This window comes from Deinococcus roseus (assembly GCF_014646895.1).
GTDB lineage: Bacteria > Deinococcota > Deinococci > Deinococcales > Deinococcaceae > Deinococcus_C > Deinococcus_C roseus.
The window spans coordinates 1-40,546 of record NZ_BMOD01000035.1 but is presented as its reverse complement, the minus strand read 5'-3'; the positions used below and the strand labels follow the sequence as shown (position 1 = coordinate 40,546).

The window sequence follows — 40,546 nt, the reverse complement described above, 5'->3', positions numbered from 1 at the left end:
CGGCTCACTGGGATGTGCAAGGGCTGAAGGGGGGTCTGGACTCTGGCTTGACGTAGATCCAACTTACCCGATCCACACTACATAAGGGCCGAAAGCATGATTGGCCCAAACAAAATCACTCCAGCAACCCCAAAAGTCTCGAGCCAAAGCTTTCAAATTTGCCCTCGTCCCTGGGCCCTGGGCCCTCGGCCCTCTCCATTGATCTATTCAAAAATCCACCCCCCCTATGCAAACCGCCAATAATGTCTTTCATGTACCGTGTGCTGATCTGTGACGAAATGAACCCCGGCAATTTGAACCATGAGGGGTTTGACATTGAATACATCCCGAACATGGCCCGCGAAGATGTGCTGCGCCGCCTGCCCGAGTTTGACGCCCTGATCACCCGTTCACGCACCCGTGTGGACCAGGAACTGCTGGATGCAGGCACCAGACTGCGTGTGGTGGGCCGTGGTGGGGTGGGTGTGGACAACATCGACCTGGAATACGCCTCTCGCAAAGGCATTCTGGTGCTGAACGCCCCCGAGTCCAACAACGTGTCTGCTGCAGAGCTGGCCATCACCCTGCTGCTGGCCTCTGCCCGTGGTCTGGTGCGCAGCCACACCAAAACCGTCAGTGGCGTGTGGGACCGCAAGTTCCTGGGCATCGAGCTGAAAGACCGCACCCTGGGCATTGTGGGTCTGGGCCGCATTGGTTCGCTGGTGGCCACCCGTGCCCAGGGCCTGAAGATGAAAGTGGTTGCTTACGACCCTTACGTCACCGACGAGAAATTCAAGATGCTGGACGTGAAACGCGCCCAGAGCCTGGACGAGTTGCTGGGTCAGGTGGATGCCCTTACCGTGCACACCCCCCTCACCGAGGAAACCGAAGCCATGGTGGGTGCCCGTGAACTGGCCCTCCTCAAACCCGGAGCCATTGTGGTGAACGCTGCCCGTGGCAACATCATCGAAGAGCAGGCCCTGGTGGATGCCCTGCACAGCGGTCACCTGTTCGCTGCTGGCATTGATGTGTTCAAGGATGAGCCCCCCACCAAAGACCACCCCTTCCTGACCGCTCCCAATCTGGCCATCACTGCCCACCTGGGAGCCAACACCGCAGAAGCCCAGGAGCGTGTGGGTGCAGAGATTGTGGACCGCGTGCTGGCTGCCCTCAAAGGTGATGTGTCCAGAGGTGCTGTGAACGCTCCTGCCATGGATGCCCACACCCAGGAGGTCATGGGACCTTACCTGGAAATTGCCCGCAAGCTCGGCAAAATTCAGGGCCAACTGCTGCCCGGAGCCAACGCTGTGGAGGTGGAATTCTACGGTGAGTTTCCCGCAGACACCACAGCTGTGGTGACCAGTGTGCTGGTGGGCTACCTGAGCGGCACCACCGAAGAAGCCCCCAACATGATCAATGCCCGTGCCCTCGCCAAAGAGCGTGGCCTGCGCGTTGGGACCCGTGCCCTGGAAGAATCCGAGTACTACCAGAACGAGATCCGCGTGATCGTCCGTCAGGGGGACCGCAAGCGCACCGTGGGGGGCACGGCCTTCGGAAATGCCCCCCGTCTGACCCGCCTGCGCAACTTCCGGGTGGAACTTGAGCCCCAGGGCTACATCCTGATCTGTTCCAACCTGGACAAACCCGGCGCAGTGGCCGCCCTCTCCACCTACCTCGCCAGCCAGGGGGTCAACATTGCAGGCATGGCCCTGGGCCGTGCAGAAAAAGGCGGCGAGGCCCTGTTCACCCTCACCCTGGACGACAAACTCACCTCCCAGCAACTGGAAGCCATCCGTGCGCTGGACGTGATTGAGAGCGCTTACCTCGTAGAGGTGTAAGACCTGCATGCAAAACATCCTCTTCTCACCTGGGAAGAGGATGTTTTGCTGTTTGATGGGATGGCCTGGTTATCCTTGACGAATAATGCATAATGGAATATATTTATCTTATCAATCGGCGAAAAGGCCGAATTTTTTATTTTGTATCCTCCAGAATCAGCCCAGAGAAAAACGCATATTCATGCCCTTCAGTCTGCCCCTGATATTTCTGCACCAGGGCCTGCAATTCCTGCTTAAAAACCCTGGCCTGATCGTGTGGCAAGGTCAGGGTGTCCCAGTTCAGCATGCTGACAGGGCGGTCTGGGATGTCTGGTGTGGCAGGCAAAGCACGGGGAAGGATGTGCAGGTCCAGCCCACCTTCCGGGTCTGTCTGGATCAGGATGCCTCCTTCTTCCAGAGGCACCTCCTGCGCTTCTGCACGTTTCAAGACAGTGCCAAGGGCTGTCCTGTACATGGGTCCAAGCACCTTCCACCACAGGTCTTCCACGGTTTCATGGTGGGTGGCACTGAAAGGGACATAAAAAGCCTCAGAGGTGGCCCGGTAGTGTTTGATGGCCCGACCTGAACGCTTTTCTTCCCTGACCACCTGGACCAGACCCTGTTCTGAAAGCTGCTGCACCCGGTAGAGGGCGCTTCCCAGAGCCAGTCCTGTCTTTTTTGCCAGTTGACCCACGGGCAATTCAGCCTGCATCAGGGCTTCCAGACAGGCAAAGGTTCTGTCTTCAAAAAGCAGTTCAATGGCTCTGGGGTGGGTGACGGTCTGGGCCATGGTTTTCAGTGTATCTGCTCAAGAACACCCCTGATGCCTGCAGTAGCTTTGCCTGCATGCTTGAAGGCATGAACTGGAAAAGAACCTTATGGATCGGTGTTCTGATGGGTGGATGGAGCATGGCTGAGTCTTTTGGGTCCGTGCAGGACCTGCAGGCTTTTGTTTCAAAGCAGGCCAGCAACCCCGCAATTGTGGGCCTCTCCATTGCTGTGGTGGCAAAAGGCAAGGTGCAGTGGAGCGCCGGATACGGTCAGGCCAACAAAGAGAAAAACCTTCCTGTGACCCCCGACACCCCTTTCATGCTGGGCTCCATCAGCAAAGTGGTGACTGGAACAGCGATCATGCAGGCTGTGGAGCAGGGAAAGCTGTCTCTGGATGCAGACATTCGCTCCCTCTTGCCTTTCGATGTGGCTGTCAAGCATCTCATCACCCTCCGGCAACTGGCCACCCACACTTCGGGCATTCATGATGATTACGATGTGCTGGATGCTTCTTATGGCCCTGGAGATTCCAAAACCACCCTGCAAACTTTCCTGAAAAGGTATCTGGCTGTCCCGAAGCACTTTCTGGCAACAGGTTCAACTTACGGGTACAGCAATGTGGGTCTGGGACTGGCAGGTTACGTGCTGGAACGAAAAACCGGAATGCCTCTGAATGTGTGGAGTGAAAAACAGATTTTTGGTCCTCTGGGAATGAAAAACACCCACTGGTTCCTCAAAGGTTTCCCCCAGACCCAGAAAATTGCAGTTCCCTACGATGCACAAGGAAACCCATTGCCCCATTACGGCTACCCCACCTGGCCCGATGGTCAGTTGCGTTCCAGTGCAAACGATCTGGGACGTTTTCTGGCCGCCATGATGAATGGGGGAGTGCTGAATGGCAAGCGCATCCTGCAAAGCAAAACCGTGCAGCAAATGCTCAAAGAACAGTTCCCAGAAGTCCGGAAACCCAGAGGTCAGGCCCTGTTCTGGGAACTCAACAAAGGCCTGATCGGGCACAACGGGGGAGATGAGGGGGTTTTCACCATGATGTACTTCGATCCCAGAACCCACATCGGGGTGGTCCTGCTGATGAACCGCCAGACCGAAGTAACCTTGCAGGTGGGGAAAACCATTTTTGTCCGGTTGCTCAGGGAGGGGGGATTGGAAGGTTTGTTCAGGTGAAGAGGCCGAAAACTTGCCGAGCGCCGAGGGCCAAAAACCTGACATTTGGCATTTGCCGGAGAATGTTGCAGAGCAAAACCATGATTGCAGGCTGCTGTTTTCTACAAGTTGCAACAGTCTGCAAAACCCACTTCTGTGCCGCTTTTGCTTTTTACCTTCTGCGCTCAGCGCTCAGCCCTCGGCCCTTGGCAGCTCTTGCGTCTTCTCTAGCCTTTTTGTCCTTCTTACACCAACTCCGGTGCTAGACTCAGACCATGAGCGCATTCAACCGTCCACGTCTGCTTGCCCCCGGTCCTGTGGAAGTCTCGCCGGACACCCTGCGCAGCCTGTCCCAGACCCAGATTCACCACCGCACCCCCGAGGCCAGAAAGGCCGTTCTGGAAGCCCGCGAGAACCTCTCCAGACTGCTGGGTGCGGATTTTGAAGTGCTGATCACCACCACCTCTGGAACCGGTGCTTTTGAGGCGGCCATGCTGAGCCTGCTGGAAGACGGTGCAGCAGTGGTGTGCGCCGAGGCGGGCAAATTTGGCAAACGCTGGGGCCAGATGGCCGAAAAACTCGGGTACAGCGTGACTTATGTCAGCACCGACTGGGGCAAGGCCCTGAAACCTGCAGAGGTTGCTGGTGCCGTGCAAGGCAAAAAAGCCCTGTTCATCACCCACAGCGAGACCAGTACGGGCGTGCTGCACGATCTGGAAGCCATTGCAAAAGCTGTGCGTGCTGTGAACCCCGAAATCCTGATCTACGTGGACGCTGTGACCAGTTACGCTGTTGCAGAATTGCGCCCTGAAGCCTGGGATCTGGATGTGATTGTCTCCGGTTCCCAGAAAGGGGTGGCTGCCCCTCCCGGACTGGGTTTCGCCATGCTGTCTCCCAGAGCACTGGAAGTGCTGAATTCTGGCAAAGCCAATCCCAGACGGTATTACCTGGACCTCGCCAAGGAACTGAAAAGCCAGAAAAACGGCGAGACCGCCCAGACCCCGGCCATCAACCTGATCCAGGCCCTGACCGTCAGCACCTCCCGTCTGGTCAGCATCCCCCTGGAAGATTTGTGGATTGAAAAAGAGAAGATGAACAACGCCCTGGTGGCTGCAGGTCTGGCCCTGGGGTGCAGCAACTTTGCAGAGCGGGTGTCTCCTGCCACGGCTGCACTGGTTCCCCCTGCCCCCCTGAGTGGCAAACAGGTGGCAGATGCCATGAAGGCCAGAGGCGCACGTGCCGCTGCAGGTCAGGATGCCTTCAAGGACAGCATGTTCCGCATCTCCCTGATGGGCTTCTATGACCGGTATGATGCCCTGGCCGTGGCAGGCATTCTGGAAGATGTTTTTGCAGGTCTGGGTGTGCAATTCGAACGCGGTGTGGCTGTAAAAGCGGCCTGGGATGCGCTGAAAGATGCTGCTCCTGAGCTGGTCACGCAGTAAGGCCGAGCGCCGGGCGCCAAGGGCTGAAATTCAAGGGACCACTCAAAAACCAACCAAAACCAGAGCGGAAGGACAGGATGTTGCCTTCTGCTCTTTGCTTGACGCTGCTGCATGCTTTCGAAGAGATGCTTCACCTGGCATGACTGCGTTACAGTGGGTCACTGCCTTTTGTTTTTTGCCCTCAGCCCCCGGCCCTCGGCAGTGTCATGGCACCGCCATCTGGCCTACATTGACGGACCTCAGCCCCATTTTCTATGCTGAGACATGCGTTTCCCTCCCTGGTGATCTTGCAGCCCTCACAAATGGGGTGAACCCGCCATCTGCCTGTGCAGATGGGTGGAGTCATGCACCGGACTTTCTCCTCCTTGAGGAAGCTTGAAGGCCTTCAGATTCAAGCCAACTTCAAGCCATGTCCAGAGGAGAAACATGAAATACGCCAACTTCACAAAACAAAAACCCAGACCCGCTTTTGCCCTGCTGCTGCTCGTGGCTGCACTGGGCATCGAATTCATGGATGAACTGGTGGATGGGGTCAGCGGTGCAGCCTGGCCCCTGATCCAGAAAGACCTGTCCCTGTCTTATTTGCAGGTGGGCATTCTGCTCAGTGTTCCTGCTTTCCTGGCCAACCTGATCGAACCCGTCCTCAGCCTGCTGGCAGACCTGGGCTGGCGAAAACGCCTGCTGCTGCTGGGCGGTCTGGCCTACACCGCAGGCATGGCCCTGATTGCTGTGAGTGGGGGGTTCTGGGGCCTCCTGATCGCCATGACCCTGTATTACCCCTCGGCAGGCATGTTTGTGAACCTGATGCAGGCCGCCTGGATGGATGCCGAACCCGAACGCCGCGAACAGAACATGGCAAGGTGGGCACTGGCTGGATCGCTGGGAAACGTGCTGGGACCTTTGCTGGTGGGGTTGCTGGCCCTTTTGGGTCTGGGCTGGCGGCCTGCTTTTGCCGTTCTGGCTGTGCTGATGGGGGTGGCCCTGCTTTTTGCGTTTCGCATCCGGCATCTGCTGGCCAACCCACCTGCTGACCCGGAGCAGCAAGAGCAGGAAACCTTGCTTGAGGCCATAAAAGGGGCAGGTCAGGCCCTGCTGAACCGGGAGGTGCGCCTGTACCTGATCCTGCTGGAATTCGCCAACCTGATGCTGGACATCTTCCGGGGTTTCGTGGCCCTGTATTTTGTGGATGTGGCAGGCACCACCGAAGCCCAGGCCGCCCTCGCCGTGATGGTGCTCACAGGAGTGGGCCTGCTGGGAGACGCCCTGGTGGTTCCCCTGCTGGAACGGGTGTCTGGAATGGTCTACATGCGTTTCAGCGTGTTTGCCCTGCTTCTGGTCTTTCCCCTTTTCATGCTGATTCAACCCCTTTTGATCAAACTGGTGCTGCTGGGTGTGCTGGGCCTGCTGACCTCCGGCTGGTATGCCATCCTGCAGGCCCGACTGTACGCCAGCCTCCCCGAAAAGAGCGGCACAGTGCTGGCCCTGGGCAGCGTGGCCGGTCTGGTGGGCGGCATTTTCCCTTTCCTGCTGGGCGCCTGGGCACAGCATTACGGCCTGAATTCTGCCATGTGGCTTTTGCTGGCCGGGCCAGTGGTGCTGCTTATGGGGTTACTGGGGAGAAGGGGGTGATTTGAGCAGAAATGCTGTAGGGGCGCAGCACGCTGCGCCCAACTGGAAGTTGCTCCTACTGCACCACCCGACTTGTCAACCCTTCCAGAAACGCCACCAGATCATCAATGTCTCCGGGGGCCAGGTCGTTTTCCCGGATCTGGGCTTCCTGCAGAACCGCGATTTTCAGGCTGGAGGTGCTGCCGTCATGGAAGTAGGGGAAGGTGACGGCCACATTTCTGAGGCTGGGGGTGCGAAATTTTGCGGTGTCGGTGGGGTTGCGGGTGACCATGAAGCGTCCCATTTCTGCAAGTTCAGAGTGGGTCAGGATGGCGTCTCCCAGAGGCATGTTCTGGGCCAGTTGCAGTTTGTTTTTCAGGACAGGAATGTCTGCAAAGGCCAGACTGGTGCTGAGGAAGTTGCCGCTGAGATGGAATTTTTCATCGGTGAAAAGGGCGTCTTTTTCCCCGATGGTGTGGCAGGCGTTGCACCTGCCCTGGTTCTGGAACACTTTGAGGCCGCGTTTCTGGGCTGCGGAGAGGGCATTTTGATCTTTGCCGTATTGGTGGCGATCAAAAGCGGAATCTGCGAAATTCAGGGTGCCCAGAAAGGCGGTCAGGGCCTGGGCCAGATGGCTGGCCTGAATGGGCTCCGGCTCGTCTGGGAAGGCGGTTTTGAAGGCCTGTTGGTAAACGGGATCGGCCTTCAGGCGGTCCAGCACAGCGTCTATGTTTTTCATGCCCATTTCTCTGGCGTTGGTGAAAGGGGCCAGCACGCTTTCTTCCAGGGTGTTGAACCTGCCATCCCACATGAAGGTGTGCAGGAAGCTGACATTGAGCAGGCTGGGTCCATTGCGGGTGCCGAGCTGAAAGTCCACCCCACGCCCGGTGCTCTGGTTGCTGGCAAAGGCGGTGGCTGGATTGTGGCAGCTGTAGCAGGCCACATGGCTGTCCCGGCTGAGGGTGTTGTCAAAAAACACTTTTGACCCCAGCCGCACCACCGTTTCAGCCTGAGGTGCGGGGAGAGGAGGCAACCCCAGAGCGTAAGGGGTTGCGGAACCTGCGGGTTCTGCAGACAGCAAACCGAGCAGGGGAACAAGCAGCAAACTTTTCATGGGGAATACCATGCTGACCTCCTTGGAGAATGGGGGACCTGCAGACCCCTCAAGGGGTCTGTGCTGGAAAGCTGTTTTGAAACACCTGCCACATGCAGGTGCCCTGAAACCAAAAATCAGTTGGCGGTGAAGATGCCTGATCTGGGCAGCACCGTGAAGGTGCCGTCCAGGGTGCTGGACAGTGAAACCAGCATGGCTGGCACGGGACGGCTGGCACTGGCTCCGTAAGGGGCATGCAGGGAAGCCGTCTGAAAGGCATTCCAGGAGCCGTAAAGTTGCAGATGGGTGAACAGGTAGCCCAGCTCAAAATTCAGCAGGCCATCTGCAGAGGAGGGCAGCACATCCATGGCGAATTCCAGTCCGTCTTCGCTCTGATGGGCGGCCACCAGGGCATACACTTCACCAGAACGTTGTGGAGCGGAAAGAAAGAAGCCGCTGCGGTTCTCCTGGGAGGAGGGGGTGGCAAACACCATACGCTGCCCGGAATACTGGGACCCGATGATGCGTTGCAGTTCGCTCAGGTAGATGGGGTAGGCTGTGATGGGCTTTTCGGGGCTTCCCAGCGACACGCGGGTGTTTTCCACGGAGAGCACCGGGTTGTTCCAGCCTTGCACATGGATGGGTCCGGCCTGCTTGAGGGCCAGCAGCAGGTAGGAGATGTTCACAAAAGGCTGGTCGTTCCAGCGCAGGCTGGGCGTGCGCACCATGTCCTTGCCTTTGTAATTGAAGGACACGTTGATGGGTGGGTCGGGAAGTTCAACAGGAGAGGTCAGTCCCAGGCTGCTCAGCAACTCCTCGGCCTGGTGCCTCTGGATGAAGGCCTCATTGGTGAGGGCCAGGGCAGGCAGGCTGGAACGGAACAGTCCAGGGCTGAGGGCCACCACCAGAGCGCACAGCATCACCGAGCGCAGCAGGGTGTGGTTCCAGTGCACGGTTCTGAATCCTGCGCCAATCTGTGCAGGTGCCCCCAGTTCTTCCAGGGTCCGGTTGAGGGCCTCGGGATGGGGAAGGCCCTGTTCCATCCATTCCCGGGTGCGTTCCTGAATGTGGCCGCGCAATTCCAGTGCCACCAGTTGCCTGCTCTTGGGGGGCAGGCCGTGGGTGCAGGTCTGAATGTAGCGTTCAGCGCGGCTCAGCATGGTTCACCGCCAGAGCGATTCCACGGTGCGGGTGAAGGTGGTGAAGTCCTGGCGTCTGCGTTCCAGATCGGCTTTGCCTTCATTGGTCAGCCAGTAGTATTTCACCAGACTGCCACCTCTGGGGGCGGTGCGGAACTCTCCGGCCAGCAATCCAGCCTGTTCCAGGCGGTGCAGGGCGGGGTAGAGGCTGCCCACTTTCAGGTCAAAATACCCTTCGGTGCGCTCCTGGGCTTCTTTGCTGATTTCCAGTCCATATTTGGCCTCCCCCTCCAGAATGCTGAGCAGGATCAGGTCCAGATGGCCTTTGATGAGGTTTGCGTCCATGGTCACTCCACTGGTTTTAGATTATCTATATCGTGATCCGATATGCAGCAAAAGTCAAGGGAGGGGATAGGCCTGAATGTCAATCCAGAAAGGTAAGTCATATCACCCATTCTGAAGCGCAGGTTTTTCTGGCATTCTGAAACAGGAGGTCAAAATTGTGACTGTGAAAGCCCATTCTCCATATCGTGTTTTGTTTCATCCAGCGCTTTATTTTTCTGTTCTCACCCGCACCTATCCCGACAATGGCAAGATGCTGGGCTGGTTTGCCCTGTGTGCCTTTTTTCCGGTGCTGTGTGCCCTGACCTGTTACATCCGGTTTTATCAGGCGCTGGGTTCAGAGCAACCCATCATTCTGTATGTGGGGATTTTGCTCAGTGGTCTGATTTCAGAGATGTTCTGGACCCTGGGGGTGCTGGTGCTGGGGTATCTGTGGCTGGGACCACAGGCCAGGGCAGCAGAAATTGGGGTGGCCTCGCTGACCCCGTTTCTGTTGTGGGGTGTGGTGTTGCTGGTGTGCGGGTTGCTTTTGCCTTTCCCGGCAGACCTGGAAGCCACCAAAGCCATCCTGGAAAAAGAAATGACCTACTTCAATTCCAGCGACATTGCCCGTTACCTGTTTGCGCAGATCCAGCACAGCCTCCCTTTCAAAGTGATGTTCTACTCAGGGATGCTGGCTTTTGCATACCAGGCCTGTCTGCTTTTGCTGGGATTCCGTCAGGCCGGACTGACCTGGGTGCGCACCTTGCTGGCTGTGCTGGTCATCACCTTTGTGCATGTGGTCTGTCAGGTCAACCTCAATGCCACCTGGCGCTTCCTGGACCATGGCATCGTCACCGAAAAAATGACCGAGGCCCCAACAGAGTTTTGACAGGGCATCCCGCAAAAAGCCCAAAACAACCACACAGGCAAATTGCAACGGAGGGTGTAGACTCACCCTCCAAATTGCTGGATCATGGAGGTGTCGGCAAAACCATGGAACTCCCCCATCTAAAATCACGTACATCAGTCAGGACGGATTAAAGGAGACCCTAATGCTCAACACGCAACTGAAATTGCATCGCGAGTTTCTGCTGGCCCATGTGGAAGGTCAGAAACTGTTTGCGATGCTGACCCTCACTCCCTCCCAGGAGGCCACAGAGGCGCGACCACAACTGGATGTGGCCTTCGTGGTGGACACCTCGGGAAGCATGTACGAGGTGGTCACCAAACCCTCCAGACGCACCGGACAGACCATGCAGGTGGATGGCAAAACCTACGAGGTGGTCGAGGGGGCCAGAAGCAAGATTGAACTGGTGGTGGAATCCCTCAAGAACATTTTCAATTCGGGCCTGCTCATGGAAGACGACCGCATCGCCCTGATCAAATTTGATGACCGGGCCAAGGTGCTGCTTCCCTTCACCCCTGCAAAAGACAAGAAGGCTTTGCTGGACGCTGCAGGTCTCTTGACCAAGTTCTCGGGCGGCACCCACATGGGGGCAGGCATGAAAGAAGCCGCCACCCTGCTGGAAAAAGAAAGCGGCAGCCGCCGCATGATTTTGCTCTCTGATGGCCAGACGTTTGACGAGCCCGTCTGTCAGGTGGCCGCAGAGTTTTACGTCAAGAACCGCATTCCGGTCACCACCGTGGGTGTCGGAGACGACGTGAACACTGACCTCCTGCTGGACCTCACCAACCGCACCCAGGGACAGGCTTTCGATGTGGTCCCGGACAACCAGAACCCCCAGCCTCCATCTGTCCGGGCCAGTGAGTTGCCCAAAGCCCTGCTGGGAGACATCAAACAGGCCGCTGCCCAGGTGATCACCAACGTGGAACTGAGCGTGCGAACCGTCAAAGACGTGGAGCTCACCCGCGTCACCCGCGTGTCTCCCACCCAGACCGAAGTGGATTTGCGCAGCAGCCCATTTCCTCTGGGCAACGTGGAAGCCGGACAGGGCAGCATTTTCATTCTGGAATTCACCCTGCCTGCCCGCATTCCTGCACGGGTGCGTCTGGCCCAGATTGGCCTGACCTACATTGTTCCTGGCAAGCAGTTTCGTGGAGAACTCCCTCCCATGGACGTGGTGGCAGAATTCACCAGCGATGAAACCCGCGCTGGCGTGATCGCACCAGACGTGATGCAGTGGGTGCAACAGCGCAACATTGAAATGCTGGTGGCCCAGGCCACCAAAGAAGCCTCTTCCAACCCCCAGCAGGCCCAGAAAACCCTGGAACTGGCCCGCAGCATGACCCAGCGCCTTGGGAACAACAACATGACCCAGGCCCTGGACCGTGCCCTGGAAGAACTCACCACCTCCAAGACCATCAGCCTGGGCACCGCCAAGACCCTGAGGATCGGGGCCAAGACCCAGACCATCCAATCCGGTCAGAACCTGCCTTCTGACGAGGAAATCCGCCGCATCACTGGAGCCTGATTTGATCTGTCCGTCCTGCGCAGCAGCCCTGCAGGGCACCCCCCAGCGGTGCCCCAGGTGCGGTTCACCCCTCTCCTACAGTGCAGAACTGCCTGTGGGCAGCCTGCTGCATGGGCAGAGGTACCGCATTCAGCAGGTGATTGGGCAGGGCGGGTTTGGCATCACCTACCGGGCAGAAGATTTGAATCTGCGCCGTGAGGTGGCCATCAAGGAACTCTTTCCCCAGGGTTGCACCCGCCAGGGCACCCTGGTTTTGCCTGTCACAGGCAGCCTGGAACTGCTGGAACACACCCGGAAAGACTTTCTCAAAGAAGGTCAGGCCCTGGCAAAATTCCAGCATCCCGGCATCGTGCGGGTGATGGACACCTTCGAGGAAAACCACACCGCTTACCTGGTGATGGAATTCCTGCAGGGAGAGACCCTGGGAGAGAGGCTGGCCTCAGGGCCACTTTCCCCCGAAGAAACTTTAAAAATCGCCATTCGCAGCGCAGAAGCCTTGCAGGACATGCATCAGGCGGGCATTCTGCACCGCGACATCAAACCCGAAAACCTCTTCCTGGAAGGCTCTGGACGTGTGGTGCTGATTGATTTCGGCTCCAGCAGGCCCTACCAGAGTGAGAAAACCATGCAGTACACCCGCATGGTCACCCCCGGTTACGCTGCCCCAGAGCAGTACGCCACCCAGGCCAAATTTGCGCCTTACACCGACATTTACGCCCTAGGGGCCACGCTGTACCACGCACTGACCGGGCAGCCTCCAGTGAATGCCACTGACCGCCTGCTGGGCATGAAGCTTCCAGAAGTGTCAGGCAAGGTGCCTGCTTTCCTGAAAGATGCTGTGCAAAGCAGCCTGAGTCTGAATGTGCAGGACCGTCCCCAGAGTGCCCAGAACCTGCTGAACCTGCTGCAAGGTGCTCCCCTGCAGCCCAGACAGAAACCTGCAGAACGCCCCGTTGCTGTGCAAACCCTGAAAGCAGAAAACGCCAGCTGGTTTTTTCTGGCCCTGGGTGCGCTGTTGGGTTTCCGTTACGGCCTGTGGGAAGGTGCCCTGGTGGTCGGAGCAGTCGGATTCTTTCTGGGCCGTTTTCTGTGGTGGAGTTTGCCCTTCTTGCTGCCGCTGTGTGCTTTCTGGGCTGGAACGCGCCTCAGTCAGGAGTTTTCCCTTTCCTCATTGGGACAGCTTACGCTGGGTGCATTGGGAGCTTATGCTGGTGTCAAAGCCGTGAAATGGATGGGACGCTGATGCTTTCGGTCAAAGCGGGCTTTGCGCGTTTTGACCTGAGCAAAGCGAATGGAAAGATCAGGACAGCCGCCAGAGGACAGAATGCCTTCTGACCAAAAGTGACGACGGACAGGGAAGGATTGATCCTGTCTCAACTTGAAAGGAGTCAACATGATTGTTTGCCAGGTGTGTGGAACCCAGAATCCTGATGGAGCCCGTTTTTGCGATGGTTGCGGTGTGGAACTCGCCGCCACCCCCACCTCTTCCAGCCCCGAAGTCAGGGAATCCCCCCTGCCTGAAAGCAGCACGTTTGACAGCAATGTGGTGCCCCCCACCCCACCCCTCCCACAACCCGAGGTGCAGGAACCCATCTCCCAGAGCACCCCTCTGGAAGTGCCCACCCCTGAAGCCTCCACTCCTGAAACCCCTGCCACACCGGAAATCCCGGCAGCAGATGTGCTGGAAGAACCCCTGGAAGATGTGCAGCCTTCCACGCCTGAAGCTGTGCCAGCACAGGAAAGCACCAGTGTTCCTGCAGCACCAGAAGCCACTTCTGAACCCACTCCAGAAGCTGCACCTGAACCCGCTCCTGTGCCCACCCCGGCACCTGTGAGCAGCGGCCCTGTTCCTGCCAAACTGGCCATCAAGAAATATGGGGTGCTCTCTGGAGACAGCATTCCGCTGGTGGCAGGTGCCCTCACGGTGGGCCGTTTTGATGCCTCCACAGGCCCTGTGGACATCGATGTGACCGGACTTCCCGGCTCTGAGCATGTGTCCCGCCGTCACGCCCAGGTGTTCTTCGAGGATGGACGCTGGAAAGTCAAAGACCTGGGCTCCACCAACGGGGTGTTCCTGCGCAAGTCCGGAGATGTGAATTTTGGTCCCCGTCTTGCAGAACCCACTGCCCTGAGCAATGGGGATGAGATTGCCTTCGGGAACCTCTTGATGATCTTCCAGGAGGATTGACCATGACGGACCCACGTCCACAGGAAGAGGCCGAAAACCGGGAAGAGGTGACTCCTCCCGGTCCATCTGGCTCTCCTGATTCAGAAGCTGCTGATTCAGAAGTTGTAGTGCAGGAAGTGCTGGCCCCCGAGCCTCACGAAATGACCGCCCAGGATGCGCCTGAAGACCAGGCCCCAGAGGCAGGTGCAGAACCTGAGGATGCAAACGCTGAAGCTGCAGAACCTGTCATTGCAGAAACAGGCAGTGAAGAGGTCATTAAAGAAGCAGCCGTCAATGCAGAAGGCCTGAACCCCCAGGATGTCATTGAGGAACAGACCTTTAACTTTGAAAGCCCTCATGGGGAAACCAGTCTGGAACAGGTGATTGCAGAACAGGTGCAGAAAGTGCATGGTGCTGAACTTGCGAGTGCCGATCCTGCAACTGGACCTGAAACCCCTGCAGAAGACCCGCCCAGCTTGCCAGAAGTGCCCGTGCAGGACCCTGGCCAGCCGATCCCTGAAGACCTGCCTCCTCCGGCAGATGAACCTGCGGATGTGCCTCCCCATGAGACCCCACCTGCCATTGAGGATCCCAGACCTGAAGGGGAAATCCAGGCTGCAGAGCCTGCTTCCCATCCTGATGTTCTGGAACCTGCTCCAGCCATTCAGATGAGTTTTCCGGTTCCCCAGGTCATGGAACCCCTGCCAGAACAAACCACCGAGACTGCTGCTCAGGATGACTTTCTGGAAGAAGAAATCCTGCCTCCCACCTTCACAGAACCCACCTTGCAGCGCGAAGAGCAGCAGCAGTGGGGAAACGTGCGTTTCCGGGTGAGGGACGCCCTTCCCAGAGGCTGGTTCAGCGCTGCTTCTGAAGAGGGGCAGAACCTGCTGGTGCACCTGCAACCCCAGGCTTTGTGGGGAAGCCTGCTGGCCCACCGTATTGCTCCCAAAGCCCTGTATTCGGGCAACGAAGGGGTGGTTTTTCCCGACACCCAGGGAGAGGTGCTGACCTTTCCCCAGAGCTTTCCAGAAGCCCTGAAGCTTCTGGATGCCCTGAGCCAGTACGTGTTCAGCCTTTACAAGCAGGGTTATGCCCTGATTGACCTGGACCCGGATGGTCTGGTGATGACCCCGGAAGGTTTGCGCCTGCGCTTCCCTCCGCGTCTGGCCCGCATTGGAGAGCCCGTCACCACCGTGTACCGGGAAGGGTTCACTGCGCCTGAAGTGATGTCCGGTCTGCCTGCCACAGGCAAAGAAGGGGTGTTCTTTCTGGGGGCTTTGCTGTACCGCCTGCTGAGTGGAGAACTCCTGCCTGCTGAAGGGGCCTCACGTGCTTTGCTGGGCAGCGTCCAGGTGGCAGGCGTCCCACAACTGCTGTACCAGTCCCTGCAACCTGCCAGCAAACGGGCCAACCCCGAACAGTGGCGCAGTGCCCTCGGTGGCCTGAAAGCCGCGCCCACCGTGGAGTGGAAAGTGGTGGCCCGCTCCACCGTGGGCCTCAACCCGGACCGTCCGGTCAATGAGGACTCTTACGCCTACCGCCTGGAGCAGGTTTACACCCACAACACCAGACAGACCCTGCTGCTGGCCTGCGTTTCAGACGGCATGGGGGGCATGGCTGCTGGAGAAGTTGCTTCTCAGGCTGCAGTGCAGACCTTCCTGCAGGTGGCGGCCACTGAAAACATCGAGGACACCATCTGGAAATGCAATCAGGCCGTGCTGGACAACATGAACGGCCAGGATGGCGGCTGCACCTTCTCTGGCGTGGTGGCCCGGGACAGCCAGGTGGTGCTGGGCCATGTCGGAGACACCCGCGCTTACACCTTCTCGGGCAGCACCCTCAAGCAGATCAGCAAAGACCATTCGCTGGTGGCTGCCCTGGTCGCCAGTGGCATGATGACCCCCGAAGAAGCCGAGAACAGCCCGGACCGCAACAAGGTTCTGCGCTCTCTGGGTTCCCTCAAACAGCACCAGCCCGACTACGTGATGCAACTGGGCTTCACGGTCGCTGTAGGGGATCGCTTGCTTTTGCTCAGCGACGGGGTGTGGGGAGAGGTGGGCTTTGCAGATTTGCAGGGCTTCATGGAACTTTCACTGGAGCAGGCTGCAGACCAGATGATTCAGGCCAGCCTGGCTTCCGGTGCCCCCGACAACGCCACCGTGCTGATTGCCGAACGCATCCAGTAAACCTTCCATCCTTTCAGCAAGAAGCCCGGCATCAACCGGGCTTCTTTTCGTGGGGCAGCACCAGCATTCCGCAGTGCTCGGTCAGGGCCACCCTGAGGACCTCCTCGAAATGCTTGTAGCTGGAGTGTTCCCACAGGTGGGGCTTGTGTTCATACAGGCCCAGCAATTGTTCTTGCAGGCCTTTCACCTGGGAGAGCAGCAGGCGCACTTTTAAGCCTTCCTGCAAGTTCAGAGAGGTGCCCTCTACGGCTTCCCAGAGGCCTTTCAAGTCCTGGTGTTCCCGCTCCGACATGAACCCCAGAAAACGCAGATCAATCAGGGTGTCGGGTTCAGGATGCTGGTCTGCAATGGCGTAAAAATGCAACATGTTGGATTAGAGTTTAACATCACACCTCGTCCCACTGCAGGATGTTGAGGGGACCGAACACCTGGTTCCACAAATCGCTTTTCTCTTTGGCCCCCCACAAATTCACGATGTGGCCGGGGGTGACGTACAGCACCCATCCTGTGCCTTCTTTGATCAGGCTGTGGATGATGCTGTTCTGGGTGTGGGCACGGTCCAGACCGTCTGCAACCCGCAGGATCGCAGAGAGTTGCCGGACCAGGAGTTGCTGCTCTTTGCTGAGCGTCTGGTATTCGGTGTGGGTGGGTCTGGGTGGGGTTTTGCGGTGGTAGCGGGCCACCAGCGCGATCACCTCGATTTGCCAGGGTTCGTAGCCCCTGAGGCCCGAGTGGCGGATCAGGTACTGGCTGTGTTTGTGGTGGCTGCTTTGCCCGACCAGCAATCCAATTTCGTGCAGCATTCCTGCGGCCCTGAGCATGCTTCTGGCTTCGGGCAGGAAGCGCACGTGTTCCAGCAGGTGCGTGAACAGTTCCTTGGCAGTCTGTGTGACGTGTCTGGCGTGGGCGGCATCGAAACGGAAACGCTCTGCCACTTCCAGCACACTGCGCTGTCTGGGGGAGAGTTGAGCCTCGTAATCGGCTTCCCGGGCGAGGTATTCGATCATCATGCCTTCCCGCAGTGCCCCGGTGGAGACCGTCACCTGGGTGGCCCCCAGCAGTTTCAGGGTGGTCAGCAAGACCAGCAAACTCACCACGATGATGTCTGCCCGTTTGGGATCCAGCCCCGGGGTTTTCAGGCGTTCGGGAAGGGTTTTGTGCCGCAGTTCCTCGTACAGGGCCTGCAGGTCGCTGACCCTGAAGTTGAAGCCATTGATGCCCAGGCTGGCCAGTCCAGACCGGGTGGCCAGGATGGCAGCGACAGATTCCATGCTGCCACTCGATCCGATCACCTTGGTGCCAGGTTGCAAAGCAAAATCTGCAAGCTGTGGGGCAAGGGTGTCCAGAATGTGCTTCTCGATGCGTGAGAGCACCGCTGGAGTGGCCGGATCCTTCTTGAGGAACATCTCCCGCAGGCGCACCCCCCCAAGGGGCACACTGACCACCTTGCGGGCGGTGTGTTTGTTTCCCAGCACCACTTCCAGGCTGCCGCCTCCCAGGTCGAGCAGCAGGTTCCTTTCGGCAAATTCCACGCTGGAGGCGGCCCCCATGTAGGTCAGTTCGCCTTCTTTTTGACCGCTGATCACCTGCATGTTGACCCCGATTTCCTCGTGCAGGCGTTGCACCACCTCAGGGCCGTTTTCGGCATCCCGGGTGGCGGAGGTGGCGTACACCACGAAGTCGGAGACTTCATTGACTTCGGCAATCACTTTGAAGCGGGACAGTGCGGTTTTCAGGCGCTCATAGCCTTCTTCGGTGAGGCGACCTTCTTGCAGGTGTTCCCCCAGACGGGTGCGGTCTTTGAGCGATTCGATGATGTGGTAGCTGCTGACCTGTCCGGTTTTGAATTCACCGATCAGGAGGTGGCAGGAGTTGGTCCCTACGTCGGCAATGGCAACCCGCATGAGCACAGTTTAGCGGAATGTTTCAGGGAGGGCATCAGGGGGGTTTGTTCGCTGGCGGGTCGGTGGGTTTTGAGAAGCCGTCAGCCGTCAGCCATCAGACAAAAACACTCTGCTGTTGGCTTGTCGCAGATTGCAAGCCAGGAAACGTGCGGAACAGGAGCCCTGGCAACATCCTGCAGCATGCAAAAGCTCTAGAGGATCTTGTGCTGACTGCTGATGGCTGACGGCTGACCGCTCTTTTCCCTCCCAGCTCACCGTTCTCTGAACATCAGGGGGGTAAACTGTGAGCTGTGTTTGAAGCGATGATCTTTGATTTTGACGGCCTGATTCTGGACACCGAGACCCCTGAATTTGAAGCCTATGAGGCGTTTTACCAGCGGCAGGGCAGGATTTTGCAGCTTTCTGAGTGGCAACGTGGCATTGGCACCTGGGGGGCTTTTGACCCCTGGGCAGCGTTCAACTTCTCCGAAGCGGAGCGGGATGGTTTTCATGCGCAGGTGCGCGAGGATGTGCTGAAGCGCATCGGGGAAGCCACCTTGCGAGAAGGTGTAAAAGAACTCTTTGAGGAAGCAAAAGCCGAAGGCATCCGCATTGCCATGGCCACCAGCAGCGACTGGGAATGGATTGACGAATGGACCGGCAAGCACGGCATCCAGCAGTACTTCGAGGTGTTTGCCACCCGCTATGAGGTGCCCCAGGTCAAGCCTGCCCCAGACCTTTATCTGCTGGCCCTCAGCAAACTGGGTTTGCATGCAGATCAGGCCATTGCCATTGAGGATTCTTTCAATGGCTCCACTGCAGCGCTGGGTGCAGGTTTGCGTTGTGTGGTGGTGCCCAACAGGGTGACCTCCACCCAGAAGTTTTCTGCAGACTGCAAACGCCTGGAGTCCCTGAAAGGTGGTTTGAAGGATTTAAGAGCGCTTTTTGCCAAATAAGCGCTGAAAAAAGCCTTTTTTGTCTTCCTCGGGTTCACTGTGCTGGGCAGGGGTGTTCCTCAGGTTGCCGCTGTAGCGCTCTTTTTGCACAGGAGCTGTTTCTTTGGGGACCGCCGAGGGATTTTCCAGCCGTTTGATGTTCTCATCGAGGGCCGCAATGAAATGGTTGAGGTCGATGCGGTCCCTGGGGCTTTTGGCCAGGGCTTTCTCAATGGCGAGGGCCGCCTTGCGGGTCAGGTCCGGGTTGTTCTGCAACAGGGATTTGGGGTACTGGGTCAGGTGGGCCATCAGCAGTTCATCGTAGGTTTTGCCATGGTAAGGCCGATTTCCAGTCAGGGTTTCATAGGTCAGGATGCCCAGGCTGTAAACATCACTCTCGATGCTGCCGGGTTCTCCACGGTAAATCTCGGGGGCCATGTAGAAAGGGCTTCCTGCGGCATATTTGGGGTTCTGGATGCTCACGGTCACGCCAAAGTCCCCCAGCACGGCCTTGTCGCCCTGCAGGAAGATGTTGCTGCTCTTGATGTCCTGGTGCACGAAGCCCTGTTCATGCAGGTAGTGCAGGGCCGTGCCCACGTCCCGCATGAATTTGAGGCCCTTGATGAGCTCTGGTTTGCCTTTTTCCTGCAGGTAACGGTCCAGGCTGCCATCCGGGTAGTAGTGCATCACAATGTAAGGATTGTTGATGTGGGCAGAGCCCTCCACCACCCGCACGATGTTGTTGTGATTCAGTTGCAGGTGGGTGCCGATCTCGTTGGCAAAACGTTTGAGCTGGTCGGGGTCATCCAGGGTGCTCTGCAGCGGGGTTTTCAGAGCCACTTCCTCACCGTTTGGATCTTCGGCAACCCGAACCAGTGCCATTCCGGTTTTTGCAAGTATGCGTGTGACAGTGTAATCCCGCATGAAACCCTCTTTCAGATTGCTGACCTGTTTGGTGTTTGTTGATCCCTAGAAGTCTAGTTTACCTGTTCACACAGAATTCTTACATCTTTCATCTTGCAAGTGCTTAAGGGTTTACAAATAAAGGACGAAGCTGAAAGCGATTTTGTGTGTCTGCAGCGGGATTTATGACTTTCCAGATTCTGGATTTCCAGATCTGCTGCTGTCCTGCGTGCAGTTTAGGTCAAATGAACAACAAGAACCGTAAGGTGCCAGCATTTTGCTGTTCATGGAGCGGCTCATTGCTGAGAAGCCAGTTGCCTGCGGGTGAAAAACTCCCGAAACTGCGCTTCAGGCATGGGGCGGGCATAGTGGTAGCCCTGGGCGAAATCGCAGTGTTGTCTGCGCAAAACCTCTTCCTGGTCCAGGGTTTCCACCCCTTCAGCGACCACTTGCAAGCCCAGTTTGTGGGCCATGGCAATGATGGCATCTGTCACAGCCTCATCTTTGCTGTTTTGCACAATGCCCTGCACAAAACTGCGGTCGATTTTCAGGTAATCCAGCTCAAAGGAACTCAGGTAACTGAGGCTGGAGTATCCTGTTCCAAAATCGTCCAGGGCAATGCGGATTCCAGCATCCCGCAGGATTTTCAGTTGCCCGACCACTTCGCTCTGTTGCTGCAACAGCAGGCTTTCGGTGATTTCCATGATCAGCTGGTCGCTGCTGGCCCCAAAGTCCTGCAGGGCTTTCAGCCATTTGCGGGCCACCTCGTCATGGGTGAATTGCTTGGCAGAGGTGTTGATGGCGATCACCGGGCAGGGAAGCCCCTCTGCCTGCCAGTTCTGCTGGTCCTGCAAGACCCGTTTCAGACACCAGTCTCCCAGGGCGTGAATCAGGCCCACTTCTTCGGCCAGAGGAATGAACACCCCTGGACTGATCATGCCTTTCTGGGGGTGCTTCCAGCGCAGAAGCGCCTCTGCCTTGAGGGTTTCCGGATGGTCGTAGGAGAGGATGGGCTGGTAGTACACCTCGAACTCCTGGCGTTTCAGGGCCAGGGTGAAGTCGGCAATCACGGTGCGGCGTTCACGGGTGGCCTGCAACATGGAAGAAGTGAACACCCGCCAGCAGTTCTTGCCTTCCCCTTTGGCCACCGACATGGCCTGGTCTGCGGCCCCGATCAGTTCCTCGGGATCCTGGGCATCTGCCGGGTACAGGCTGATCCCGATGCTGGCAGAGGCCAGAAAAGGCTTCTGTTTGATCTGGTAAGGATGGGAGAGGATCCCGAGAATGCGCTCTGAGATGTTGCCCACCTGGGTGCTGTCTTCCAGACCGGTCAGCAGCACGGTGAATTCATCGCCGCCCACCCGGGCCACCAGATCGCTTTCCCGCACACACAGTTTTAAACGGGCTGCCACCTCTTTGAGCAGCATGTCTCCGGCCTCGTGGCCCAGGCTGTCGTTGACATCCTTGAAGCGGTCCAGATTGATGAACAGCACCGCACAGATGCGGTTGTTGCTCTGGTGCTCTTTCATGCTGGCTTCCAGCAACTCCACAAACAGTTTGCGGTTGGGGAGCCCGGTGAGGGTGTCATGGTGGGTCTGGTACTGGATCAATTCCTCGGCCTGCTTGTGGGCGGTGATGTCCCAGTCCACGCCCAGAAAACGCAGCGGCTGACCATTGCTGCCCCGCACCACAGAGGCACTGGAACGGATCACCCGTTCGATGCCATCTGGACGCACAATGCGGTACTCGGTTTCAAAAGGCTTGACCCCGGCCAGCGCCCAGTCCACTTCCTGCAAAACCCGTGCTGCGTCTTCCGGGTGCAGGCGCTGGTCCCAGGCGGTGAGGGTGTTCTGCTCAAACTGGTCCAGCGTGACCCCGTAAATGTCCAGCATGTGCTGGTCCCACACCATGCGGTTCTGCTCGATGTTCCACTCCCACACCCCAATGCCCACCGTGCGGGTGGCCAGCTGAATGCGTTCAGACATGCGCTGCAGTTCCAGCTCGGTGTTCTTCAGGTGGGTGATGTCGGTGAGGGTGCCCACCAGCCTCATGGCCACCCCGCTGGTGTCGCGGGACACCACCTTGCCCCGGGCCAGCATCCACAAAGCTGCACCATCTGCATGACGCACCCGCAGCTCCACTTGACAGGCAGAAGGGTCCTGCTGCACGCATTGCTGCAGGGCTTTCATGGCGGTGCCCTGGTCTTCCGGGTGCAGGCTTTGCAGCCAGCATTGCAGGCTCTGGGGGGTTCTGGGCATTTCGGAACCAATCATCTGGAACCATGTGCTGGACAGGTAAAAATGATCCCTGGACACATCCCAGTCCCACACCCCATCCCCGATGCTTTCCAGGGCGTAACGCCAGCGTTCTTCCTGCTGCTGCAGCTCCTGGACCTCGGGCCTGCCAGACACCAGTTGCAGTTGCAGGATGTACCTCAGCAGTGTTCCATGGGCATCTTGAATGGCTTTCAGCGTGAAAAGGCCTTCCTGCAGTTGCCCGGCTGCATCCTGAAAGGTGTGGATCTGTTCTCGCTGGGCATCGGAAACCTGGGGAAACAGGTCATGGATCAGGGTTTGCAGGGCTTCCTGCTGGTCGGTGCCTGCAAACCCGGTGAGATCTGCAAAAGCCTGATTGGCGTACTGTATGGTCATTTCTGCAGACAGGTACACCAGACCCACTGCTGCATCAAAAGGTTTCTCGGGGGGTTTCGCAGCATTGAGCGCTGTGCTTTCCCTGCGCCGCTCCTGCACTTCGGTTTTGATTCTCAGCACCATCCATCCCGTTTCAAACAGCGGAATCAGGGTGAGGTGGGGTCCATGAACACTGGCAGACTGGATGTGTTGCAGTTCATCCAGCAAACGGTGGTATTCGCTGGCCAGTTCAGCATGCAGCACCTGATCCACGGGTTGCTGGTGCCAGTCTGGACGCTGAAGGCACTGCCGGGCATTGCCATGCACCTCCATGCACCGCTGATCGGGATTCAGCAGGATGCCATGGGTCAGCACTGCCTGGATCAGACCTTCATGGGTGAACTGAATGTCTTCGTGCTGGGTCATGTTTCTCCCGGAGGACAGGGCGGAAAGCCTGAGGCAACTGTAATCTCTATGTACAGTGATACCATTCCTGATCTCACAAAAACCTCAAATGCCAGCCTGATGACTTTGATGGTGTTTCAGACAATAAAAACTGGGACGGTGAAAAGTCCAGTCAACAGAAAAGCCAGCTTCCTGGAAGGAAAACTGGCCCTGCTGGATTCTGGTGATGGACCGGGCTTATGCGCCCACCGCTTCTTTGAGGGCACGGGGAAACTCCTTGGACACCTTGTCCAGGGTCTGTTTTGCAGTGGCCTCCACCATTTTCAGGAAGGCATTTCCGCCCCATTTCTGGGCCTCGGGAATCTCGAAGTGCACGGTGACCTCCAGGTCGTAATGCAAATCGGAGCCTTCCAGACGGGCTTTGCCGCTGACTTCTGCCCAGGCAGGTTTGTCCAGCTGGGTGGATTCCAGGGTGGCTCCATCTTCGGTGGGATGGATGATGCTCTGGAAGGGAATCAGTTGCTCGCCCAGCATGGGCACATTGACGGCAAATTTGGCCCGCACCTTGCCATCCACAATGTGCAAATCACGGATGAATTTGACCTTGGCAAGGCTCTGGTGAGGGTCCTGAATGAAGTTCAGGGCATCTTGAGGGCTTCCGGGGTGGGAGATGCTGCAACTGAGGGAAGTCTGTACTTGCATGGGTGAAACTCCTTGGTGCGTCCTGCTCCAGTGTACCCGAAAATGGACCGGGTATAAAATCCTGAGCGGTCAGGTTTGAACTTTCACTCAATCCATTCCACCCGGTACTCCCCGGTTTTCAGGGCCTGGGCCACATCGGCATCGGTGGCGGCCCGCAGTTTGCTCTTGCGGGCAAAACGGGGTGCAGAGGAAGCAAACCCCACCCGCACAATCATCTCATCGGTTTCTTCATCCCGGCCAATTTTCCAGACCAGTTGACCTGCCAGCTGGTCCAGCGAACGGTGCAGCTCTGGGGTGATTTCTTCGTGGCCCGTCATGTTCTCCATTCTAAAGCAGAAGGGGAGGGGGAGGAAGGCAGAAGGCAGAATGCCAGGAGCTCAGGGCCGAGAGCCGAGGGCGAAAAACAGAAGGCTGAAGGCTGATGTAGGGGCGTAGCGTGCTACGCCCTTTCGGAAGAAACCTCAAATGCACGCTCCGCTTCCTGGCAGAACGCTCAGCCCATCAATCCATCGCTTGCAGCAAAGCAAATTTCAGGTAACGGGTCTCAGGGACACCCAGCATTTCGGGGTGGTCAGAGGCCTGGGTTTTGCGTTCCAGAATGCGGAACCTGCGGCCAGCATCGCGGGCAGCGTCTCCCAGCATCTCGTAAAAGTCGCTGTCTGAAACGTGGAAAGAACAGCTGGAACTGGCCAGAATGCCTCCGGGGGCCAGCAGTTTCATGCAGCGCAGGTTCAGTTCTTTGTAAGCCCCATAAGCAGCGTCCAGGTCCTTGCGGCGTTTGGCAAAAGCGGGGGGGTCCAGGCTGATGGTGTCGAATTTTTCTCCAGCTTTTTCCAGTTCACGCAGGCGGTCAAAGGCGTTGGCAGCAGTGAAAACCACATGCTCAAAACCGTTGAGCTGCATGTTCTCCTCAGCCCGTCTGAGGGCATCTTCGGAGACATCGATGCATTCCAGGTGGTCGCACCCGCCAGCCAGATGCAGCCCGAAAGAACCGTGGTAACTGAATACATCCAGCCCCCGTCCTGCAGCGTACTGACCCAGCAGGGTGCGGTTCTCACGCTGGTCCAGGAAAGCTCCAGTTTTCTGGCCGGTGTAGGGATTCACCAGGTAACGCACTTCACCTTCACGGCATTCGATGGTGTCCGGAACCTCGCCATACAGCACGGTGTTTTCGGTGCTCAGGCCTTCCAGTTCGCGGTTTTTGTTCTCAAAGCGGCCCAGGATGCCTGTGGGTTGCAGGCGCTCGATCAGCACCTCCAGAATCTCTGGCAAATAGACCTCCATGGCAGCAGAGCCGTTTTGCACCACCAGGAAATCCTGGTATCTGTCCACCACCAGGGCAGGCAGTTCGTCCGCTTCGGCGTGGATCAGGCGGTAACTGTCTGCGTCGATGTTCAGGCTTTCCCGGAAATCCAGAGCGGCATGCACACGGGCGATCAGGATGTCCACACTGGCTTCTTTCCAGTAGGTCAGCACCCGCACGCTGATTTCACTGCGGGCATTCACCAGGGCGTATCCCAGCACCCGCCCGGTTTCTTCCTCAACGGGAAAAATGCCCACTTCCTGGGGCAAACTCAGGGTGTCGGATTTGTAGACCCAGGGATGGCGGGTTTTGAAGCGCTCAAACCCTCTTTTGCTCAGCACAACATTTGACATGGCAACTCCTCATTTTGCAGACGCCTGCCTGGAAGCCCAGACAGACCGAAAAAAAGCAGCTCAGGTGGATCCTGAACTGCACCGAAGATGATTTTAGCACCTGCTGATGAAAAGGCAGATTTAAAGGTTGAACTTGACCTCTTCATCTTCCTTGATGGAGATGCCCTGATCGGGCTCCACCCCGGCATTGCGGGCCAGTCCGCCATAAAGGGCAGAGTTTTCGGAGTACTCGCTTCTGGGCCGGATGCGAAACGACAGCCAGATCAGAAAAGCAGGCAGCACAATGAACATCACGATTCCGACCATGTCAGACCTCCAGAAAGACAGATGCCTCACCCTAACACAGAAAGCCTCACAGGTTTCTGTCCTGCAAGGCTTTCTGAAGGGCTTGCTTCAACAACAATTCACTGGTCTTTGAGGCCCTTGATCTCCTCGATGAAACGTTCCAGCGAATCAAACTCACGGTACACCGAGGCAAAACGGATGTAGGCCACCTCGTCCAGAGGCTTTAAAAACAGCATGGCCCTGCGTCCGATTTCCTCTGAAGTGATTTCGTGGGTGGGGTTTTCATCTTCAAAACTGTAGGCAAACTTTCGCAGCAGTTCATGGTTGATGGGGCGTTTCTCGGTGGCCAGCATCAGGCCACGCAGCAACTTGTCCGGGTTGAAGGGCTCCCGGTGGGTGTCCCGTTTCACCACCATCAGGGGTTCAAGCTGTGCCCGTTCGTAGGTGGTGAAACGCCTTCCACAGCGCTCACACTCCCTCCTGCGTCGAATGGAGGCCCCCTCATCGCTGGGACGGGAGTTGATCACGCGGGTGTCGTTGGAAGAGCAGAACGGACACTTCACGCATTTTCCTCTTCCCATTCGGCCTCGGCCTCTGCAGCCTCCAGGGCTTCGAGGGCTTCGGGTTTGGGAACAGGGGGAAGGGGCACGTTGATGATGTTCCCGACAATGTGCTCCATTCTGGGGTCTGCAAAATGACACACTGCAGTGCTGAGGCCCACGTCCCACTCGTCGCTGTGGGCTGCACGGCTGGGCACCAGCAGGTTCACCCGCAGGTTTTCCTGCGAAGCGTGCTGGGTCAGGTGAATGAGTGCCCCCCGGAACGCATGCATGTGCAGCAACTGGGCGTCCAGCGGAGGGGCAATGATGGTCACCCAGGTGTGCTGGCGGTTCCTTTTGATGTGCTGCAAGATGGTCAGGCTGGAGCGCACGTTGTAATTGGCAATTTCCACCCACTCAGACTCAGGGAGGTAATCAAAATGCGAGTAACTCACCCGGTCTGCCACATGGACAATGCCGTGCACCTCACCGAAAATCTCGGTGACTTTTTCCAGGGCGGCCCGCCAGTCGGACATGCTGGTGGGGCTGGCTTTGATGGGGATGGCTTCCCCGCCCTGCTCTTCAATTTCAGAGGCCAGCACACTGATGGCCTCGGGGTTTTCACTCAGGAGAATCACGGTGGCGTCCATTTCGGCCAGCAAAAGGGCAATGGAGCGACCAAATCCCTGGTCGGCGTTGGTCACCGCAACAATGCGACCTTCCAGAGCACAGAAATCCGTCGACTGGGCATGAGGAGGAGACATCATGCCTTCAGTGTACACCGAGACTGGAAAGTGTCACAGTTACGCAAATGGGGACGGGAGGGAAGGCAAAGCAGAACCCCCAGACACATGCGTCATGGGGGTTTCGGGAATTTGCTTTGAAAGAAGCTGCTTTAAACCCCATCCTGGGCCAGATCGTTGAACCGCACGTGCTGACTGTGAAATTGCAGTTTGACGGTGCCCACAGGCCCGTTTCTTTGTTTCCCGATGATGATTTCTGCAATGCCCTGCTGGTCTGTTTCCTTGTTGTAGTACTCATCACGGTAAATGAACATCACAATGTCTGCGTCCTGCTCGATGGCCCCGGAGTTGTGGCTCACAATGCCATCTGCAAGCCAGGAAGCAGGTCCAGGCACGGTCAGGTCAAAGACTTCCTCTTCACCTGCAGGGGTGATGCTGACCACTTCATCCCAGAACAGGTCAGAGGTGGCTTTTTTCTGCAGTTCAACATCGTTCAGGATTTCTGCGTGGTCCAGCAGCACAGTTCTAGAAGGGGCAAACTTGAAGTGGGAACTGCCTGCGTAAGAAGTGCCCCTCAGAGCCGCCATCTGGCGGGTGGTGATGCCCTGCTCCTGCATCCTGGAGCGAACCACATCGAAAACCTCGACGGGCAGGGTGTCTGTATTGGTGTTGGCTTCCCGGGCTTCCAGGTAAGAGCGCAAACGGGCTGCATCTTCCACCTTGCATCCTGTGGCACCAATCCGGTCCAGGAACAGCATTTGCTGGGTTTTTCCGGAGATCTCCACCACATGCATGGGGCGGTAATCCCCCTGCTGGACAGTGCGGAAGCGGGCCACAATTCCGAAGCGCAGCAAGAGCGCTGCCACATCTCTGGCAAGTTGCAGGCTGTTGGTGGAGAAATTGATCCTGCTGGAGCTTTTGCTTGCTTTGGGGGTGAACAGGGTGCCATCTGTGGCCCACAGGTTCTGCAGGAACAACGCCACCTGATCATTGCTCAGGCGGAACAGGCTGGCTGGCAAATGTTTTTCATGGGAACGCTGGTTGAAGCTGCCCAGGTCGCGCAGCCATTTGTTGATGCCTTTTGCCTCCCAGCGGTTGCCGTTGCCACTGAACACCAGCTGATGCCAGTTGCCTTTTCCGGGATGGCGGTTGACCTGCACCCCAAAAGTCAGAGCTGAATCTGTCACCAGTTTGCTGTTGGCTTCAGAAGCTGTGGTGTAGCGCAGGGGTTGTCCTTTCAGGTAGCTGCCATCTCCGACCAGATGGCCCAGCAGAACCAGTTCTGCCTCTGTCCACTTCTGGGTTTCCGCAGGTTCTGGGATCACACGGGCCACTGCCACGCGGCTGCCTTCCTGAATGTGCTGCAGTTCCTGCCAGCCATGCGCTGTGTAGATGCGGTGTTTCGCGGTTGCCCTGAGGGTGCGACCACTGGCAAGTTTCACCTCAAAGACAGGTTTGATGCCCACACTCCACACTTTGTCGCTGGTGAAGGCCCCTATTTTTTCATCTTCGGTCATGGCGAGCACTTCTGGGTTGGTGCCCACCAGTTCACGGATGGGCATACGCTGTCCGTTGGAAAGCATCACCAGGGTGTCTCCAGTGACACATTCGCGCAAATCTGAAAGCATGGGTCTGTGATTTGGACGTTGTTCCACTGCACGGGAAAGCTGGGACAGCACAATCACAGGAACTTCAAGTTCACGGGCGATGCTTTTTAATCCACGGGAAATGGCGCTGATTTCCTGCTGTCTGTTCTCTCCGCCCCCACCGCTTTTGGATCCGCTCATCAATTGCAAGTAGTCAATCACCACAAGGCCCAGAGAACCTGTTTTGACTTTTACCCTTCGCAATTTGCTTCGGAGTTCATTTACTGTCAGGTTGGGCACATCATCGATAAAAATAGGAGCTTCACTTAATCTTGCGGCAGCATTCGCAAGCCGGACGAAATCTTGCTCGCTGAGCTGACCACTTCGCACCCGGTTCATGTCCACCCTGGCTTCCGAACAAAGCATGCGCAAAGCCAGTTGTTGAGCGGGCATTTCCAGACTGAAAACTGCTGTTGTTTTGCCTTCGCCTCTCAAAGCCACATTCTGAGCAATGGAAAGTGCAAAAGCAGTGTTGTGCACGCAGATGTCCTGGGCAACGAAGTTCGATCCATCAGGAACCGTCAGGTCATACACCTGTTGTTCTCCCAGATCTTCAATGGACACAATTTCATCCCAGTACAGATCCGGGCTGGACAGACGGGCAAGTTCCGGGCTTTCCAGCACAGCAGCATATCCAGCCAGACGCTTCTGAGGAATGCCTCTCTGGGTGTGTGGGTTGTAGCGTTTTCCGGTGTGTTCTCCGCTGCGCATGGCAAGCTGGGTCAGGGAAAGCTGCTTCTGGGAGGCCAGTGCACGAACTTTCTCCCAGACGCTGGCTGGCAGATGACCGTTGTTGCTGTGGCGTTCAGGGTGCAGTTCAAAAACCCGCGTGGCTTTCTCACCAAACCAGCCAATTTCTGTCTGGTAAAGGGCCACCCCCTGGGGCTCGGTGATTTCCACCCGGAAAGATTTTTCGGTTTTTTGCCACAGTTTGGCAATGATCCCAAAGCGGGTCAGCAGGTGCTGCACGTCTTTTGCGAGCTGCAGGGAAGCCACAGTGAATTCAATCCGGGGATGCTTTCCATTCAGGCTGTAAATGGTGGCGTCACAGCTGAACAGGATGCACAGGAATTCCGCCACTTTTTCTTTCTGCAGAGTGAAAATGGCTTCAGGAACCGTCTTGAAGTGGGCGCTCTTGCCCATCTGCCCGTGTGACCTCAGAAATTCGGTGAGAGGATTCTTCTGGTTTTTCTGGGCACCCGGAGTGTGGGCCCTGGCCACAATGAAATCAATCCCATCCTGCTTGATGCCGAGTTCCGGGAATTTCTGCCCGATCAGGGTTTTGAAGTCCTGCACGATCAAAGGATCGGTGTTGGTGAACCTCGGGGAGGTGTTGGTCAGGTTGCCCTCTGCAATGAAGTAAGCCAGCAGACGCACTTCTGCAGAATCCAGCCCTTCATCCGCTCCGAAGTTGGGAACTGCACGAGGTACCGCAATGACATCTCCCAGCTTCAGGTCATACAGGGGGGTCCAGCCTTCAGGGGTCAGGAAGGGGTGGTGCAGGGTGACTTCCACCTCGCGCCCCAGCCTTGTGCGCACCCTGCGAACGGGTTTCACCCCACTGTCAATCCAGTGGGACACCTTGGTGGGACGCAATTTGCCGGTCTCAGAGATTCCGTAAACTTCGGGCAGGTTGCGCTGAACAAATTCTTCGATGGTGATGCGCTGCCCGGTGCCAGGAACATCAATCAGGGTGTTTGCAGTCAGGCATTTTCCCATCGAAGGACGGGCGGCCAGCACATTCAAACTGCCCGGAGAAAACCCGGTGATCATGCTGTCCAGATCCCGAAAGCCGCTTTTGGTGCCATCAATGTGCCCACCTGTGGCATGCAGCTTGGTGATGTATTCGAAGGTGTCGTGCATGACAGTGTTCATGCTCTGAAATTCGTCTTTGCCTTCTTTCTGGGAGACATCGAAGATCAGCTGTTCGGATTTGTCCAGCATTTCGTCCAGCGGCACTTCTCCGTCGTAAGCCAGCTGCATGATGCGCCCCGAAGCCTGGATCAGTTGCCTGAGGGTGTATTTCTCCTGGATGATGCGGGCATAGTATTCGGCGTAAACGGCAGTGGGCACGCTCTCGGAGAGGCCCACCAGGTAGGACACTCCGCCCACTTCATCCAGCACATTTTTGCCGCGCAGTTCTTCGGAGAGGGTCACAAGGTCAATGGGTTGCCCCTGGTCGGCAAGCAGGCGCATGGCAGCAAAGATTTTGCGGTGGGATTCCCGGTAGAACATGTCTGAATTCACCTGGTCTCCCAGGTTGATCAGGGTGTCATTGTCAAGCAAAATGCTGCCCAGGACGCTCACTTCGGCGTCGATGCTGTTTGGTGCGACTCGTGCTACAGGATCCATGTGTGACCTCTCAAGGCTTTTCAGTCTATCACCCTAACACAGAATTTGGGGTTTGGTGCAGACAGAAGGCCCGATGCAAATTTAACCTATGACTTGGATGGGGGCCATGCTGACCAGGAAGGTTTTTTCCTGTGTTGGAAAGCGAATCCTGGCCTTTCTTAAAGAGCCGTACCCGATGGCCCCGATCAGGATGCCCTCACCAAACTTGGGATGCATGACCCGGAGGGGGGTGGAGGGCAGGGTCTGGAATTCGCGGGAGGGGATGCCCAGACGCTTGCTGACCTCGGTGCTGGACAGGCCCTGCAGTTCCAGCAGTTCTCTGGCCTGCAGTTCCCAGTCCAGGGCCACGTGTTCTGCTGGTGCAGGCACCTCGATTCGCACCTTCTTCCCGAGGTGTTTTTCCAGCAGTTCTCTGGATCCAGTTTTGTTGAGGTGCCGTTTTTCCCCGTTTTCCAGGGTGGGAGAGCCACAGCGTTCCACCTCCAGGCACTGGTAGCAGCCGTTTTCACAGCAGGTGCTGGAACACAGATCCAGTGCACGGTCCAGCAAGAGGGGCAAATCCAGGAAGGCCCGGTGGCTGATCCCCAGCCCGCCTTTCCAGTCGTCGTAGATGAAGAAGTAATTGTCCTTTTCGCTGCGAAAGGTGCCTGCAATGTCGCTGGGATCGCAGGCGACCAGTTCGGGAATCAGTTTCATCAGGGCGTGTTTTAAAGCGTGGGCGGTGCCTCCCGTGGACTTCACCCCAATTTCCAGGGTGTAGGTGCGGAAACTGGGCAGCGTGAGGGGCTGCTCGAAGGTGTGGTCTGCAAGTTTCTGTTCCAGCATGCGGTCCCGGATGCGGGCATTGCATTTGGGACAGGTTTTGTCACTGGGCAGGGCCTCATAATCACATTTCGGACACACCCGCGCAAACACCTGACGGTGCAACTGGTACCCCAGGTACTCTTTCTGCACGCTGATTTCCCCGAAGCGGAAGGCCAGGTCTCCCTGGGTTTCCCATTTTTCCATCTTCACGGGCGTGACTTTCACCCGGTAATTGCCCCTGGTGAATTCGCCCACCGAGGTGGTTTTTTCCACCAGAATGACGGTTCCCTGCGTGCTGGGCAGCCAGTCCGTGACCTGATAACTGACCCCATCCCAGCTGAACACCGCCCCCACGTGTTTTTCGGCGTGGGCATAGTGGCTGCTGGGGGTTTCCAGGGGTTCAAAGAGGGCTTTCCTGGGGTTCTCTTCCCAGAGGGTACGCTCGACCACATAGTATTTTTCGCCATCGTCGCTGCGCAGGTTCCAGCGTTTCATGCCCAGGGCCCAGTTGCTGCCAGAGGCTTCTTCTGGAGGGTTGAGGCCCACCGCGTAAAACTCGTGCTGCATTCTGGACAGGTGTTTGGGGGTGATGTAGGCGTTGTGGGATTCGATCACGGCCCGTTCCACGGCCCCCTGCAGCAGTTGCCTGAAGTTCTGCGGGCTGCTGTAGAAAGCGTCTGCAGGTCTGGGCACCCCGTTTTCGTCCATGGCGGGCAGGTACAGCACTGCGCCTTCGCCCACCCGTCCGGCCCGGCCCACCATCTGCCGGAAGGTCATGCGGGAACCGGGGTATCCGTCCAGCACCACCACACTGAGGTCCCCGATGTCCACCCCGGCTTCCAGAGCACTGGTGGCGAACATCACCCCACTTTTTGCTTCCCTGAAGCGGCTCAGGCGGGCATCTCTGGCCCCGGCCCCGGACATGTACAGGTGCACGAAATCTTTGTATTCGGGGCGGTTGTGGTACTGGGCGTGCATCCTGGAGGCCTTGGACCTCCCCCGGAAGAACACCAGCGTTTTCAAACCGTGCACCAGGGTCTGGTTGATCAGGTTGTCCCAGAATTTTTTCGCTTTTCCCCGGTGGTCCACCAGGTAATAGGTTTTGGGGTGTTTCTTGGCCCCGGAGGTGTTGATTTCGGTGCATTTCAGGCCGGTCAGGGATTCGGCAAATTCACTGGCGTTCCCGATGGTGGCTGTGGAGAGCAGCACCTGGGGTTTTGCGCCCAGGTGTTCTGAGAGGGACATCACCCGGCGGATCAGGCCAGACACCTCGCAGCCAAAGCCGCCCCGGTAGGTGTGGGCCTCGTCCAGCACCAGATGCTTGAGGTGCTTTAAAAAAAGAGCGACCCGTGGGTGGGCCAGCGCCCAGTGCAATTTGTCGGGGGTGGCCATCACGATGCGCACGCCTTCCCGGAACGCCCGGTCCACGGTGGCCTGCCCCTGGAATTCCTCGGTGGCCCACAGGATGCCTGCTTTGTCCAGAAACGCCTGCAGTTTTTCGCGCTGGTCCTGTGCGAGGGCCACCAGCGGGTAAATGAGCAGCGCTGTGGCCTGCGGATCATCGATGAGGTTCTGCACAATGGCAGGCAGAAATGCTCCGGTTTTTCCTGAAGCTGTGGGCGTGGTGAGCACCACATTTTTTCCTTCCCGCATGGCTTTGTAGCATTCGGCCTGGTGGGAATACACCTGGGGATACTGAAAGCCTTTCTTCACAGCGCTGGACCATTCCAGCTGGTCCACCTCCAGGAGCCTCGGGGGGTGTCCTTCTTCGGTGTAGAAGGCCCTGGCTTTGTTGCCGAGGAGGTCCTGAAGAAAGGGGGCGAGTGCAGACATCAGTCTTACAGTGTAAAACAAAAGCGGATTTTGGGGATGAACGTAATATCACCGGTGCAGGAACAGGGAAGAACACCTGCAGCCATTCAGGCATTTCTGCTTGCCAGAACAGGGGTTCAAAGGTTTGAAAAGCTGGAAAGGCTTTCAGCTTTCATGAAGTTTGCGTTGAAACGGTTCGAGGGTTTTCCCTGAGATCAACCTGAAAAAACTCCATTGTGGGGCCAAATTTTCTGTAGTAAAATGAACCTCAAAGCCATTTGAAAGCGTTTGCGCAAACAGGGAGGTGCCGCTGTGTCTGAGAAAACCCCTCCGGTCAGGCTGGATTTTGACAGGCTTCAGGCCTGGGTTTCCACCCAGCTGGCCTCCATCCAGACCACCATGAAAATGATGGGTGCAGTGCCCCTGCAAGCGGCAGGCCCGGTCCTCGCCCACCCCAGGGAACTGCGGGTATGCACCCTGGGTCTCCCGGAGGTGTTCTGCCAGGGGACGCGCCTGGAATTCCCTTACCAGAAAGTTCAGGAGCTGCTGCTGTACCTGATCTTCAATCCCAGTGCCAGCAAAGACCAGTTGCTGGAAGACCTCTGGGACGGCAAATCTGCAGACAGCGTTTACACAGCCATCCGGCAGCTCAGACGCCTTTTGAAAGATCACCTTCACCTTGCAGAAGAAGCAGTGGTCAAAAAAGGACGTTATTACAGCCTGTCTGCTGAAATCCAGATCGGACTGGATTTGCACACCCTGGACAACACCGTGTTCAGGGGAACCAAGATTGCTCCGCAGTACCTCTGTGTCCTGATGGAAGGCCTGGATTCCTCCTGGATTGAAGAACAGCGGCTGCTGTTCAACAAAACCCTGCTGGCCAGACTGGAGCAGGAAACCCAGCATCCCCAGCTCCCCCTGGAACGCCTGCTGGTGCTGCACCTGCTGGTGCTGGTCCGGGATGTTTTTCAGACGGCTGCCCTGGATGTTGTGCTGCGCCTTTCCAGAGACCTGGGTTTTGCTGCCGTGCAACGTGCAGCACAGCAACTGGTGCACGCTTTAAATGAAGGCAGCTCCACCGAATTTCAGGTGGCCCAGTTGCGGGATCTGGCTGTGGAACTGCTGGAAAACCAGCGCCTGAGCGCCGTATGAAGCAGGCCGCCCACCACCTCCCCAGGTACCTCGACGACTTCATTGGCCGCACCCGGGATTTGCAGAAACTCGGAGAGGCCCTGCAAAAATACCGCCTGATTTCGGTGGTGGGCTTTGGAGGGGTGGGAAAGACCCGTCTGGCCGTGGAATTCAGCCGCCAGCAGGCCCTCAATTTCCAGGACGGCATCTGTTTCTTTGATGCCTACACCAGCCGCAACACCAACGAGTTCATCTCCATGATCGCCAAATCCTTCGACATCACCGACGTGAAGATCGAAAGGATCAGCGAGTTCCTGGCCGAATACTTCCAGCACAAACACACCCTGCTGATGTTTGACAACCTGGAACACCTTTCCGACATTGGGGTGTTCATCAGGAACCTGCTGGCAGGGTGCCCCTCCCTGCACATCCTGGTGACTTCCCGTGAACGCCTGAAGGTGCGCGGGGAGTGTGTTTTCAAAATCCATCCCTTCAACTTCGAGGCGTTTGAGTCGGATTTTTCCTGCAACGAGGCCATGCAACTGTTTGACAGCCGGGCCAGAATGGTCAACCCGGATTTCACCCTCACCCCGGAGCACCAGGGATGGGTGTTTCAGATCTGTCAGCTTCTGGAAGGCATTCCCCTCTCCATTGAACTGGTGGCCAGCCAGGTGTACAGCCACTCCCTGCAGCACATCCTGAAATTCCTGCAGGACAACCTCCTGCTCTCTGCAGACCATGTGTCCATTGACCTCGATGACCGCCAGCGCAGCATGAAAAGTGTGATCGACTGGAGTTACCAGCTGCTGGACGCACAGCAGCAAAAGGTGTTTCGTTCCCTGAGCTTCTTTGATGCCAAATTCGATCTGGATGAAACCCTGCACATGCTCAGCTTCCTCTTTGAACAGCAGCACATCCAGGCCGATCCCAGAACGCTGCTCACCAGCCTGATGGAAAAAAACCTCCTCTACCACAAGGTGGGCGGAGATGGACGGGTTTTGATTTTCTATCTGGATGTGGTCAAGGTTTACGCCCGCACCCTCATGACTGCTGCAGAAAAAGAGGAGCTGCTGGACCTCTACACCCGCTATTATTTTCAACGCATTCAGACCAACCGCGAAGCGCCCTTTGATGTGCAGAGCGAGTATTTCATTCTGCATGCCAGCAACATCCACCAGACCATCCGGGCCAATTTGCCCGAGCGCCCCTGGCTGTCTGCCCAGCTGGTGTCTTACATCTGGAAGTACTGGCAGGCCTCCCGTTACTTCTATCTGGGCCTCACCTACACAGACGCACTTCATGCCGCTTACCAGCGGGTGGACCCCCACCACCGCAACAATGAATTTGGCCTTTCCATCGTGAACACATTGATCGGTGCAGCCTGGATTTCCAACGACAACTTTGATTTTGAGGGAAGCCGCAGGTATTTCACCCAGGCGCTGGAGGTGGCCCAGCAACACCAGAACCTGCTGGGCATGGCGGCAGCCTACCAGGGCCTCGCGCACCTGTGCATGTTCTGGGGAGATTTGCAGCAGGCAGACCGCTTCACGCACATGGCACAGCAGATCATCGAGCAAACCGGCAACCCGGACCAGAAATGCTGGATCCAGAGCCACCAGGGCAGGCTGCTGTTCACCAAAGGGCAATATTCAGAGGCAGAAACCTATTTTCTGGAATCCCTGCAGGTCTTTCAGGAGCGCAGCAACACCTGGGGCATGGCCTGGACGCAATTGCACCTCGCAGAGCTGTACTTTGAAACCCAGCAGTTTGACCGTGCAGAAACCCTGGTGCAAAACCAGCTGAACAACACCCTGCTCTCTTTTGAGGAAATGAACACCGTGCGCCTTCACCTCTTGCTGCTGGCCACCAAAGTCCATCTGGCCCTTGGGCGCACCCAGCAGGCCAGAGACACCCTGCAGGTCTGCCTGGGACACTTCGCAGACCGCACCCGCGCCATCAAGGTGAACGACCTGATGGGCGTGCAGATCCTGCTGCTGGTGCAAGAAGGTGCAACCGAAGCAGCCACACAACTGATTCATCAGGTGATGCAGAGCAAACAGACCGTGGCCACCATCAATTCCATGCTGGACATCAATTGCTGCGCGGCCCTGATTGGCCTGCAGGAAGGGAGTTTCACCGAGGCCCGCAAAATGCACCAGCTGTGCCTGGACATCCACCAGCAATTTGGCTGGGCCATCAGTCCCAGAAGGGCCACCCTGTACCAGCAACTGCAACACCAGCTGGCTGTGCTGGCCTGATCCATCGACCCATCAGGACACCTGCAACTGCAGGTGGTTTTTCTGGTTGCAGAAAGACCTGAAAAGTCATCTTTTCGGGATTTCAGCTCCTGAGCCCTGCTTTTCAGGACTTTTCAGGACCAGCCCATTACCCTGAAGCTGTTCTTCAAAATCGAACGTGTTCTGTCCGGCGCGGCATTTTTCGCATCTTCAGGCGAGGGCTGAAGACAGTGGTGTTTCTCAAGGTGTTGCTTCTCGTTTCAACAGGACGGGCGGCTTCAACAGTTCTGGCAGTTCGGTAAGGTTCAAATCCATTGGTTCAACAGAGAGGTCAAGATGCGCAAAGTTCAATTCACTGCCCTCACCCTGCTCAGTGTGGGGTTGCTGGCCTGCAGCAGCAATCCGGTTTCCACCGCACAGGTGAAGGTGCAAAAGCAGGCTGGAGAGGGCTTCTGGTCCACTTCGGGAAGCAAGATCATTGATGCCAGCGGTCAGGTGGTTCGCATCACCGGGGTCAACTGGTTTGGTCTGGAAACCCCCAACTACGTGCCCCACGGTCTGTGGAGCGTGAACTACAAGACCCTGCTGAACCAGGTGAAAAGCCTGGGCTTCACGGTCCTGCGGCTTCCTTACTCCAACGAGATGCTGGATGGTCCCAAAATGCCCTCTGGCCTCAACGAAGCGGCCAACCCTGACCTCAAGGGTTTAAACAGCCTGCAGGTGATGGACAGAATCATCGAGTACGCAGGCAGCATCGGATTGAAAATCTTTCTGGACCGCCACCGCCCCGGTGCAGACCAGCAATCGGCCCTGTGGTACACCGACAAGTATTCAGAGCAGCGCTGGATCGACGACTGGAAATTCCTGGCCACCCGTTACAAGGGCAACCCCACAGTGGTTGGTGCAGACCTGCATAACGAACCGCACTCCGTGGATGGCGGCCTCAGTTCCTGCTGGGGGTGCGGAGACCCCAAACAGGACTGGCGTCTGGCTGCCGAAAAAGCCGGAAACGCCATCCTGGGCGTCAACCCCGACTGGCTGATCATTGTGGAGGGGAACGAATGCTGGGCTCCGGACGGAAGCGCCGTCAAACCTACCCCCTGGAGTCCCAACCCCAACATGAGTTGCAACTGGTGGGGCGGCAACCTGCAAGGGGCGCAGAAATATCCGGTGCGCCTCTCCAGACCCAACAAACTGGTGTACTCCAGCCACGATTACGGCATGAGCGTGTACAACGGTCAGCCCTGGTTCACCGATCCCAGTTTCCCTGCCACCCTGGAACCCCACTGGCGCAAGAACTGGGGCTATCTGGTGGAGAACAACATCGCCCCGGTGATTGCCGGTGAGTTTGGCAGCACCTTGCAGGACCCCAAAGACCAGGTGTGGCTGCCTGCCCTTTTGAAATACCTGGAGAAAATCGGGGCCAGCTGGACCTACTGGTCCCTCAACCCCAACTCTGGGGACACCAAGGGCATTTTGCTGGATGACTGGACCTCCGTGGACCACGTGCGTTACGACGTGGTGAAACCCTTCCTGGTTCTGCTGGATGGAGGGACCACCAACAAATTTCCTGTGGTGGCCATCACCACCCCCACCAGCGGTCAGAATTTTGCTTCTGGAGCTGCTGTTTCGGTCAAAGGCACCGCCAGTGATCCAGACGGCACGGTCTCCAAAGTGGACCTTTATGTCGATGGGGTCCTCAAAGGCACCGACACTGCTGCGCCCTATGAATTCAGCGCCACCGGCCTGGCCAATGGAAGCCACACTGTGAAACTCACCGCCACCGACAACAAAGGGGCCACTGCCAGTGCCGCTCAGGCCATCACCGTGGGCACCGACACGGGCACTGTGACCGAATACTGCACCGATTTCCACACCATCACCCTTGGTGCCTATAAATATGTCAACAACACCTGGGGCAGCAGCAAGACCAACGGCCAGCCTTACAAGCAATGTCTGCAGGAACGCACTGTGAACGGCGTGAAGCAGTACGGCTGGAACTGGAATTGGCCTGGTTACGAGCCCACTGTGTACGCCTACCCGGAAATCATTTACGGCTGGAAGCCCTGGGACACCATGACCTCCACCGATCCGCGATTCCCCATGAAAATCAATGGAATGCCAAACGTGCAAATGACCTGGGATGTTTCTGGTACCCGTGCAGGCCACTATGATTTCGCTCCAGAAATCTGGTTCACCTCCACCCCCGGAGACGGCGCAGCCCGCCCAAAAGACATCACCACCGAAATCATGATCTGGCTGGACTACGATGCAACCACCAACCCCGGAGGCAGCAAAGTCGCCTCTTCTGTGATTGATGGGGTCAGTTACGACATCTACTCCATGTTCATCACCACTGCAGATGCAAGCTGGCGTTACCTTGCTTACAAAGGTCCAGCTGGGCGCAACTCAGGCACCATCAACATCGACAAGATCGCCAAAGACGCAGTGGCCAAAGGACTGGCCAACGGCGAGCACTACATGAGCGGTGTGGAATTCGGAGATGAGTCTTCGGGTGGCACAGGCAACATCTGGGTCAACAAATACGAAATCAAAGTGGGAAGCACCGTCAACACTCCTCCAGTGGTGTCGGTCAGCAGTCCCACCGAAGGCCAGACTTTTGCTGCCGGAAGCTCTGTCACGGTCAGCAGCACCGCCACAGACAGCGATGGCACCATCTCCAGAGTGGATCTGTACGTGGATGGGGCCCTGAGCCAGACCAGAACGGCTGCTCCTTACAACTTCACCGTGGGTGGTCTGGCTTCTGGTGCACACAGCCTGAAAGTGACCGCCACCGACAATGGCGGAGCCACCAGCAGCGTGACCCGCAACATCACCGTTCAGGGAACCAACACGCCCCCCACCCTCACGGTTTCCAGCCCCACTGAAGGTCAGAGCTTCCCGGCAGGCAGCACGGTGAATGTGGCTGCAACTGCCACGGACAGCGATGGGGTTTCCAAACTGGACTTCTATATAGATGGTGTTCTTAAAGGCACCGACACCACTTCCCCCTACACCTACAGCGCAACCGGACTGGCGGCTGGAGCCCACAGCATCAAGGTGGTCGCCACGGACACCAAGGGTGCAGCCAGCACCGTCACCCGCAACATCACCCTTGGGGGCAGCACCCCGGTCTGCAAGGTGGTCTACACCAAACAGAACGACTGGGGCACTGGAGCCACCATCAGCCTGGACATCACCAACACCTCCAGCACCCCGGTGAACGGCTGGACCCTGACCTTCAACTTCACAGGCAACCAGGCCATCAACCAGAGCTGGAGCAGCACCTACACCCAGAGCGGGCAGGCCGTCACCCTGAAAAACCTGGATTACAACGCAACGCTCGCAGCAGGGGCCACCACCAACCTGGGGTTCAACCTGACCTACACGGGCACCAACAGCAATCCCACCGGTTTTAAGCTGAATGGCAACACCTGCCAGTGATAGAAGTAGACAGTTCACAGTGAACAGTAAACAGCCAGCAGAACAGGCTTGATCACATAAGCCAGATCAGGGAGGATGTGCCACATGGCGCATCCTCCGTTTCATGTAGGATCAGAGGGGAGGGGATCTGCCACTTCTGCTATTTTTATACCGAGTACAGATATTTTGGAGTGGGATTTCGATGTTCAAAAAAGTCCGTGCAGCACGCGTTCGCTCGGGCATCTCAAAACCCCAGTCTGCAGGTGTTGACATAACCGGGTATCCGTAGTATTCTTTTCTTCGCCCGAGAGGAAGCAGCAATGCAGAAACGAAGGCGG

Annotated in this window: 29 protein-coding genes; 13 read left to right on the top strand and 16 right to left on the bottom strand. The window is 57.2% G+C overall.

Annotated elements, in window-relative coordinates; translation table 11 throughout:
• Positions 1 to 251 precede the first annotated feature (251 nt).
• Complete coding sequence (gene serA, locus IEY52_RS24035) at positions 252 to 1,817, top strand: phosphoglycerate dehydrogenase (RefSeq protein ID WP_229684952.1); 1,566 nt, start codon at positions 252 to 254, stop codon at positions 1,815 to 1,817.
• A 136-nt stretch (positions 1,818 to 1,953) separates the two neighbouring features.
• Here serA and IEY52_RS24030 read toward each other — a convergent pair whose 3' ends face one another.
• On the bottom strand, positions 1,954 to 2,586 hold the full coding sequence (locus tag IEY52_RS24030; protein WP_189008312.1) for a winged helix-turn-helix domain-containing protein: 633 nt from the start codon (positions 2,584 to 2,586) through the stop codon (positions 1,954 to 1,956).
• A 119-nt stretch (positions 2,587 to 2,705) separates the two neighbouring features.
• Here IEY52_RS24030 and IEY52_RS24025 point away from each other — a divergent pair, with 119 nt between their 5' ends.
• From IEY52_RS24025 to IEY52_RS24015, 3 genes are all read left to right on the top strand, one after another.
• A complete protein-coding gene (locus IEY52_RS24025; RefSeq protein WP_189008309.1) occupies positions 2,706 to 3,749 on the top strand; it encodes a serine hydrolase domain-containing protein in 1,044 nt (347 codons plus the stop codon).
• A gap of 254 nt (positions 3,750 to 4,003) precedes the next feature.
• Positions 4,004 to 5,170, top strand: a complete 1,167-nt coding sequence (locus IEY52_RS24020) for a pyridoxal-phosphate-dependent aminotransferase family protein (RefSeq protein WP_189008306.1) — start codon at positions 4,004 to 4,006, stop codon at positions 5,168 to 5,170.
• Positions 5,171 to 5,596: 426 nt separating this feature from the next.
• Positions 5,597 to 6,799: an MFS transporter gene (locus tag IEY52_RS24015; RefSeq protein ID WP_189008303.1), complete on the top strand. Its 1,203-nt coding sequence runs from the start codon at positions 5,597 to 5,599 to the stop codon at positions 6,797 to 6,799.
• Between the two features lie 55 nt (positions 6,800 to 6,854).
• On the opposite strand, the gene IEY52_RS24010 is transcribed toward IEY52_RS24015, so the two are convergent.
• The 3 genes from IEY52_RS24010 to IEY52_RS24000 form a co-directional block, all read right to left on the bottom strand.
• The gene (locus IEY52_RS24010) at positions 6,855 to 7,904 is read right to left on the bottom strand and encodes a cytochrome-c peroxidase (RefSeq protein ID WP_189008300.1); all 1,050 of its coding nucleotides are present in this window, start codon (positions 7,902 to 7,904) and stop codon (positions 6,855 to 6,857) included.
• A gap of 104 nt (positions 7,905 to 8,008) precedes the next feature.
• Positions 8,009 to 9,031, bottom strand: a complete 1,023-nt coding sequence (locus tag IEY52_RS24005) for a permease prefix domain 1-containing protein (RefSeq protein WP_189008261.1) — start codon at positions 9,029 to 9,031, stop codon at positions 8,009 to 8,011.
• Between the two features lie 3 nt (positions 9,032 to 9,034).
• On the bottom strand, positions 9,035 to 9,355 hold the full coding sequence (locus tag IEY52_RS24000) for a PadR family transcriptional regulator (protein ID WP_189008258.1): 321 nt from the start codon (positions 9,353 to 9,355) through the stop codon (positions 9,035 to 9,037).
• 157 nt (positions 9,356 to 9,512) lie between these two features.
• Between IEY52_RS24000 and IEY52_RS23995 the strand changes: the two genes are divergently transcribed.
• The 5 genes from IEY52_RS23995 (at position 9,513) to IEY52_RS23975 (ending at position 16,122) form a co-directional block, all read left to right on the top strand.
• A complete protein-coding gene (locus IEY52_RS23995) occupies positions 9,513 to 10,223 on the top strand; it encodes a hypothetical protein (protein ID WP_189008255.1) in 711 nt (236 codons plus the stop codon).
• Positions 10,224 to 10,386: 163 nt separating this feature from the next.
• Positions 10,387 to 11,766, top strand: a complete 1,380-nt coding sequence (locus tag IEY52_RS23990) for a vWA domain-containing protein (RefSeq protein WP_189008252.1) — start codon at positions 10,387 to 10,389, stop codon at positions 11,764 to 11,766.
• A gap of 1 nt (position 11,767) precedes the next feature.
• Positions 11,768 to 13,009, top strand: coding sequence for a serine/threonine-protein kinase (locus tag IEY52_RS23985; RefSeq protein WP_189008249.1), 1,242 nt, complete (start codon positions 11,768 to 11,770; stop codon positions 13,007 to 13,009).
• Between the two features lie 150 nt (positions 13,010 to 13,159).
• Entirely contained in the window at positions 13,160 to 13,954 is a 795-nt protein-coding gene (locus tag IEY52_RS23980; protein ID WP_189008246.1) for an FHA domain-containing protein, read from the top strand.
• Between the two features lie 2 nt (positions 13,955 to 13,956).
• Positions 13,957 to 16,122, top strand: coding sequence for a PP2C family protein-serine/threonine phosphatase (locus IEY52_RS23975; protein WP_189008243.1), 2,166 nt, complete (start codon positions 13,957 to 13,959; stop codon positions 16,120 to 16,122).
• Between the two features lie 31 nt (positions 16,123 to 16,153).
• Here the strand turns inward: IEY52_RS23975 and IEY52_RS23970 are convergent, their stop codons facing one another.
• The gene (locus tag IEY52_RS23970) at positions 16,154 to 16,489 is read right to left on the bottom strand and encodes a hypothetical protein (protein ID WP_189008240.1); all 336 of its coding nucleotides are present in this window, start codon (positions 16,487 to 16,489) and stop codon (positions 16,154 to 16,156) included.
• A 19-nt stretch (positions 16,490 to 16,508) separates the two neighbouring features.
• Complete coding sequence (locus IEY52_RS23965; RefSeq protein ID WP_189008236.1) at positions 16,509 to 18,026, bottom strand: Ppx/GppA phosphatase family protein; 1,518 nt, start codon at positions 18,024 to 18,026, stop codon at positions 16,509 to 16,511.
• A 290-nt stretch (positions 18,027 to 18,316) separates the two neighbouring features.
• Here IEY52_RS23965 and IEY52_RS23960 point away from each other — a divergent pair, with 290 nt between their 5' ends.
• A complete protein-coding gene (locus IEY52_RS23960; protein ID WP_229684951.1) occupies positions 18,317 to 18,961 on the top strand; it encodes an HAD family hydrolase in 645 nt (214 codons plus the stop codon).
• On the opposite strand, the gene IEY52_RS23955 is transcribed toward IEY52_RS23960, so the two are convergent.
• From IEY52_RS23955 to IEY52_RS23910, 10 genes are all read right to left on the bottom strand, one after another.
• Complete coding sequence (locus tag IEY52_RS23955; RefSeq protein WP_189008233.1) at positions 18,938 to 19,864, bottom strand: serine/threonine protein kinase; 927 nt, start codon at positions 19,862 to 19,864, stop codon at positions 18,938 to 18,940. The genes IEY52_RS23960 and IEY52_RS23955 overlap by 24 nt on opposite strands.
• A gap of 275 nt (positions 19,865 to 20,139) precedes the next feature.
• Positions 20,140 to 22,899 (bottom strand): putative bifunctional diguanylate cyclase/phosphodiesterase, encoded by a 2,760-nt coding sequence (locus IEY52_RS23950; RefSeq protein WP_189008230.1) that lies wholly within the window; start codon positions 22,897 to 22,899, stop codon positions 20,140 to 20,142.
• A gap of 216 nt (positions 22,900 to 23,115) precedes the next feature.
• On the bottom strand, positions 23,116 to 23,580 hold the full coding sequence (locus IEY52_RS23945) for a DUF3809 domain-containing protein (RefSeq protein WP_189008227.1): 465 nt from the start codon (positions 23,578 to 23,580) through the stop codon (positions 23,116 to 23,118).
• Between the two features lie 83 nt (positions 23,581 to 23,663).
• Positions 23,664 to 23,897: a DUF3248 domain-containing protein gene (locus IEY52_RS23940; protein WP_189008224.1), complete on the bottom strand. Its 234-nt coding sequence runs from the start codon at positions 23,895 to 23,897 to the stop codon at positions 23,664 to 23,666.
• Between the two features lie 184 nt (positions 23,898 to 24,081).
• The gene (locus IEY52_RS23935; protein ID WP_189008221.1) at positions 24,082 to 25,236 is read right to left on the bottom strand and encodes a class I SAM-dependent rRNA methyltransferase; all 1,155 of its coding nucleotides are present in this window, start codon (positions 25,234 to 25,236) and stop codon (positions 24,082 to 24,084) included.
• Between the two features lie 120 nt (positions 25,237 to 25,356).
• On the bottom strand, positions 25,357 to 25,542 hold the full coding sequence (locus IEY52_RS23930; protein ID WP_189008218.1) for a hypothetical protein: 186 nt from the start codon (positions 25,540 to 25,542) through the stop codon (positions 25,357 to 25,359).
• A gap of 98 nt (positions 25,543 to 25,640) precedes the next feature.
• Positions 25,641 to 26,084: a transcriptional regulator NrdR gene (gene nrdR, locus IEY52_RS23925; protein ID WP_189008215.1), complete on the bottom strand. Its 444-nt coding sequence runs from the start codon at positions 26,082 to 26,084 to the stop codon at positions 25,641 to 25,643.
• Positions 26,081 to 26,827: an SDR family NAD(P)-dependent oxidoreductase gene (locus tag IEY52_RS23920; RefSeq protein WP_189008212.1), complete on the bottom strand. Its 747-nt coding sequence runs from the start codon at positions 26,825 to 26,827 to the stop codon at positions 26,081 to 26,083. Before IEY52_RS23920 ends, nrdR begins: the two co-directional genes overlap by 4 nt.
• A 128-nt stretch (positions 26,828 to 26,955) precedes the next feature.
• The gene (dnaB, locus tag IEY52_RS23915; RefSeq protein WP_189008209.1) at positions 26,956 to 30,801 is read right to left on the bottom strand and encodes a replicative DNA helicase; all 3,846 of its coding nucleotides are present in this window, start codon (positions 30,799 to 30,801) and stop codon (positions 26,956 to 26,958) included.
• Positions 30,802 to 30,882: 81 nt separating this feature from the next.
• Complete coding sequence (locus IEY52_RS23910) at positions 30,883 to 33,438, bottom strand: DEAD/DEAH box helicase (protein ID WP_189008206.1); 2,556 nt, start codon at positions 33,436 to 33,438, stop codon at positions 30,883 to 30,885.
• Positions 33,439 to 33,729: 291 nt separating this feature from the next.
• Here IEY52_RS23910 and IEY52_RS23905 point away from each other — a divergent pair, with 291 nt between their 5' ends.
• The 3 genes from IEY52_RS23905 (at position 33,730) to IEY52_RS23895 (ending at position 40,229) form a co-directional block, all read left to right on the top strand.
• Positions 33,730 to 34,569 (top strand): winged helix-turn-helix domain-containing protein, encoded by an 840-nt coding sequence (locus IEY52_RS23905; protein ID WP_189008203.1) that lies wholly within the window; start codon positions 33,730 to 33,732, stop codon positions 34,567 to 34,569.
• Entirely contained in the window at positions 34,566 to 36,806 is a 2,241-nt protein-coding gene (locus IEY52_RS23900) for an ATP-binding protein (protein WP_189008200.1), read from the top strand. The genes IEY52_RS23905 and IEY52_RS23900 overlap by 4 nt, the downstream gene beginning before the upstream one ends.
• 315 nt (positions 36,807 to 37,121) lie before the next feature.
• Positions 37,122 to 40,229, top strand: a complete 3,108-nt coding sequence (locus IEY52_RS23895) for an Ig-like domain-containing protein (RefSeq protein WP_189008197.1) — start codon at positions 37,122 to 37,124, stop codon at positions 40,227 to 40,229.
• Positions 40,230 to 40,546: the final 317 nt, after the last annotated feature.

Bases quoted from the DNA above. Each gene is read 5' to 3' on its own strand.
- serA (WP_229684952.1), top strand. From the start codon at position 252: ATGTACCGTGTGCTGATCTGTGACGAAATGAACCCCGGCAATTTGAAC.
- IEY52_RS24030 (WP_189008312.1), bottom strand. From the start codon at position 2,586: ATGGCCCAGACCGTCACCCACCCCAGAGCCATTGAACTGCTTTTTGAA.
- IEY52_RS24025 (WP_189008309.1), top strand. From the start codon at position 2,706: ATGGCTGAGTCTTTTGGGTCCGTGCAGGACCTGCAGGCTTTTGTTTCA.
- IEY52_RS24020 (WP_189008306.1), top strand. From the start codon at position 4,004: ATGAGCGCATTCAACCGTCCACGTCTGCTTGCCCCCGGTCCTGTGGAA.
- IEY52_RS24015 (WP_189008303.1), top strand. From the start codon at position 5,597: ATGAAATACGCCAACTTCACAAAACAAAAACCCAGACCCGCTTTTGCC.
- IEY52_RS24010 (WP_189008300.1), bottom strand. From the start codon at position 7,904: ATGGTATTCCCCATGAAAAGTTTGCTGCTTGTTCCCCTGCTCGGTTTG.
- IEY52_RS24005 (WP_189008261.1), bottom strand. From the start codon at position 9,031: ATGCTGAGCCGCGCTGAACGCTACATTCAGACCTGCACCCACGGCCTG.
- IEY52_RS24000 (WP_189008258.1), bottom strand. From the start codon at position 9,355: ATGGACGCAAACCTCATCAAAGGCCATCTGGACCTGATCCTGCTCAGC.
- IEY52_RS23990 (WP_189008252.1), top strand. From the start codon at position 10,387: ATGCTCAACACGCAACTGAAATTGCATCGCGAGTTTCTGCTGGCCCAT.
- IEY52_RS23980 (WP_189008246.1), top strand. From the start codon at position 13,160: ATGATTGTTTGCCAGGTGTGTGGAACCCAGAATCCTGATGGAGCCCGT.
- IEY52_RS23975 (WP_189008243.1), top strand. From the start codon at position 13,957: ATGACGGACCCACGTCCACAGGAAGAGGCCGAAAACCGGGAAGAGGTG.
- IEY52_RS23970 (WP_189008240.1), bottom strand. From the start codon at position 16,489: ATGTTGCATTTTTACGCCATTGCAGACCAGCATCCTGAACCCGACACC.
- IEY52_RS23965 (WP_189008236.1), bottom strand. From the start codon at position 18,026: ATGCGGGTTGCCATTGCCGACGTAGGGACCAACTCCTGCCACCTCCTG.
- IEY52_RS23955 (WP_189008233.1), bottom strand. From the start codon at position 19,864: ATGCGGGATTACACTGTCACACGCATACTTGCAAAAACCGGAATGGCA.
- IEY52_RS23950 (WP_189008230.1), bottom strand. From the start codon at position 22,899: ATGACCCAGCACGAAGACATTCAGTTCACCCATGAAGGTCTGATCCAG.
- IEY52_RS23945 (WP_189008227.1), bottom strand. From the start codon at position 23,580: ATGCAAGTACAGACTTCCCTCAGTTGCAGCATCTCCCACCCCGGAAGC.
- IEY52_RS23940 (WP_189008224.1), bottom strand. From the start codon at position 23,897: ATGACGGGCCACGAAGAAATCACCCCAGAGCTGCACCGTTCGCTGGAC.
- IEY52_RS23935 (WP_189008221.1), bottom strand. From the start codon at position 25,236: ATGTCAAATGTTGTGCTGAGCAAAAGAGGGTTTGAGCGCTTCAAAACC.
- IEY52_RS23930 (WP_189008218.1), bottom strand. From the start codon at position 25,542: ATGGTCGGAATCGTGATGTTCATTGTGCTGCCTGCTTTTCTGATCTGG.
- IEY52_RS23920 (WP_189008212.1), bottom strand. From the start codon at position 26,827: ATGATGTCTCCTCCTCATGCCCAGTCGACGGATTTCTGTGCTCTGGAA.
- dnaB (WP_189008209.1), bottom strand. From the start codon at position 30,801: ATGGATCCTGTAGCACGAGTCGCACCAAACAGCATCGACGCCGAAGTG.
- IEY52_RS23910 (WP_189008206.1), bottom strand. From the start codon at position 33,438: ATGTCTGCACTCGCCCCCTTTCTTCAGGACCTCCTCGGCAACAAAGCC.
- IEY52_RS23900 (WP_189008200.1), top strand. From the start codon at position 34,566: ATGAAGCAGGCCGCCCACCACCTCCCCAGGTACCTCGACGACTTCATT.
- IEY52_RS23895 (WP_189008197.1), top strand. From the start codon at position 37,122: ATGCGCAAAGTTCAATTCACTGCCCTCACCCTGCTCAGTGTGGGGTTG.